This is a genomic window from Nocardia grenadensis (assembly GCF_050942415.1).
GTDB lineage: Bacteria > Actinomycetota > Actinomycetes > Mycobacteriales > Mycobacteriaceae > Nocardia > Nocardia grenadensis.
On record NZ_CP192054.1, the window covers coordinates 4,354,281 to 4,411,951 of the forward strand.

General features: G+C 69.1%; 51 protein-coding genes and 4 tRNA genes (2 of these 55 cut by a window edge). 14 read left to right on the plus strand and 41 right to left on the minus strand.

Annotation, left to right across the window (positions count from 1 at the left end):
• The 6 genes from ACQPYS_RS19815 to yajC all read right to left on the minus strand — a co-directional run.
• On the minus strand, positions 1–1,194 hold the 5' portion of the coding sequence (locus ACQPYS_RS19815) for an ABC-F family ATP-binding cassette domain-containing protein (protein ID WP_063040051.1). Its footprint begins 384 nt before the window's first position; 1,194 of the gene's 1,578 nt are visible here — the first part of the coding sequence; it begins with the start codon at positions 1,192–1,194; the stop codon falls past the left edge of the window.
• A 262-nt stretch (positions 1,195–1,456) separates the two neighbouring features.
• Positions 1,457–1,963, minus strand: coding sequence for an adenine phosphoribosyltransferase (locus ACQPYS_RS19820; protein WP_433493083.1), 507 nt, complete (start codon positions 1,961–1,963; stop codon positions 1,457–1,459).
• Positions 1,964–2,059: 96 nt separating this feature from the next.
• Positions 2,060–3,745, minus strand: coding sequence for an ABC transporter substrate-binding protein (locus tag ACQPYS_RS19825; protein ID WP_431939654.1), 1,686 nt, complete (start codon positions 3,743–3,745; stop codon positions 2,060–2,062).
• A gap of 18 nt (positions 3,746–3,763) precedes the next feature.
• The gene (gene secF / locus ACQPYS_RS19830; protein ID WP_431939655.1) at positions 3,764–4,972 is read right to left on the minus strand and encodes a protein translocase subunit SecF; all 1,209 of its coding nucleotides are present in this window, start codon (positions 4,970–4,972) and stop codon (positions 3,764–3,766) included.
• A 2-nt stretch (positions 4,973–4,974) separates the two neighbouring features.
• Positions 4,975–6,819, minus strand: a complete 1,845-nt coding sequence (secD, locus tag ACQPYS_RS19835; protein ID WP_063040054.1) for a protein translocase subunit SecD — start codon at positions 6,817–6,819, stop codon at positions 4,975–4,977.
• A 105-nt stretch (positions 6,820–6,924) separates the two neighbouring features.
• A complete protein-coding gene (gene yajC / locus ACQPYS_RS19840) occupies positions 6,925–7,302 on the minus strand; it encodes a preprotein translocase subunit YajC (RefSeq protein ID WP_431939657.1) in 378 nt (125 codons plus the stop codon).
• Between the two features lie 192 nt (positions 7,303–7,494).
• On the opposite strand from yajC, the gene ACQPYS_RS19845 reads away from it, so the two are divergent.
• Positions 7,495–7,740, plus strand: coding sequence for a DivIVA domain-containing protein (locus tag ACQPYS_RS19845; RefSeq protein ID WP_063040058.1), 246 nt, complete (start codon positions 7,495–7,497; stop codon positions 7,738–7,740).
• A 22-nt stretch (positions 7,741–7,762) separates the two neighbouring features.
• On the opposite strand, the gene ruvB is transcribed toward ACQPYS_RS19845, so the two are convergent.
• The 4 genes from ruvB to ACQPYS_RS19865 form a co-directional block, all read right to left on the minus strand.
• Positions 7,763–8,851 (minus strand): Holliday junction branch migration DNA helicase RuvB, encoded by a 1,089-nt coding sequence (ruvB, locus tag ACQPYS_RS19850; protein ID WP_063040060.1) that lies wholly within the window; start codon positions 8,849–8,851, stop codon positions 7,763–7,765.
• Between the two features lie 6 nt (positions 8,852–8,857).
• On the minus strand, positions 8,858–9,460 hold the full coding sequence (gene ruvA, locus ACQPYS_RS19855) for a Holliday junction branch migration protein RuvA (protein ID WP_063040062.1): 603 nt from the start codon (positions 9,458–9,460) through the stop codon (positions 8,858–8,860).
• Complete coding sequence (ruvC, locus tag ACQPYS_RS19860; RefSeq protein ID WP_063040064.1) at positions 9,457–10,026, minus strand: crossover junction endodeoxyribonuclease RuvC; 570 nt, start codon at positions 10,024–10,026, stop codon at positions 9,457–9,459. The genes ruvA and ruvC overlap by 4 nt, the downstream gene beginning before the upstream one ends.
• Positions 10,027–10,120: 94 nt before the next feature.
• Positions 10,121–10,645 carry an O-acetyl-ADP-ribose deacetylase gene (locus ACQPYS_RS19865; protein ID WP_063040066.1) on the minus strand — a complete coding sequence of 175 codons (525 nt, stop codon included), beginning with the start codon at positions 10,643–10,645 and terminating at the stop codon, positions 10,121–10,123.
• 137 nt (positions 10,646–10,782) lie between these two features.
• Here ACQPYS_RS19865 and ACQPYS_RS19870 point away from each other — a divergent pair, with 137 nt between their 5' ends.
• A complete protein-coding gene (locus ACQPYS_RS19870) occupies positions 10,783–11,184 on the plus strand; it encodes a metalloregulator ArsR/SmtB family transcription factor (protein WP_431939658.1) in 402 nt (133 codons plus the stop codon).
• Positions 11,181–11,675, plus strand: a complete 495-nt coding sequence (locus ACQPYS_RS19875) for an SRPBCC family protein (protein WP_063040068.1) — start codon at positions 11,181–11,183, stop codon at positions 11,673–11,675. The genes ACQPYS_RS19870 and ACQPYS_RS19875 overlap by 4 nt, the downstream gene beginning before the upstream one ends.
• Here the strand turns inward: ACQPYS_RS19875 and ACQPYS_RS19880 are convergent.
• From ACQPYS_RS19880 to ACQPYS_RS19890, 3 genes are all read right to left on the minus strand, one after another.
• On the minus strand, positions 11,672–12,427 hold the full coding sequence (locus ACQPYS_RS19880) for a YebC/PmpR family DNA-binding transcriptional regulator (protein WP_030521551.1): 756 nt from the start codon (positions 12,425–12,427) through the stop codon (positions 11,672–11,674). The two genes, ACQPYS_RS19875 and ACQPYS_RS19880, sit on opposite strands and share 4 nt — an antisense overlap.
• Positions 12,428–12,439: 12 nt before the next feature.
• On the minus strand, positions 12,440–13,102 hold the full coding sequence (gene pdxT, locus ACQPYS_RS19885; RefSeq protein WP_063040115.1) for a pyridoxal 5'-phosphate synthase glutaminase subunit PdxT: 663 nt from the start codon (positions 13,100–13,102) through the stop codon (positions 12,440–12,442).
• 96 nt (positions 13,103–13,198) lie between these two features.
• Positions 13,199–14,017, minus strand: coding sequence for an acyl-CoA thioesterase (locus tag ACQPYS_RS19890; RefSeq protein WP_433490433.1), 819 nt, complete (start codon positions 14,015–14,017; stop codon positions 13,199–13,201).
• Between the two features lie 94 nt (positions 14,018–14,111).
• On the opposite strand from ACQPYS_RS19890, the gene ACQPYS_RS19895 reads away from it, so the two are divergent.
• Positions 14,112–14,726 carry a hypothetical protein gene (locus ACQPYS_RS19895; protein ID WP_431939659.1) on the plus strand — a complete coding sequence of 205 codons (615 nt, stop codon included), beginning with the start codon at positions 14,112–14,114 and terminating at the stop codon, positions 14,724–14,726.
• A 132-nt stretch (positions 14,727–14,858) separates the two neighbouring features.
• Here the strand turns inward: ACQPYS_RS19895 and pdxS are convergent, their stop codons facing one another.
• The 18 genes from pdxS to ACQPYS_RS19985 all read right to left on the minus strand — a co-directional run bounded on the left by pdxS (position 14,859) and on the right by ACQPYS_RS19985 (position 36,171).
• Entirely contained in the window at positions 14,859–15,779 is a 921-nt protein-coding gene (gene pdxS / locus ACQPYS_RS19900) for a pyridoxal 5'-phosphate synthase lyase subunit PdxS (RefSeq protein ID WP_083872722.1), read from the minus strand.
• Between the two features lie 381 nt (positions 15,780–16,160).
• Complete coding sequence (locus tag ACQPYS_RS19905; protein WP_433493084.1) at positions 16,161–17,210, minus strand: NUDIX domain-containing protein; 1,050 nt, start codon at positions 17,208–17,210, stop codon at positions 16,161–16,163.
• Complete coding sequence (locus ACQPYS_RS19910) at positions 17,210–18,334, minus strand: glycosyltransferase family 4 protein (RefSeq protein ID WP_063040078.1); 1,125 nt, start codon at positions 18,332–18,334, stop codon at positions 17,210–17,212. Before ACQPYS_RS19910 ends, ACQPYS_RS19905 begins: the two co-directional genes overlap by 1 nt.
• Positions 18,331–19,302, minus strand: coding sequence for a phosphatidylinositol mannoside acyltransferase (locus ACQPYS_RS19915; protein ID WP_433490434.1), 972 nt, complete (start codon positions 19,300–19,302; stop codon positions 18,331–18,333). Before ACQPYS_RS19915 ends, ACQPYS_RS19910 begins: the two co-directional genes overlap by 4 nt.
• Positions 19,299–19,964: a phosphatidylinositol phosphate synthase gene (gene pgsA / locus ACQPYS_RS19920; RefSeq protein WP_431939661.1), complete on the minus strand. Its 666-nt coding sequence runs from the start codon at positions 19,962–19,964 to the stop codon at positions 19,299–19,301. The genes ACQPYS_RS19915 and pgsA overlap by 4 nt, the downstream gene beginning before the upstream one ends.
• A gap of 78 nt (positions 19,965–20,042) precedes the next feature.
• On the minus strand, positions 20,043–20,642 hold the full coding sequence (locus ACQPYS_RS19925) for an HIT family protein (protein ID WP_433490435.1): 600 nt from the start codon (positions 20,640–20,642) through the stop codon (positions 20,043–20,045).
• A gap of 36 nt (positions 20,643–20,678) precedes the next feature.
• The gene (gene thrS, locus ACQPYS_RS19930; RefSeq protein ID WP_433490436.1) at positions 20,679–22,751 is read right to left on the minus strand and encodes a threonine--tRNA ligase; all 2,073 of its coding nucleotides are present in this window, start codon (positions 22,749–22,751) and stop codon (positions 20,679–20,681) included.
• Positions 22,752–22,987: 236 nt separating this feature from the next.
• The gene (locus tag ACQPYS_RS19935; protein WP_433490437.1) at positions 22,988–23,635 is read right to left on the minus strand and encodes a (2Fe-2S)-binding protein; all 648 of its coding nucleotides are present in this window, start codon (positions 23,633–23,635) and stop codon (positions 22,988–22,990) included.
• Complete coding sequence (locus ACQPYS_RS19940) at positions 23,632–24,114, minus strand: TIGR02611 family protein (protein WP_084481604.1); 483 nt, start codon at positions 24,112–24,114, stop codon at positions 23,632–23,634. The genes ACQPYS_RS19935 and ACQPYS_RS19940 overlap by 4 nt, the downstream gene beginning before the upstream one ends.
• Positions 24,115–24,197: 83 nt before the next feature.
• Positions 24,198–26,507 carry a SulP family inorganic anion transporter gene (locus tag ACQPYS_RS19945; RefSeq protein ID WP_433490438.1) on the minus strand — a complete coding sequence of 770 codons (2,310 nt, stop codon included), beginning with the start codon at positions 26,505–26,507 and terminating at the stop codon, positions 24,198–24,200.
• Positions 26,508–26,817: 310 nt separating this feature from the next.
• On the minus strand, positions 26,818–29,121 hold the full coding sequence (locus tag ACQPYS_RS19950) for a SulP family inorganic anion transporter (protein ID WP_433490439.1): 2,304 nt from the start codon (positions 29,119–29,121) through the stop codon (positions 26,818–26,820).
• Between the two features lie 475 nt (positions 29,122–29,596).
• Entirely contained in the window at positions 29,597–30,442 is an 846-nt protein-coding gene (locus tag ACQPYS_RS19955; RefSeq protein WP_433490440.1) for a hypothetical protein, read from the minus strand.
• Positions 30,443–30,712: 270 nt separating this feature from the next.
• The gene (locus ACQPYS_RS19960) at positions 30,713–32,083 is read right to left on the minus strand and encodes an AMP-binding protein (protein WP_433490441.1); all 1,371 of its coding nucleotides are present in this window, start codon (positions 32,081–32,083) and stop codon (positions 30,713–30,715) included.
• Positions 32,076–32,678: an energy-coupling factor transporter transmembrane component T family protein gene (locus ACQPYS_RS19965; RefSeq protein WP_063040098.1), complete on the minus strand. Its 603-nt coding sequence runs from the start codon at positions 32,676–32,678 to the stop codon at positions 32,076–32,078. Before ACQPYS_RS19965 ends, ACQPYS_RS19960 begins: the two co-directional genes overlap by 8 nt.
• Entirely contained in the window at positions 32,675–33,355 is a 681-nt protein-coding gene (locus ACQPYS_RS19970; protein ID WP_433490442.1) for an energy-coupling factor ABC transporter ATP-binding protein, read from the minus strand. The genes ACQPYS_RS19965 and ACQPYS_RS19970 overlap by 4 nt, the downstream gene beginning before the upstream one ends.
• Positions 33,355–34,479, minus strand: a complete 1,125-nt coding sequence (locus ACQPYS_RS19975; protein WP_063040130.1) for a thiolase family protein — start codon at positions 34,477–34,479, stop codon at positions 33,355–33,357. The genes ACQPYS_RS19970 and ACQPYS_RS19975 overlap by 1 nt, the downstream gene beginning before the upstream one ends.
• Positions 34,476–35,603 (minus strand): AMP-binding protein, encoded by a 1,128-nt coding sequence (locus ACQPYS_RS19980; RefSeq protein WP_433493085.1) that lies wholly within the window; start codon positions 35,601–35,603, stop codon positions 34,476–34,478. Before ACQPYS_RS19980 ends, ACQPYS_RS19975 begins: the two co-directional genes overlap by 4 nt.
• 37 nt (positions 35,604–35,640) lie before the next feature.
• Positions 35,641–36,171 (minus strand): biotin transporter BioY, encoded by a 531-nt coding sequence (locus ACQPYS_RS19985; RefSeq protein ID WP_063040303.1) that lies wholly within the window; start codon positions 36,169–36,171, stop codon positions 35,641–35,643.
• A gap of 253 nt (positions 36,172–36,424) precedes the next feature.
• On the opposite strand from ACQPYS_RS19985, the gene ACQPYS_RS19990 reads away from it, so the two are divergent.
• Positions 36,425–38,770: a molybdopterin-dependent oxidoreductase gene (locus ACQPYS_RS19990; protein ID WP_433490443.1), complete on the plus strand. Its 2,346-nt coding sequence runs from the start codon at positions 36,425–36,427 to the stop codon at positions 38,768–38,770.
• A 204-nt stretch (positions 38,771–38,974) separates the two neighbouring features.
• Here the strand turns inward: ACQPYS_RS19990 and ACQPYS_RS19995 are convergent, their stop codons facing one another.
• From ACQPYS_RS19995 to ACQPYS_RS20005, 3 genes are all read right to left on the minus strand, one after another.
• The gene (locus tag ACQPYS_RS19995; protein WP_433490444.1) at positions 38,975–40,075 is read right to left on the minus strand and encodes a CapA family protein; all 1,101 of its coding nucleotides are present in this window, start codon (positions 40,073–40,075) and stop codon (positions 38,975–38,977) included.
• A gap of 201 nt (positions 40,076–40,276) precedes the next feature.
• Positions 40,277–41,119, minus strand: a complete 843-nt coding sequence (locus ACQPYS_RS20000) for a patatin-like phospholipase family protein (RefSeq protein WP_433490445.1) — start codon at positions 41,117–41,119, stop codon at positions 40,277–40,279.
• A 285-nt stretch (positions 41,120–41,404) separates the two neighbouring features.
• A tRNA-Val gene (locus ACQPYS_RS20005) sits at positions 41,405–41,476 on the minus strand.
• Between the two features lie 315 nt (positions 41,477–41,791).
• Between ACQPYS_RS20005 and ACQPYS_RS20010 the strand changes: the two genes are divergently transcribed.
• The 3 genes from ACQPYS_RS20010 to ACQPYS_RS20020 all read left to right on the plus strand — a co-directional run bounded on the left by ACQPYS_RS20010 (position 41,792) and on the right by ACQPYS_RS20020 (position 42,055).
• Positions 41,792–41,864: transfer RNA gene (locus ACQPYS_RS20010), tRNA-Gly, on the plus strand.
• A 44-nt stretch (positions 41,865–41,908) separates the two neighbouring features.
• Positions 41,909–41,979: transfer RNA gene (locus ACQPYS_RS20015), tRNA-Cys, on the plus strand.
• A gap of 1 nt (position 41,980) precedes the next feature.
• Positions 41,981–42,055: transfer RNA gene (locus tag ACQPYS_RS20020), tRNA-Val, on the plus strand.
• 65 nt (positions 42,056–42,120) lie between these two features.
• Here the strand turns inward: ACQPYS_RS20020 and ACQPYS_RS20025 are convergent.
• Entirely contained in the window at positions 42,121–43,305 is a 1,185-nt protein-coding gene (locus tag ACQPYS_RS20025; RefSeq protein WP_245664720.1) for a hypothetical protein, read from the minus strand.
• A gap of 194 nt (positions 43,306–43,499) precedes the next feature.
• On the opposite strand from ACQPYS_RS20025, the gene ACQPYS_RS20030 reads away from it, so the two are divergent.
• Positions 43,500–44,711: a hypothetical protein gene (locus tag ACQPYS_RS20030; RefSeq protein WP_245664721.1), complete on the plus strand. Its 1,212-nt coding sequence runs from the start codon at positions 43,500–43,502 to the stop codon at positions 44,709–44,711.
• An 81-nt stretch (positions 44,712–44,792) separates the two neighbouring features.
• Here the strand turns inward: ACQPYS_RS20030 and ACQPYS_RS20035 are convergent, their stop codons facing one another.
• Positions 44,793–45,998 (minus strand): FAD-dependent monooxygenase, encoded by a 1,206-nt coding sequence (locus ACQPYS_RS20035; protein WP_063040138.1) that lies wholly within the window; start codon positions 45,996–45,998, stop codon positions 44,793–44,795.
• Between the two features lie 77 nt (positions 45,999–46,075).
• Between ACQPYS_RS20035 and ACQPYS_RS20040 the strand changes: the two genes are divergently transcribed.
• Positions 46,076–46,660, plus strand: a complete 585-nt coding sequence (locus ACQPYS_RS20040) for a TetR/AcrR family transcriptional regulator (protein ID WP_433490446.1) — start codon at positions 46,076–46,078, stop codon at positions 46,658–46,660.
• Positions 46,661–46,701: 41 nt separating this feature from the next.
• Here the strand turns inward: ACQPYS_RS20040 and ACQPYS_RS20045 are convergent, their stop codons facing one another.
• The 3 genes from ACQPYS_RS20045 to ACQPYS_RS20055 all read right to left on the minus strand — a co-directional run bounded on the left by ACQPYS_RS20045 (position 46,702) and on the right by ACQPYS_RS20055 (position 51,213).
• On the minus strand, positions 46,702–47,583 hold the full coding sequence (locus ACQPYS_RS20045; protein ID WP_431939679.1) for a hypothetical protein: 882 nt from the start codon (positions 47,581–47,583) through the stop codon (positions 46,702–46,704).
• A gap of 182 nt (positions 47,584–47,765) precedes the next feature.
• Positions 47,766–48,719: a LysR family transcriptional regulator gene (locus ACQPYS_RS20050; RefSeq protein ID WP_431939680.1), complete on the minus strand. Its 954-nt coding sequence runs from the start codon at positions 48,717–48,719 to the stop codon at positions 47,766–47,768.
• 7 nt (positions 48,720–48,726) lie between these two features.
• Positions 48,727–51,213 carry an FAD-dependent oxidoreductase gene (locus tag ACQPYS_RS20055; RefSeq protein WP_433490447.1) on the minus strand — a complete coding sequence of 829 codons (2,487 nt, stop codon included), beginning with the start codon at positions 51,211–51,213 and terminating at the stop codon, positions 48,727–48,729.
• Between the two features lie 173 nt (positions 51,214–51,386).
• On the opposite strand from ACQPYS_RS20055, the gene ACQPYS_RS20060 reads away from it, so the two are divergent.
• A complete protein-coding gene (locus tag ACQPYS_RS20060; RefSeq protein WP_433490448.1) occupies positions 51,387–51,920 on the plus strand; it encodes a GNAT family N-acetyltransferase in 534 nt (177 codons plus the stop codon).
• 34 nt (positions 51,921–51,954) lie between these two features.
• Here ACQPYS_RS20060 and ACQPYS_RS20065 read toward each other — a convergent pair whose 3' ends face one another.
• Together ACQPYS_RS20065 and zapE are read right to left on the minus strand one after the other, a co-directional pair.
• Complete coding sequence (locus ACQPYS_RS20065; protein ID WP_433490449.1) at positions 51,955–52,764, minus strand: tyrosine-protein phosphatase; 810 nt, start codon at positions 52,762–52,764, stop codon at positions 51,955–51,957.
• A 158-nt stretch (positions 52,765–52,922) separates the two neighbouring features.
• A complete protein-coding gene (gene zapE / locus ACQPYS_RS20070) occupies positions 52,923–53,939 on the minus strand; it encodes a cell division protein ZapE (protein ID WP_433490450.1) in 1,017 nt (338 codons plus the stop codon).
• Positions 53,940–53,974: 35 nt separating this feature from the next.
• Here zapE and ACQPYS_RS20075 point away from each other — a divergent pair, with 35 nt between their 5' ends.
• The 3 genes from ACQPYS_RS20075 to ACQPYS_RS20085 form a co-directional block, all read left to right on the plus strand.
• Positions 53,975–54,739 (plus strand): pyrimidine reductase family protein, encoded by a 765-nt coding sequence (locus tag ACQPYS_RS20075; protein ID WP_433490451.1) that lies wholly within the window; start codon positions 53,975–53,977, stop codon positions 54,737–54,739.
• Positions 54,740–54,820: 81 nt separating this feature from the next.
• A complete protein-coding gene (locus ACQPYS_RS20080) occupies positions 54,821–56,371 on the plus strand; it encodes an alpha/beta hydrolase (RefSeq protein WP_433490452.1) in 1,551 nt (516 codons plus the stop codon).
• 107 nt (positions 56,372–56,478) lie between these two features.
• Positions 56,479–57,671 carry the 5' portion of a glycosyltransferase family 87 protein gene (locus tag ACQPYS_RS20085; RefSeq protein ID WP_433490453.1) on the plus strand. It continues 154 nt past the right edge of the window, so 1,193 of the gene's 1,347 nt are visible here — the first part of the coding sequence; it begins with the start codon at positions 56,479–56,481; the stop codon falls past the right edge of the window.

A 57,671-nucleotide genomic window follows, 5' to 3' on the forward strand; every position in this document is an offset into this window, starting at 1 on the left:
CTGCGGGAGCAGCCGCCAGGGCACCCGGGGCGGTTCCGCGGTGATCCGCCGCAGCAGCGTGGTCTTTCCCACGCCGTTGCGGCCGGTGATCGCCAGCCGCTCCGGCCCCCGTACCGCGAGGGAGACCACCGGCCCGTTGGCCAGTTCGACCCCGTCGAGGTCGAGGACCTCTTGCCCGGGATACAGGCGGGTACCGGCCAGATCGACGCGTATCTCACGATCGTCGCGCAGCATCTCCTCGGCCTTGTCCAGCCGTTCCTCGGCATCCTCCACCTTCTCCAGGTGGTTGCTGCGCAATTTGCCCGCCGCGACCTGCGCCTGCCTTTTGCGCTGGCCCATGATGATCTTCGGTTCGCGTTTGTTCTCGAACATCTTCTGTCCGTACCGCTGCCGCCGATCCAGTTTTATCCGGGCCTGCACCAGTTCCCGCGACTGCCTGCGCACATCGCTGCGGGCCTCCCGGATCGCCGCCCGCGCGCTCTGCTGTTCCTGTTCGACGGCGCGCTCGTAGTCGCTGTAGTTACCACCGAACAACCGCAAGGCGCCGCCGCGGAGTTCGGCGATGGTGTCCATCCGCTCCAGCAGGTCCCGGTCGTGGCTCACCACCACGATGGTCCCGGTGAACTGTGCGACGACCTCGTAGAGGCGGGCGCGGGCGGCCCGGTCGAGATTGTTGGTGGGTTCGTCGAGCAACAGCACATCGGGTTCGGTCAGCAGTTGCGCGCCGAGGCCGAGCAGTACGGTCTCGCCACCGGACAGTGTGGCCAGGCGGCGGTCCAGCTGCTGTACACCGTCGGCGAGGTAGCCGAGACCGAGCCGGCCGAGCATCGCCACCGCGCGTTCTTCGATATCCCACTGCGCCCCGACGACCTCGAAATCGGCCTCGGCGGCGATACCGGACTCGATGCGATGCAACGCTTCTCGGATCCCCGCAATACCGAGTACCGCGTCGACGCGCCGGCCGGCGGCGAGCCCGAGATCCTGGCGTAGATAGCCCAGCTCCCCGGTTACGGTGATCGACCCGCGAGCGGGCAGCAGATCGCGCGCCACCAGCCGCAGCAGAGTGGATTTCCCGGCGCCGTTGGCTCCCACGAGCCCGATATGGCCCGCGGCGAGCACCGCGTCGAGCCCCTCGAACACCGGAATCCCGTCCGGCCAGGTGAAGGAGAGATCGGAGAGAGAAATATCGGCCATGGCTGCCCCTGGAGGTATCGATACGGAGGCGACGCGCAGAATGCGGGCCGCACGAGCGACTACCTCATGAGAGCAACGGCAGCTCCGATCATCGGGGACAGGACTCGGGCGAGAGTACGCACCGGCCTCCACGAACGCCAGCACATTATGCGCCGAGTCACCTACCGGCCAGGCGGCCAGGCGCCGGCGCGCGCGGGCGACACCGCCGGGATACAGGGGCGAACCGCCCGATCCCGGAGCAACAGCGGACCGGCCGGGGCGGCTATACGGTGACGATCGATGTAACCGGGTACTCGCCCTGCCGGTCCCGGCCGCCCAGCGCCTCGATTTCCAGCACGACCGCGGCAGCCACCACCTCGGCCCCGGCATCGGCGAACAGATCGGCGGCCGCGGCCAGCGTGCCACCGGTCGCCAGAACATCGTCGAGCAGCAGCACGCGACGACCCTCCAGCGCAACGCCGGTGGCCGGAATCTCCAGCGCCGCCGTACCGTATTCGAGTTCGTACTCCCGCGTGATCACCGGCGGTGGAAGTTTGCCGCGCTTACGGACGGCGAGCACACCGGTTCCCAGCGTGGTGGCGACTCCGGCGCCGAGCAGGAAGCCCCGGGCATCGACCCCGGCCACCAGGTCCACATCGGGCACCAGCGCGGCCAGACAGTCGACCACCGTGCGGAACCCCTCGGGATCGGCGAACACCGGTGTCAGATCGGCGAATCGGACCCCCGGCTCCGGGAAGTCGTGGGCCCAGCGGGTGTATCTGCGCACCATCGCGGCGGCCTGACCGGATCGTTCGGCCACCGCGTCCGCGGGTTCGACCGCCGCATGCTTGCTCACTGACACCTCCACCATCGGCTACCGCGCAGCTCAGCGCTGCAGGACCCACTGGTCCATATTCCAGCCGGATCCGGCCCGGGTGGGCCCCGCGACGGCATTCTGCAGGCCACCGCCGAAGGCGATGGTGCGCGGGGTCGCGAACAACGGAACGCTCGGCAGCTGTGCCCACAGCAGATTCTCCGCCTCGGTGAGCAGATTCAGCTGATCTGTCGAGTTGTCGTCGGCCGCAAGCTGATCCGTGATCGCATCGTAGCGTCCGCTGCGGAACTGACCCGCATTGAGTCCGCTGCCGCTGCGCAGACCGCTTACCGCGGCGATACCGTCGAGCGAACCGGCCGGACCCGGCAGCCCGCCGGGGCCGCCGAGAATCGCGTCCACCGCACCGCCGGCCAGCTGCGCGGTGCCGAAGTCCGGGGTGCCGGCGTCCTCCACGGTGATCCCGGCCGCCCGGCAGGAGTCGGCGATCATCGATACGGTGCGCGCGCGGCGGGCATCCGGGGCCAGATAGCCGACGCGGACGGTGAGCTGCTTCTTCCCGGACTCGGCGAGCGCCGACTCGGCCCCGGCCACATCACCACCGGCGAACGGATCGGCGGCGCCGGTCACCGCGGGGTAGAACGGCGAATCCGGCTGTACCGTCCGCGAATCCGCGAGACCCGAGCCCAGCCCGGTCTCCGGCGCCTCCGCCACCCGGCCGAGCTGGTCGAACAGCGCCTGGCGGGGCACGCACAGCGCGAACGCGCGCCGGGCGGCATCGGATTCGAAAACCCCGCCGGTGCCGAGCACCAACTGCTCGACCCCGCGGCTGGGCTGCTGTTCGACGGCGAACGCGTCCAGGTTCAGGTCCGGCAGCGAACCCGTGCCGATATCGACCACCGAAACCGAACCGTCCTCGATATGGGCGGCGAGATCGGCCGGTTTCGGGTACACCACGATCCGGCCGGTAGCGGGCGCGTCGCCCCACCAGCGTTCGTTGGCCACCAGGACCAGCCCGTCGTCGAGATCGAACGATTCGATCCGGTACGGCCCGGAGGACGGGAACGCGGTGATATCCAGATCACCGGGCGCCATATTCCACCCGGTGTTCCAGAACTGGGCCAGCCGGTCCAGTGCGGGCCGGTCATCGTTCTGGACGGCGGCGACGATATCGGGCACATTCGCCGCCTGGGTCGCCACATGCGCGGGCATCAGTTCACCGGCACCGAACAGGGTGCGCCAGGGCGAGTAGCGACGGCCCGGCCGGAACACGACGGTCCCGTCCTTGGACCCGGACTGGCATTCCACCCGCTCGATATCCGCGTAGCCGGCCGTGCTCGCCGAATCGAACCCGGGGAACCGGCCGCTGCGCGCGGCCCAGGTGAACACCAGGTCGTCGCATGAGGTGGGGACCCCGTCGGAGTAGACTCCCGCCGGGTTCAGCCGGTACTGGATGGTCTGCGCCTCCCCCGGCACCTCCTTGGCCGTACCCGTATCGGTGTCGGCGATCGGCTGCCCGTCGGGACCGGTGTAGAAGAACCCGGTGAGCACCCGGCCGAACACCGCCTGGGCCGCGGCCGCACCGGTTGCCGTCCCGCCGTTGTAGCTGGTGACGGTGGTGTCGACGGCGTAGCCGATCGACGGCACCTTGTCCTTGCCGGAACATCCGGCCGCCAGTCCGGCCGCCGCGGCCGTGGCCGCGAGCAGCGCGATCGTCCGGCGCAGAGATGAGTGTCGCATCGAACTACTCCTCGTCTGTCAGTGCCGCCTCTGTCGTTTTCCGGTGGGGCGGGCGCCGGGCGGAGGCCCGCCGGGCCCGGTCCTGCGTGAGTTGCGCTGCTCCGGGTCGTCGGGTGCGCCCACGGGGCGCCGGCCCGGCGCCGCCAGGGGCCGGTCGGCACCGGGGACGGGCCGGCCGCTCGCCTGCGCGGCACGGCGCGCGTGCACCTTCTTCGTATGCGCTGCCACCGGGCCCCAGCGTTCCTTGATGGATACCAGCAGCGGAGTCGCGAAGAAGATGGACGAGTAGGCGCCGACCACGGTGCCGACGAGCTGCACCAGTGCCAGGTCCTGCAGTGTGCCGACCCCCAGCATCCACACTGCGATCACCATCAGCCCGATAATGGGCAGCGCGCCGATGAGCGTGGTGTTGATAGAGCGCATCAGGGTCTGGTTGACGGCCAGATTCGCCTGCTCCCCGTAGGTACGCCGGCTCGTGTGCAGCACCCCGCGGGTGTTCTCCTCGACCTTGTCGAACACGACGACCGAGTCGTAGAGCGAGAAACCGAGGATGGTGAGCATGCCGATCACCATCGCGGGGGTGACCTCGAAGCCGACCAGTGAATACACCCCGGCCGTGACCAGGAGGTCGAAGACCAGGGCGGCCAGCGCCGCCAGGGCCATATCGCGTTCGTAGCGGATAGCGATGTAGACGCTGACCAGTACCAGGAACACCACCAACGCGATCAGTGCCTGCCTGGTGATCTGACCGCCCCAGGTCTCGCTCACATCGGAGGCGCTGATGGCGTTACGGCTCGGGTTGCCGGTGTCGTCGCGTGGCTGGAACTGGTCGAACAGTGCGGTCTGCAGGGCGCCGAGCTGCTGGGCGTCCAGCGTCTCCGAACGGATCAGGATGGTCTTGCCGTCGCCGGTGCCGACGGTCTGCACCGATTCGGGTGCCGAACCGATGGTGTCGCTGTAGACCGTCTCCACCTGCTCGGTGGTCACCTCACCGGCCGGCAACTGGATACGGGAGCCACCGACGAAGTCGATACCGAAGGTGAAACCGCGTACCGCCATGCTGAGCAGGCAGACCAGCACGATTCCGGCGGTGATCAGGTACCAGCGGCGGCGGTTGCCGACCACGTCGAGTACACCTGTGCCGGTGTACAGGCGGTTCAACCAGCTGTGCCGGGCGCCGGAGGGGCGCGGCGCGGCGGGTTTGTCCATCGTCACGGGGCTGTTCATCGTCACGCCTTCCCGACCGCGGCCTCGGCCGCCTTGCGTTCCCGGGCGAGCTCCTGCATCGCGCCGAGGCCGTTCACCGACGGTTTGGCCCAGTAGCTCGACCGGGACGCCAGGTGGACGAGCGGGGCCGTGACCAGGACCACGACCACCACATCGAGGATGGTGGTCAAACCGAGCGTGAACGCGAAGCCGCGCACCTGGCCGACCGCGAGGACGTACAGCACGGCGGCGGCGATGAAGCTGACGGCGTTACCGGACAGAATCGTCTTGCGGGCGCGCTGCCAGCCACGCGGTACCGCCGATCGGAAACTTCGTCCCTCGCGCATTTCGTCCTTGATCCGCTCGAAGAACACGACGAACGAGTCGGCGGTCATACCGATACCGATGATCAGACCGGCGATACCGGCCAAGTCGAGGGTGAACCCGATCCAGCGGCCGAGCAGGACCATGATGCCGTACACCGCGAAACCGGATCCGACCAGCGACAACGCGGTGAGGAACCCGAGCATGCGGTAATAGACCAGACAGTAGACGAGTACCGCGATCAGACCGACCGCCCCGGCGATCAGGCCCGCTTTCAGCGAGGACAGCCCGAGGGTCGCCGAGACCGTCTCGGCCTCGGAAGTCTGGAATGACAGCGGCAGCGAACCGTACTTGAGCGTATTCGCCAGTTCCTTGGCGCTGGCGGCGTTGAAGTCACCGGAGATCGAGGTGCGCCCGCCCAGCTGGGGGCCCTGCTGAACCACCGGTGCGCTGACCACCTCCGAATCGAGGACGAAGGCGACCCGCTGCTGCACGTACTCACCGGTGAGCGAGGCCCAGGCATCGCTTCCGCTGCCCTTGAACTCCAGGTTGACCTCATGCCGCGCCTGCTCGGTGTTCAGACCCGAGGTCGCGTTGGCGATCTCCTGTCCGTCGATCCGGCTCTTGTCGAGCAGGAACACCTCTTTACCGTCGGTGGAGCAGGTGACCAGCGGCAGGTTCGGATCATCGTTACCCGCGAGCGGATCGGAGGCGGTGCAGTCCATCGACGCCATGGCGAGCTGCTGGGTGGTGGGATCGGTGCTCTGCCGGATGGCCTTGGCCATCTCGATCTCCCGCTGCGCCTGCTCCTGTGGGGTCAGCGTCCCTTCGGCGGGCGTGGCCGGCGGGGCATTCGGATCCTGTGGAGCGGGGGCCGGGCCGGTTTCGGTGGGCGCCGGGGATTCGCCGGGCGCCTGGGCCGGATGGACGGCGGTCTCGCTTTCCGGCAGGGGCGCGGCGGCGGGCGTCTCCTCGACCGGTGCGCCCGCGCCGGTATCGGGGGTCGCGCCGTCCTGGGCGCCGGCATCGGGCGCGGTGCCCGCATCGGGGGTTGTGCCCTCGGTACCGCTCCCGGGTGCCGTGCCCGGCTCACCGGCCGGGGCGGGAGCCGCGGGCTCCGGAGCCGGGGTGGTGCCGCCCGGGGCGGGCTGCTGAGCGGTCGGCGCCGGGTTGTATTTCAGGACCGGCCGGATGTACAGCTTGGCGGTGCTGGCCAGGGTGCGGGCCTGCTGGCTGTCCTCTCCCGGGACGGTGATCACCAGGTTGTCCCCGTCGATCACGACCTCGGAACCGGAGACGCCGAGACCGTTGACCCGGTTCTCGATGATCTCCTGTGCCTTGGCGAGACTGTCCTTGCTGGGCCGGTTCCCGTCGGGCGTTCGCGCGGTCAGGGTGACCCGGGTACCACCCTGTAGGTCGATGCCGAGTTTGGGTGTCGGTGATTTGTCACCGGTGAAGAACACCAGCGCGTAGATCGCGGCCACCAGCACGCCGAACAAGGCGAGCCAGCGGAATTGGTGCGCCGATCCCTGGGACGGTGGCACAGGTCGTCATCTCCTAGGCGGAAGTTCTGGGTGGAACGGCCACGGCACATGCCTATACCACCGGTTGCCCGGGATATCCGGTTCCGGTGGCCGGGCCGTGGTGTGTCAGTCCTTGGTCAGCCGGGTTTCGGTCTGCGCCGGGGTCTCCTCGGCGGCGGCGGCGGGGGCGTCGGCGGAGTCGGTTGACTCGGCGCCCTCAGCGCTGTCACCAGCGGTTTCGTCGTCGGTATCGTCGACGCGCACGTCGCGGATGGCCGCACGTAGCCAGGTGGTCACGACATCCTCGGCGATCTCGAGATCGACACTGGTGTCGTCGGCCTCGACCACGGTGCCGTACAGGCCCGAGGTGGTGGTGACCCGGTCACCGACCTTCAGGCTGTCCTGCATCTGGGCGACTTTGTCGGCCTCTTTCTTCTGGCGGCGCATGCCTAGGAACATCGGCACCAGCAGCGCGACCAGTATGAGCGGAAACAGCAGATCCATGGTCGAAGTCAGTTCCTGATCTGGGTGGGGAGGGGGACAGGTACGCACACAGTCTGCCAGTTCTTCGGATCCGCGCCACACCCGCACGCCCCAACACGCGGTACCGGGGCGGAGCCGGGTGTGGCCCGGTGGCACATCTCACCCTCCGGCGAACACCCGGCGGGCAATGGCCGGCCCCGCGATAATCGGCGGATGACTCCCGAGGAAGTCCACGAGATCACTTTCGCGCGAGCGCCGTTCGGCCGCCGGGGCTACCGGGAACAGGATGTCGACGAACTGCTGGACCTCGTCGCCGCCGCGCTGCAGCGCCGCGTCACATTGACCCGCGAGATCCTGAACCGCGGGTTCCGGGCGCCGGCGGGATTGTTCGGGCGCGGCTACCACCCCGAGCAGGTGGACGCCTTCGTCGAGCGGGTGCGGCGCGAGTTCGGCTTCTGACCGGACGGCGGACCGCCGCCGTTCACTCGAACAGGTCGAGCGTCGGGTGGGGTTCCCGGCTCCGCACCTCCAGCCCGCCGAAGGCCAGGTCAGGGGGCGGTGTGAGACCCAGATGGGTCCAGGCGGCCGCGGTCGCCACCCGGCCGCGCGGGGTACGCGCGACCATCCCGGCCCGCACCAGGAACGGTTCGCACACCTCCTCGACCGTGGCGGGTTCCTCGCCGACCGCCACGGCCAGGGTCGATACGCCCACCGGCCCTCCACCGAAACCCCGGACCAGGGCACCCAGCACCGCGCGGTCGAGCCGGTCCAGGCCCATCGGGTCGACGTCGTAGACCTCGAGTGCCGCCCGGGCGACCGCCAGGGTGATCATGCCGTCGGCCCGGACCTCGGCGTAGTCGCGCACCCGGCGCAAGAGCCGGTTGGCGATCCGGGGTGTCCCCCGGGAGCGGCCCGCGACCTCGGTGGCGGCATCGGTATCGATGCCCACACCGAGGATCTGCGCGGAGCGCTGCAGGATGAGCAGCAGTTCGTCGGGTTCGTAGAAGTCCATATGGCCGGTGAAACCGAACCGGTCGCGCAGCGGGCCGGTGAGCGCACCCGCGCGGGTGGTGGCCCCCACCAGGGTGAACGGCGCGATATCGAGCGGAATCGACGTCGCGCCCGGCCCCTTGCCGACCACCACATCGACCCGGAAATCCTCCATCGCCAGATAGAGCATCTCCTCGGCGGGCCGGGCCATGCGGTGGATCTCGTCGATGAACAGCACGTCTCCGGCGACCAGGTTGCTGAGCATGGCGGCCAGATCGCCCGCGCGTTCCAGGGCCGGTCCGGAGGTGATGCGCAACGCGGTCCCGAGTTCGGTGGCGATGATCATCGCCAGGCTCGTCTTACCCAGGCCCGGCGGACCCGACAGCAGGATGTGATCGGGGGTACCGCCACGCGCCCGGGCGCCGCGCAGCACCAGGGCGAGCTGTTCACGTACCCGCGGCTGACCGATGAAGCCGTCGAGCGAGGTGGGGCGTAATCCGGAGTCGGTATCCCCGTCGGAGGCCAGGTAGCCGGCGCTGACCGGCGATTCCGGGGTGTCTTGGTCGTCGTCGTATTCCATTGCTGCCTAGCGGTTCCGGCCCAACATCCCGAGCGCGGCGCGCAGCGCGGCCGAATTACCCGCGGCGGGGTTCTCGGCCAGCACCGCGTCCACGGCCGGTTCGGCCTGTTTGAGCGGGAACCCGAGACCGGCGAGGGCTTCCACGACCTGATCGCGGACGGGAGTGTGCACCGGTGCGGCAGTGGCCGCACCGCCGGCGGGTACCGGCACCAGGTTCACCTTGTCCCGCAGTTCCACGACCATCCGCTCGGCGCCACGTTTACCGATCCCGGGCACCCGGGTGAGGGCCGCGATATCGCCCGCGGCCAGTGCCTTGCGCAGCGCCTCGGGTTCCAGTACCGCCAGCACCGCCATGGCCAGCCGCGGGCCCACCCCGGACACGGTCTGCAACAGACCGAACAGATCACGCGACTCGGTGTCGGCGAACCCGTACAGGGTCATCGAATCCTCGCGCACGATCAATGCGGTGAACAGCGTGGCCTCGGCACCACGGGTGAGACCGGCCAAGGTCGCGGGGGTGGCGTTGAGCTGATATCCGACTCCCGAGGCCTCCAGGACGACATGATCGAGGGCGAGTTCCAGGACTTCGCCGCGTAGAGACGCGATCACCCGCGTACCGCCTTCCGCTGCTGTTCGAGTCGTTGTGTGTACTGCTTCCGGGCCCGTTCGGCCAGGGCTTCGGCCCGTGCGATCCGCTCCAGCAGCGGCGCCCGCCAGCAGTGGCAGATGGCGAGTGCCAGCGCGTCGGCGGCATCGGCCGGTTTGGGCGGGGCCGCGAGCCCGAGGATCCGGGTGACCATGGCCGTCACCTGTTTCTTGTCCGCACCGCCGTTACCGGTGACGGCCGCCTTCACCTCACTGGGAGTATGGAACATGACCGGGATATCGCGGCGCGCGGCCGCCAGTGCGATGACCCCGCCCGCCTGTGCGGTGCCCATGGCGGTGCGCACATTGTGCTGCGCGAACACCCGCTCGATCGCCACCACTTCGGGTCGGTGGGTTTCCATCCACTCCTCGGCGGCATCGGATATCCGCAGCAGTCGCCGGGCCAGGTCCATCTCGGCCGGTGTGCGGACCACATCCACCGCGATCGCCCGCACGGTGCGCCCCGCGCCCCCTTCGACCATGCTCACCCCACACCGGGTGAGCCCGGGGTCGACGCCCATCACCCGCACCGACGAATCCCTTCCCAGAACGAACAGTTGTTCGAAGTCTAGTGCAGGACCGGGTATCTCGGTGCCAGGGACACGGGCCGGGGTCGACGGGGGCTCAGCGGCCCAGCTGCGCTGCGAAGATGTCGTACGCGGCGGCGTCGTAGAGCACGAACCGCACTTCCTCGACCCGGGTCGAGGTGGCCCGGACGGCGTCGATCGCGATCCGAGCCCCGTCGTCCATCGGCCAGCGGTACCCACCGGTGGAGATCGCCGGGAACGCGACCGTCCGCGCGCCCAGTTCGTCCGCCACCCGCAGCGATTCGCGGTAGCAGGAAGCCAGCAGCGGGGCGAGCTGTGCCGCGCGGTCGCCGCGGGCCGACCACACCGGGCCGACCGCATGAACGACCCATCGGGCCGGCAGATCGCCGGCAGTGGTCGCCACTGCCTGCCCGGTGGGCAGTCCGCGGGGGTAGTCGGTCTCCCGTAGCCGCCGGCATTCGGCCAGGATCGCGGGCCCTCCGCGCCGGTGTATCGCGCCGTCCACACCCCCGCCGCCGAGCAGTTCCGAGTTGGCGGCATTGACCACCGCGTCGACCTGCTGCTCGGTGATATCCCCGTGCACGAGAGTCACAGCGACCATGCCGCCATTGTGCCGCCGCCCGCCACCCCCGCTCCGGTGGCACGCCCGTGGTCCCTCGATCCCGCGTGCCCGGCGCGCATGACCCGCCCCGCAGCGCCCCCTGGACAAACGCGTAACCAACTGGTTACTCTTTGCTCGTGGACGAGGTAGCCGCGGCAATCGCCGACCCGGTACGGCGGGAGATCCTGGAGATGCTGCGCGGCACCCGCCGCACCGCGGGCGCGATCGCCGACCGGTTCCCGATCAGCCGGCCCGCGATCAGCCGGCATCTCCGGGTACTACGCGACAGCGGCCTGGTCCGCGACGAACTGGTGGGACGGCAGCGCTACTACACCCTGGACACCGCACCGCTACGCGAAATACGCACCTGGCTCGCCGCCCTGGACGAACCGGCGGCGTGGGAACACCGGCTGGACGCACTGGCCACCGAGGTCCACCGGACCCGCCGTGAGCGCAGATCGACCGCCGAGCAATCCCCTATCGGGCCACAACTCCCCGATCCCCTGAAAATTTCCGACCACGAGGAGAACTCGGCATGACCATCCACCCCACCGGACGCCTGGAGAACACACCGGCCGGCCACGATCTGGTCCTCACGCGGACCTATCGCGCACCCATCACGGACGTCTGGGCCAGTATCACCGAATCCGAGCGCACCGCCCGCTGGTTCGGGCCGTGGCAGGGCGAGCCCGGACCGGGCCGGACAATACGGGTGCGGTTGTCCTACGAAGAGGGGCAGCCCTGGAGCGAGTACACGGTCGACGCGTGCGACCCGCCACGTCATCTCGCCCTGCGCACCGTCGACGAGCACGGCAGCTGGCAGCTCGAGGTCACCCTCACCGAACACGAGGGGCTGACCGAGCTCGTGTTCGTCCATCATCTGATCTCGACCGAACAGCTACCCGAGATCGGGCCGGGCTGGGACTACTACCTGGATGCGCTCGGTGCGTCGCGCACGGATGCGCGACGCCCCGACTTCGACGACTACTACCCCGCCCTGCGAGATCACTACGCCGGGCTGGCCGGCTAGTCGGCGTCCAGTTCGGCCAGTACCTCGTCGGAGATATCGACATTGGTGTACACGTTCTGGACGTCGTCGCTGTCCTCCAGCGCGTCGACCAGTTTGAACACCTTGCGGGCACCGTCCGCGTCGACCGCGACACTCACCGACGGCTGGAACCCGGATTCGGCGGAGTCGTAGTCGATATCGGACGACTGCAGCGCCTTGCGGACCTCGATCAGATCGCCGGGCTCGCTGATGATCTCGAAGGATTCACCGAGGTCGTTGACCTCCTCGGCGCCGGCATCCAGCACCGCCATCAGCACATCGTCCTCGGACAGACCGTTCTTCTCCAGAGTGACGATGCCCTTGCGGTGGAACAGGTAGGACACCGATCCCGGATCGGCCATGTTCCCGCCGTTGCGGGTCATAGCGACGCGCACCTCGCCGGCGGCCCGGTTGCGGTTGTCGGTGAGGCATTCGATCAGGACGGCGACACCGTTGGGGCCGTAGCCCTCGTACATGATGGTCTGCCAGTCGGCGCCGCCGGCTTCCTCGCCACCGCCGCGCTTACGTGCCCGCTCGATATTGTCGTTGGGAACCGACGATTTCTTGGCCTTCTGGATGGCGTCGAACAGCGTCGGGTTGCCTTCCGGATCGCCACCGCCGGTCCGGGCCGCCACCTCGATGTTCTTGATCAGCTTGGCGAAGAGCTTGCCACGCTTAGCATCGATCGCCGCCTTCTTGTGCTTGGTGGTGGCCCATTTGGAGTGGCCGCTCATTCCCTACTTCCTTCAGGTCGATGGCACGGTATCGCTGGACAACGCTACGCCACGGACCAGATCGACGAACATTCGGTGCACACGGTGATCACCGGTGACTTCCGGGTGGAAGGCCGTGGCCACGACCCGCCCCTGCCGGACGGCGACGATCCGGTCGGCGGCCGGACCGCTCGGCACCCGGGCCAGCACCTCCACGGCCGCACCTGCACGTTCGACCCACGGCGCGCGGATGAACACCGCCCGGACCGGGCCGCCGGGCAGCCCGGCGAATTCGACATCGGTTTCGAACGAGTCGACCTGTCGCCCGAAGGCGTTGCGCCGCACCGTCATATCGATTCCGTCGAGATGTTTCGCGTCGGCACGGGTATCGAGCACCTCGCTCGCCAGCAGGATCATCCCGGCGCAGGACCCGAACGCCGGCATCCCGGCGCGCAGCCGGGCACGCAACGGTTCGAGCAGTTCGAAGATCTCGAGCAGTTTGCTGATCGCCGTGGACTCCCCGCCGGGCAGGACCAGCGCGTCGACGGCGGCCAACTCGTCCGGGCGGCGGACCAGGACCGGACGGGCACCGCATGCGGCGAGCACCGCGATATGTTCCCGGATATCGCCCTGCAGGGCCAGCACGCCGATAGTGGGCTGGTCGGGCGCGGCACCGGCTTCCGGTGCGGCTGCCACTTCCGGGGACACCGCAGACTCGTTCACGTGTGCGAGCTTACGAGCCGGACCGGTGTGCGCGGGGTCACGCCGGCGCCGGACCGACGGACCGTCCGCTCAGGGACGCAGCGTCCGGGTCAGACCCTCCTGCACCACCGCGGCCACCAGTCGGCCGTCGCGATCGAAGATCTTCCCGCCGGTCAGGGCGCGGCCGAAACCGGCCGATGGCGACGACTGGTCGTAGAGCAGCCAGTCGTCGGTTCGGAACGGGCGCAGGAACCACATCGCGTGATCGAGCGAGGCGTTCTGGGTGGGTTCGTCGGGATGGGTGACTTTGGAGGAGCCGAGCAGCGTCATATCGCTCATATAGGCGAGCGTGCACACATGGAACAGCGGATCGTCGGGCAGCGGATGCCGGTAGCGGAACCACACCTGCTGCGGGGAGACCACCCCGGGCCGCTGGGTCACCTGGTCCTGCGGCACCGGGCGGATATCCCAGTGCTCCCATTCCCGCATGGCCCACAACCGCTCCGGATCCATGCTGGTCGCGGCGTCGGGAAGATCGTTCGGCGGCGCCACATCGGCCATCTCGTCCTGATGCGACGGCCCCTCGTCACCGATGTGGAAGGACGCCGACATGGTGAATATGGCGTCACCGTCCTGCACCCCGGTGACGCGGCGGGTGCAGAAGGAGCGACCGTCCCGGACCCGGTCCACCAGGTAGACGGTGGGCGCGCCGGGATTACCGGGGCGCAGGAAGTAGCCGTGCAGCGAATGGACCTGGAACCGCGGCTCCACCGTGCGCACCGCCGACACCAGCGCCTGGCCCGCCACCTGGCCGCCGAACGTACGCGGCAGCTGGGTTTTGGTGGACGCGCCGCGGAAAATATCCCGCTCGAGGCGTTCGATCTCCAGTGCCTCTTCGATAGTCGCCATCCGCTGACATTATCCCGAGCCCCTGATTTCCCACGATCCGGTCGCGGGTAATCCCCGTCACCGACCGCCCGGCCGGACCTGCTGTGATGGTCCGGTGCCGCGTTTCACACCGACGACCCCCGACGCCCTCGCCGAACTACTGACCCGGGATCTGCGGACGCTGGACGGGTACCGGGTGGTCGGCGTCGACGGCGCCGACGCGGCCCGCCCGCTCGGGTTCGCGGACCGCGCCGCCGAGCGGGTACGGGCCGACGGTCGGCCCGCCGAAACGGTGTCGCTGCACGATTACGTCCGGCCTGCCTCGCTGCGAATGGAGTTCGGCCGCGACGAGACGTCGTATCGCGCGAGTTGGTTCGACTATCCGGCGCTGCGGCGCGAAGTAATCGATGCGGTGCACCGAACCGGTACCTGGCTGCCCGCACTGTGGGACGAGGCCGCCGACCGCTCCGCACGGGCCTGCCGGCGCACCGCGCTGCCCGGAACGGTCCTGTTCGTGGCGGGCCCCATGCTGCTGGGTCGCGACCTGCCCTTCGACCGCGCCGTCCACCTCGACCTCAGCGCGGGCGCGCTCACCCGCAGCACCCCGGACGAAGATTTCTGGACCGTACCGGCCCTGCTCGCCCATGACCGCGAAAACAGCGAGGCAGCAGAATATTTCGTGCGCTGGGACCATCCCGACCGGCCGGCTCTGCGGACTGGCACCAGCTGACCGCACGACAGCCGGCCCATCTGCCGCTACATGCCGGGTGCCGGCAGGAGCCGAGCCGTCTCGACATCCCTGCGAATACACGCGGCGCACACGACGCCCCCAGACGGGGCGGCGTAACCCTGATCGCCTTGTTCACCAACCGCGTTCGGCCAGCCGGTGCGGCTGCGGGATCTCGTCGACATTGATCCCGACCATCGCCTCACCCAGTCCGCGCGACACCTTGGCGAGCACATCTGGGTCGTCGTAGAACGTGGTCGCTTTGACAATCGCGCTCGCGCGCTGCGCCGGGTTGCCGGACTTGAAGATGCCCGAACCGACGAAAACGCCCTCGGCGCCGAGCTGCATCATCATGGCCGCGTCGGCCGGGGTGGCGATACCGCCGGCGGTGAACAGCACGACGGGCAGTTTCCCGGTTTCGGCGATCTCCTTCACGAGTTCGTAGGGCGCCTGGAGTTCCTTGGCGGCGACGAACAGCTCATCGGTGGGGAGGGAGGTCAGCCTGGTGATCTCCTGCCGGATCTTGCGCATATGCGTGGTGGCGTTGGAGACATCACCGGTGCCCGCCTCGCCCTTGGAGCGAATCATGGCCGCACCCTCGGTGATCCGGCGCAACGCCTCACCGAGATTGGTGGCGCCGCAGACGAACGGCACCGTGAAATTCCACTTGTCGATGTGGTTGGCGTAGTCGGCGGGGGTGAGCACCTCGGATTCGTCGATGTAGTCGACACCGAGGCTCTGCAGTACCTGCGCCTCCACGAAATGCCCGATCCGGGCCTTGGCCATCACCGGGATGGAGACCGCTTCGATGATCCCGTCGATCATGTCCGGATCGCTCATCCGGGACACTCCGCCCTGGGCGCGGATATCGGCCGGCACCCGTTCGAGCGCCATCACCGCGACCGCACCGGCATCCTCGGCGATCTTGGCCTGCTCCGGGGTGACGACATCCATGATCACCCCGCCCTTGAGCATCTCGGCCATACCGCGCTTCACGCGGGCGGTACCGGCCTCGCGGGTCGCGTCGGGGGTCTGGGTGGTCTCGGGCGTGGTCACGGTAGCTCCTGTGTCTGTTGCCAGGTGGGGATCGTCGATGAACACCACGATTCTAGGTGGGGCGACGAAACGGCTTCATAGCCAGTTGGCGCAGACTGGACTGGCAACCACCTGCGATTTATCGCCGACCTCCGGCTACTGGACCGGAAAACGGCCCCGCCGGACCGGTGTGACACCGGCCCGGCGGGGCACTGGGAACGAACTCAGATCGGATCGACCACCAGCAGCTTCGCCCAGTACTCGGCGGCGCCGGGACCCAGAATCGGCAACAGGTAATCGAACAGGATGTAGGACACGTCTTCACCTCCACACACCGAATCGACACATCCTCGGCGTGTCAAACCGTCTGCGACCCTATCACGACAGTGAGCCCGGTCACATTCACCGGATGGAACGGACCTCCGGATCGCCCGCGGCGTCGGCCGCGGCCGCGGCTTCCGCGAGCAACTCGTCCAACTGGTACGGATACACCATCTCACCTGCGGCGACCTGCTCCCGGATTTCGTCCGGGCCGTACCACCGGTTACCGGTGATGGAGCGTTGCTCGATAGAGGTGAGCTCCGCCGCGTCGGGTTCGAAGCGCGGCACCCGCAGTGCGAAGAACAGCTCCTCGGACCGGATCAGCTCGCCGTTGAACGGGAAAACCGCCACCCGCCGCCAGATCGGGCCGCGCAGGGCGGCCGGATCGGCGGTGAGCCCGGTCTCCTCGTACACTTCGCGCACCGCGGCTTCGCGCAGGCTCTCCCCCGGTTCCACGCCACCGCCGACGGTGAACCAGAACGACACCTCCGGGGCCAGTGGATCGTGCCCGCGCATGAGCAGGATCCGGTCCTGTTCGTCGAGCAGGGCCACCCGCGCCGAAACCCGCGTGGTGTCGACCTCGAGTCCGGTGGCGGCCGCGGGAGTGGCCCGTTCGGCGATCTCGAAGTAGGTCGGCGTAGGGGCGGTACCGCCGAGGTGCAGCCAGCGCACCGGGCGGCGGGTTCGCAGCGCCAGGGTGTCGCGTACGGCATCGTTGTGGAAGCGGCGGGCGATGAGCACCCGGGCCTCGGCGTCGGCCAGTTCGGCGACCTGCTGGGTCGGCAGCCGGGCGATATCGACGGCCGACAGTGCGGCCGCCAGCTGGTTCTCCACGGTCTCCCGGTCGTCGCGGCCGGTGCGTTCGGCGCGATCGGCCAGTGCGGTGAGCCGCCGGGCGAACTCGGCCGTATCGGGCTCCGGGCCCGCGTGTGATCCGGCCAGCGAAATCGCCACCGCCCGGGCCACCACGGCCCGGCGGGCCAGCGCCGCCTCCAGCGCGTGCCAGGCCAGATCGGTGCGCACATGCAGGCGGTCGAGCCGATTGGCGGTGGAATAGGCCCACACCCCGAGTGCGACCACGAGGGCGGCGACGAGCGCGAGAACGAGAACCGTGGTCGCGGAGAAAGTGATCACCCGGCCACCCGCACCCGCAGATCGCCGACCACCACGGTTTCGTAGACCCGCAGGATCTGTTCGGCCACCACCGGCCAGTCGTAGGTGCCGACCACCTGTGTCGCGGTGCGCACCAGATCACCGCGCCGGGCCTCGTCGGTGAGCACCGTGTCCAGGGCGTCGGCCAGGGCCGCCGCATCACCGATCGGCACCAGCAGCCCGGCGGCGCCGTCGCGTAGTACCCGGCGGAAGGCATCCAGTTCGCTGGCCACCACGGCGGTTCCGGCGGCCATGGCCTCGATGAGGATGATCCCGAAACTCTCCCCGCCCAGATTCGGTGCCACGTAGACGTCGGCGCTGCGCATGGCCGAGGCCTTCTCCGCATCCGAGACCTGGCCCAGGAAGCGCAGGTGCCGGGCGAGCGGACCGGCCTCCCGGCGCAGCCGGTCCTCGTCGCCGCGACCGACGACCAGGACCTCCACCTCGGGATGACGTGCGACGAGGGCCGGTAGCGCCCCCAGTAGGATCTGCATCCCCTTACGCGGCTCGTCGTAGCGGCCGAGGAACAGGACGGTGCCGCCCCGCCGCGGATAGCCGGGCAGCCGCGGGGCACGGGCGAACGCCTGCACATCGACTCCGTTCGGGATCTCCACCGCGTCGGAACCGAGTGCCTCCACCTGCCAGCGGCGGGCCAGTTCCGAAACCGCGATCCGGCCGCTGATCTTCTCGTGATAAGGCCGCAGCACACCCTGGAATGTCGCCAGCACCAGGGATTTCGTCGTAGAGGTGTGGAAGGTGGCCACGATCGGCCCCTCGGCGATCTTCAGGGCCAGCATGGACAGACTGGGCGCATTGGGTTCGTGGATATGCAACACATCGAACTCGTTGCTCTCGATCCACCGGCGGATCCGGGTGTAGGCGGTCGGCCCGAAGGAGAGCCGCGCCACCGAGCCGTTGTAGGGGATCGCTACCGCGCGCCCGGCCGACACGACGAAATCGGGGAGCTCGGTCGTCTCCGCGGCGGGTGCCAGCACACTCACTTTGTGCCCGCGTTCCCGGAACACCTGCGCGAGCTCCACCACATGCGCCTGCACGCCGCCCGGTACGTCGAACGAATAGGGACAGACCATGCCGATTCTCATGGGGCGCGGTCTCCACCGGCGTCGATCGAATACGTCTCGCGCCGCGCCTGTTCGGCGTGGATACGGTCCAGCCGGGCCTCGGACAGATCCGTTTCCCACAGCGGCTGCAACATATGCCAGTCGGCCGGATGCTCGGCGATACCGGCGGCGAAACAATCCGCCAGCGCCTGCGTCGCGGCCGCGACACCGTCGGTGACGTCCAGCGGTTCCCGGGTGCGGACGATCCAGCTCTCGCGGCCGCGGTCGTCCGCGGTGAACGAGACGTGTACCGGCATGAGCGCGGCACCGGTTTCCACGGCGAGCGCGGCTGCCCCGGCCGGCATCCAGGTCCGTTCACCGAAGAAGGTGACCGGGACACCGCGACCGGTGAGGTCGCGCTCCCCCAACAGGCAGACGATCTTGTTGTCGCGCAACCGCTGCGCCAGCGCGGTGAACGGCGGCTGCTCGCCGCCGGTCAGCGGGAACACCTCGAAGCCCAGACTCTCCCGGTAGGCGACGAACCGTTCGAACAGCGATTCCGGTTTCAGCCGTTCCATGACGGTGGTGAACGTGCCGTAGTTCTGCACCAGCCAGGTACCGGCCATATCCCAGTTGCCCGAATGCGGCAACACGAACACCACCCCGCGACCGCGGGCCAGCGCGGCGTCCAGGTGCTCCCGGCCGATCACCGAGATCCGGCCCGATGCCACCAGTTCGGCGTGATCCATCGTCGGTAGCCGGAACACCTCCCGCCAGTAGCGGGCGTAGGAACGCATACTCGCCCGCACGAGTTCGTCGGATACGGCTTCCGCGGGCGCCCCGACCACCCGGGCCAGGTTGCGGCGCAACTGGACCGGTCCGCCCTTGCGGGCCACGAAATCCGCGCCCCGGTCGAACACGGTGCGCGCCGCCCGATCCGGGAGGGCGCGCACCAGCCGCCAGCCCGCGGCGTATCCGCGATCGCTCGCGTTCGCCCGCCACCCGCTCACGACTGCTCCGTTCCCTTGTTCGCGCTACCCAGGATCTCGCGGGCGCCGGGCGAGTTGCGGACCGCCAGCACCCGCTGGCCCACCGTCACGATGCTGAGGACGGCCAGGATCCACATCGCCACATGCACGGCCCAGGTGAGCCATTCGATACCCCAGTACCCGCCGATACCGGTGAGCCCGGCCCCCACCAGCACGATCACCAGCCGGTCCGGGCGTTCGATCAGGCCGCCGTCGGCGGACAGCCCGCTGGCCTCGGCCCGGGCCTTGGCATAGGAGATGACCTGCGAGGTCACCAGCACCACCAGTGTGGCCACGAACAGCGGTCTGCTCTGTTCCTGGTAGACCGCCCACCAGGCCAGCGAACCGAAGATGGCACCGTCGGCGACACGGTCGCAGGTCGCGTCGAGCACCGCCCCGTAGCGGGTCCCGCCGCCCCGGGCCCGGGCCATCGCACCGTCGAGCATGTCGAACATGACGAACAGCCAGATGAGCACGGTTCCCCAGAACAGATGCCCGGTGGGGTACAGCGTGACCGCGGCGGCGATCGAGGCGGCGGTACCGATGAGAGTGACCGCGTCCGGGGTGAGGCCGGTGCCGACCAGTGCCCTGCCCAACGGCGCGGTGGCCTTGGCGAAGGTCGCCCGGCCGAAGATGCTCAGCACCTACCCCTCCTGCTCTGCCCGGTGGTTCACCCGCACCCGTCCGGTTCCGGCACGCGCACGTAGCGCGGCGTCGCTCATCTACGCCTCCTCCCAGGCCGATGCGAGCAGCGCCCGGGTCTCGCGCAGCAGCTGCGGCATCACCTTCGCGCCCCCGATCACGGTGATGAAGTTCGCGTCACCACCCCAGCGCGGAACGATGTGCTGGTGCAGATGGTCGGCGAGCGAGCCACCCGCGACACCGCCCAGGTTGAGACCCACATTGAACCCGTGCGGCCGGGACACCTTCTTCATCGTCCGGATGGCCCGCTGCGTGAACTCCATCAGTTCGGTGGATTCGGCGGCGGTGAGATCCTCCAGGTTCGCGACCCGGCGATAAGGCACCACCATCATGTGCCCCGGGTTGTAGGGATACAGGTTCAGCACCGCGTACACCTGCTCGCCGCGGGCGACGACCAGCCCGTCCTCGTCGGACATGGTGGGTATATCGGTGAACGGATGCCCGGTCGCGCCCTTGGGGGCCGTGGTGGCGGCCTCCGCGATGTAGGACATCCGGTACGGCGTCCACAGCCGCTGCAACCGGTCCGGTTCGCCCGCACCGCGATCCACGATCTCGCCGGACCGCTCCCGGTCCGCGCCGGGCTCCTCGGTCAGCTCGTCCGGCACCGTGCGCTCACTCATGCTCCATACCCTTTCCCCGCCCGGACGGACCCGGTGTCACGCGGGTGCACCGCCTTCGCTGTACACCAGGGCGCGAACCGTGTCCGCGGTGGGCGAGGAATTGTCGCGGCGGCGGATCCACTCCGCGACCACTCGCACCGCATCGTCCACCGGTACTCCGTTGACCTGGGTGCCGTCCCGGAACCGGAAGCTCACCGCGTCGGCCTCCACATCCCGCGCGCCGGCCAGCAGCATGAACGGCACCTTCTGCGCGGTGTGGTTGAAGATCTTCTTCTGCATCCGGTCGTCACCGCGATCGACCTCGGCCCGGACCCCGGCCGCGCGCAGCCGCGTCACCACCGCGTCCAGGTGCGGGACGAAGGTGTCGGCGACCGGGATACCGACGACCTGCACCGGCGCCAGCCAGGCCGGGAAGGCCCCCGCGTAGTGCTCGGTGAGGACCCCGAAGAAGCGTTCGATCGAGCCGAACAGGGCCCGGTGGATCATTACCGGGCGCTTCTTGGTGCCGTCGGAAGCGGTGTACTCGAGCTCGAACAGGTCCGGTTCGAAGAAATCCAGCTGGATGGTCGACATCTGCCAGTTGCGGCCGAGCGCGTCGCGGGTCTGCACCGAGATCTTCGGACCGTAGAAGGCGGCGCCGCCCGGATCGGGCACCAATTCCAGGCCGGACGCCTCCCCCACCTGGCGCAGGGTCTCGGTGGCCTCGTCCCACAGTTCGTCGGCGCCGACGTATTTGTCCGGGTCCTTGGTGGACAGCTCCAGGTAGAAATCGTCGAGACCGTAGGCCTTCAGCAGATCGAGCACAAACCGCAGGGTGCCGGTCAGTTCCTCGACCACCTGTTCTTGGGTGCAGTAGAGATGCGCGTCGTCCTGGGTGAAACCGCGAGCCCGGGTCAGGCCGTGCACGACCCCGGACTTCTCGTACCGGTACACCGAACCGAATTCGAACAGCCGCAGTGGCAGTTCCCGGTAGGACCGGCCCCGGGACCGGTAGATCAGGTTGTGCATCGGGCAGTTCATCGGCTTGAGGTAGTAGTCCTGCCCCGGTTTGCGCACCGTGCCGTCCTCGTTGAGTTCGGCATCGAGATGCATGGGCGGGTACATACCGTCGGCGTACCACTCCAGGTGCTTGGAGGTCTCGAACAGATGCGCCTTGGTGATGTGCGGGGTGTTGACGAACTCGTAGCCCGCCGCCACATGCTGCGCGCGCGAGTAGTCCTCCATCTCCTTGCGGATGATGCCGCCCTTGGGATGGAACACCGGCAGACCCGAACCCAGTTCGTCCGGGAAGGAGAACAGGTCGAGTTCCAGGCCCAGTTTGCGGTGGTCGCGCTTCTCGGCCTCGGCGAGCATGTGCAGGTACTCGTCCTGCGCCTCGGCCGACTCCCAGGCGGTGCCGTAGATGCGCTGCAGGCCTTCCCGGTTCTGGTCCCCGCGCCAGTACGCGGCCGAACTGCGGGTCAGTTTGAAGGCCGGGATGAATTTGGTGGTGGGGATGTGCGGCCCGCGGCACAGATCACCCCACACCCGCTCACCGGTCCGCGGATCGAGATTGTCGTAGATGGTCAGCTCGTTACCGCCGACCTCCATGATCTCCGGATCGTCGATCCCCGATTTGTCGCCGATCAGTTCGAGTTTGAACGGTTCGGACGCCAGTTCGATCCGCGCCTGATCCACCTCGACCACGCGGCGGGAGAACCGCTGCGCGCCCTTGACGATCTTCTTCATCCGGGACTCGAGCTTGGCCAGATCCTCGGGGGTGAACGGACGCTCGACCCGGAAGTCGTAGTAGAAGCCGTCCTTGATCGGCGGACCGATGCCCAGCACGGCCTCGGGGAACTCCTGCTGCACCGCCTGGGCCAGCACATGGGCGGCCGAATGGCGGATCACGCTGCGGCCGTCCTCGGTGTTCGCGGCGACCGCGGTGACCTCGGTATCGAGTTCCGGAACCCAGGAGAGGTCGCGCAGCTGTCCCGCGGCGTCGCGGACGACGACCACGGTATCGGGGCCCTTGGCCGGCAGGCCCGCCTCACGCACCGCGGCACCCGCCGTCGTCCCGGCAGGCACCCGGACGAGGGTGGCTGGGCTGCGGGGGGCTGTGGTGGTCACGGTGGCGCTCTCCTCGGGTATCTGTGGCCGGTTACGGTTCGGCTCGTTCGGGCAACGGGTCGCCCGCATCACTCCGGCTCGTTCCGGTTCGATGACGACTCGATCCGTCTGTCGGTGACCGGGCACAGCCCGGCCGCGACCATGCTATCGGCACAGCCGGGAACGCGTGTCGATGGACCGGGCGAGGTCGCTCGCCGTGCCCGCGCGTATGCCCGGCCGGTAACGGAACCGACGCCTCACCCTCGCCGCGCGTAATCCGCGAGGAGCGCTTCGCGTTCATGGGGGCGGCGCTTGGGGCAGCTCACACATTTCTCGCAACCCGGCGCCTCGTACACCAGGCAGCAGGAGGCACGGCGGACGAAGGTGTGCCCGGCGACCTCGACGAAGCGGGGTTCGGGCAGTGCCGTGCCGATCGCCTCGGCCAGCCGCCGACCGATCGGTGGCTGCCCGGCGTCGACGGCCCGGCCCGCCACCACATCGGTGACCACCGCCCACAGCGCCGGTTCCCGGACACCCGATACTGCGGCGAGGCGGCCGATCACCGTGGTGAGGGTCTCCCGCAGGGCCACCGCGATATCGGCCTCGGTGGCCTCGGCCCCGGAGCCATCCGGTACTGCGGTCCACCCCGCCTCGTCGATCCGGACTCTTTCGACCGTCCCGTCGGCGCGCAGAGTCAGCGCGAGCCGGTCCAGTGCGGGCGGCGGAAGCGGACGTCCCTGTGCCAGTGCCCGGACCACCTGTTCGACGAGCGCCGAGGCCGTCATACACCACCACAGCGTCGCGCTCACCCGCATCGAGTCGGTGCGCCAGGACGCGCCTAGATCCGCTATTCGAGCCGCCAGCCACGATTCGTCGGTGAGTATCCGGCCGCTCACCGGCGTCACGACATCAGCGGACTGCGCAACCACTGCCAATCGACTCCGATCCAGTCACCGACCAATCCGAACGTCCCCAGTACCCACAGGGTGGCCACGACCAGCGCACATGTCGCCAGGAAGGCGATCACCTGCATGATCGGCCCGCGCGAGATGTACCAGGCCATCCCGCGCCGGTACTTGTCCCGCAACCACACCAGCGCCCGCCGCGCCACCGCGAACTCGGTGGCCAGGATGCCGATGCCGGCGAACACCAGTGCCCACCCCGGACCGGGGAACGGAATGGTGATCACCCCGACGACGAACACCGCGGTGCCGACGACCGCCACCCCGACCCGGTAGACGAGCTCGAGCGTAGGGCGCCGCGCGATCCGGTCCCGGTAGGCGCGCCAGAACGCGGGACCGGACCGGTGCCCGGCCGCCTGCTCGCCGGGCGCACCGGCCTCGGCCGCGGGTCGATCCGTGACGGAATCGGGACGACTTTCCACGGGTACCAGCCTACGAGGCGCCGGCGGACCGGAACGCGAACGTGACCCGCCCGGAGCACCCGGACGGGTCACGTTCCGGCGTGTCACCGGACGGACTGCGCCGGTTCCCGCTGTAACTGCGCCAATAACTCGTCGTTGTCCTCGATGGGAGCGATGCCGTCCGGGCGGACTTCGATGACCCGGGCGCTGGCGATATCGAAGAACAGACCGGAAACGGTGAGCCCACGGTCGTCGACGGCGCGGCAGACCGACGGATGCCGCCGCAGGTTCTCCAGCTGCACCGCGATATTGACCATGCTCAACTGCTCCACCGGACCGAAACCGGCGGCCTCGGCAGCACGGCCGACCGGATGCCCGGCCCGGTACCGCGCCAGGCTCGGCTGCCCGTATTCGAGCCAGCGGTCGATCCCCGGACCCGCGGATTCGCCGGAGTGCAGCGCGCCCATGGCCCCGCAGGAGGAGTGACCGCAGACCACCACGGACCGGACGTTCAGCTTCTCCAGCGCGAAGACCAGCGCCGCCTCCACCGACGCGTCACCGTGCTCGGGCACCAGATTGCCCACATTGCGCACGGTGAACAGGTCTCCCGGCCCGCTGTTGGTGATCACATTCGGCACGATTCGCGAATCCGAGCAGGTCAGGAAGAAGGAATCCGGGTCCTGCCCGTCCCGCAGCTCGTCCAGATGCGGCCGCACCAGATGCGCGTGGCTGCGGTGGTAGGCGGCGATACCGCTCACCAGCGGGTCACCACCGTCACCCGAACCACTGGACGAACCGTTACGTTCCGCCTGCCAGGGCCCCAGGACGCCGTCGAGAGCGACCCGGCTCATACTGCGCGAAGGCGGTGCCGCCTCCACGTTCGCCATCCGCGCGGCCCCGATTTCCACGAAATCGACGGTGCCACCGTTGCTCTCGTGCTGTCGCGCCCAATCGGTGATGGCTTCGTATGCGGCGTGATCGAGGAAGTCGACCGTCATCTCCACCGTCACCGGGATACCCTGCGGGACCTTGGCGAAGGTGGACGACAGTTTCGGCAGCGACAGGAAGGTGCACGATCCGTCGACCTGGATCAGCCAGCGGTCGGTACCGCCGAGCGGTTCGGCGGTGATCGTGACGCGGACGACCCGCCAGAGCAGGAGCGCGAAGGCCAGCGCCAAGCCGATGAGCACACCTTCCAGCAGGTTCAGGAAGACGACGGCGGCCAGGGTCACCGCGTAGACGAGCAGATCGCCGGTGCGGTGGGCGAGCCGGATATGCGCCAGTTTGACCAGCTGTACGCCGATGACGATGAGCAGGCCGGCCAGGGCGGCCAGCGGGATCTGCTCCACCAGCGAAGCCAGGGCCACCGAGAAGATCAGGAGCCAGACGCCGTGCAGTACGGCCGAAGCGCGGCTGCGCGCACCTGCCGCGACATTGGTGGAGCTGCGCACGATGACGCCGGTGACGGGGAGGCCGCCGAGCAGGCCGGACAGTACGTTCGCCGAGCCCTGACCGAGCATTTCGCGGTCGAAGTCGGCCCGCGGCCCGGTGTGCATCTTGTCGATCGCGACGGCCGACAGCAGGCTCTCCACGCTGGCGATGAGCGCGAAGGTCAGGATCATCAGCGCGACCCCGGCCCAGTCGCTGCGGGGTAGTTCGGGCAGCCCGATCGCATCGAACAGCGAGCCGTCGATGGTGACCCGCTTGACGTCGAGCGAGAGCACCAGCGACAGCACGGTGGCCACCACGATCGCGGCCAGGGCGCCGGGGACCACCCGGATCCGCTCGGGGAGGTACTTCCAGCCGAGCATGATGGCGATGACGACCACACCGAGAAGGACGGCCGGTCCGTGCAGCGCGACCAGCTGGGCGGGCAGGTCGGCGATGTTGGTCCACGCGGTGCTGTTGGATTCACCGCCGAGCAGGACGTGCAATTGCTGCAGTGCGATGGTGATACCGATTCCGGCCAGCATGGCGTGCACCACCACCGGCGCCACCGCCAGTGCCGCCCGGGCGATCCGGCTCAATCCGAACAGGATCTGCAGGACCCCGGCCGCGGCGACGATGAAACAGGTGACACGCCAGCCGAATTGGTTTATCGATTCGGCGATGATCACGGTGAGCCCCGCGGCCGGGCCGCTCACCTGGAGGACGGAGCCGCCGAGCGCGCCGGCGACCACACCACCGATCACCGCGGCGATGAGACCGGCGGCAACCGGGGCGCCGGAGGCGATCGCGATACCGATGGACAGCGGTAGCGCGACAAGGAAGACCACGATCGACGCCGGGACATCGTGGCGCAGGATCGAGGTCAGCCAGGTCTGGGTGGATTTGCGCCGGGACCCGGCGGGCGCACGCCCGTCCGGGCCCGGACCAGTAACTGACTCCGGGGAATTCGTGCTCTGGGTGCCCATCGTTCTCCTTCGCCGACTCGGCACGGGCCAGGTCGGTTGACGATCATCGTGTCCGCTCGGACACAGACCGCGAACCGGCAACTCGCGGTGAAGTGGGGACTCGGCACACCTACGGGCCGAGTTGTAAACCGTTGCCATGGTATGGGTAATGACTTATCAAAGCCTGAGAAGGCACCCCCCACTCCTGGCGATAACGCGCACGACCCTCGCGGTCCGATCCCGCTATGACCGACATCACTGCCGAAACAGATTGTTCCGCAAGCGATCGTGTCTCGACCGGTAGTACCGGAACGGAGGCCGGCAACCATGCTCACACCGTCCCCATCGACGCCGGTTCGCGCTGCAATTGCGCCAATAACTCGTCGTTGTCCTCGAGGGAAGCGATCCCGTCCGCACCCACCTCGATCAGCCGGGCGCTGGCGATATCGAAGAACAGACCGGCTACGGTGAGCCCCCGTTCCTCGATCGCCCGGCGCACCGACGGATGCCGCCGCAGGTTCTCCAGCTGCACCGCGATATTGACCATGCTCAACTGCTCCACCGGACCGAAACCGGCGGCCTCGGCAGCGCGGCCGACCGGATGCCCGGCCCGGTACCGCGCCAGGCTCGGCTGCCCGTATTCGAGCCAGCGGTCGATCCCCGGACCGGCCGACTCACCGCAGTACAGGGCGCCCATGGCCCCGCAGCACGAATGGCCGCAGACCACCACGGTGCGAACACTGAGTTTCTCGAGCGCGAAGACCAGCGCCGCTTCCACCGAGGCGTCGTGTTCGGGCACCAGATTGCCCACATTGCGCACGGTGAACAGATCACCCGGTCCGCTGTGGGTGATCACATTCGGCACGATGCGCGAATCCGAGCAGGTCAGGAAGAAGGAATCCGGGTCCTGCCCGTCCCGCAGCTCGTCCAGATGCGACCGCACCAGATCCGCACGGCTGCGATGGTAGGCGGCGATACCGCTGGCCAGCGGATCGCCGTCGGCCGATCCGTGGGACGAACCGTTGCGATGCAACCGCCACGGCCCGAGGACATCGGCGAGCGCGACCCGGCCCATCCCCCGCGACGGCGGGGCATCCTGTACGTTGGCCATCCGCGACGTACCGATCTCCACAAAATCGACTGTGCCTCCGTTGCTCTCGTGCTGACGCGCCCAATCGGTGATCGCGTCGTAGGCGGCGTGATCGAGGAAATCCACGGTGAGTTCCACCGTCACCGCCACTCCCGGTGGCACCGCGCCGAAAGTGGTGGACAGTTTCGGCAGCGAAAGGAAGGTACAGGAACCGTCGATCCGCACGAGCCAGCGCTCGGTTCCGCCGATGCGTTCCGCGGTCACGGCGACCCGCACGACCCGCCAGACCAGCAGCGCGAAGGCCAGCGCCAAACCGATCAGAACCCCCTCGAGCAGGTTCAGGAAAACCACCGTCACCAGGGTGGCCACGTAGACGAGGAGATCGCCGGTCCGGTGCGCGAGCCGGATATGCGCCAGTTTGACCAGCTGCATACCGATGACGATCAACAGGCCGGCCAGCGCGGCGAGCGGGATCTGCTCCACCAGCGACACCAGGGCCACCGAGAACACCAGCACCCAGACACCGTGCAGGATCGCCGACGCCCGGCTCCGGGCGCCCGCGGCCACATTGGTGGAACTGCGCACGATGACACCCGCGACGGGCAGACCACCGAGCAACCCGGTCAGGACGTTCGCCGACCCCAGGCCGATCATCTCGCGATCCAGGTCCGTCCGCGGCCCGGTGTGCATCTTGTCGATCGCGACGGCCGACAGCAGGCTCTGCACACTGGTGATCAGCGCCACGGTGAAGATCATCATGACCACGGCGGCCCAATCACCGTGTGGCAGTTCGGGCAACCCGATCGCATCGAACAGCGAGCCGTCCAGTGCGACCCGCTTCACCTCCAGTGACAACACCCCGGAAAGCCCCGTCGCCACCACGATGGCCACCAGCGCCCCGGGTACCACCTTGACGCGTTCGGGCAGGCGATTCCAGCCCAGCATGATGACGATGACGAGCACCCCGAGCAGCGCCGCGGGACCATCGGCGGCGGTGAGCCGACTCGCCAGCTCGGTGATGTTATCCCATGCGGTACTGCCGGATTCGCCGCCGAGCAGTACATGAACCTGCTGGAGCGCGATGGTGATTCCGATCCCCGCGAGCATGGCGTGGACCACCACCGGGGCCACCGCGAGCGCGGCACGGGCGACCCGGCTCAAACCGAACAGGATCTGCAGTACACCGGCGGCGGCGACGATGAAACACGTTACTCGCCAGCCGAATTGATGGATGGATTCGGCAACGACCACGGTGAGGCCGGCCGCGGGGCCGCTCACCTGTAGCGCGGAGCCGCCGAGTGCACCGCCGACGATGCCACCGATGACGGCGGCGATGAGCCCGGCGGCCACCGGGGCGCCGGAGGCGATCGCGATACCGATGGACAAGGGCAGCGCGACCAGGAAGACCACGATCGAGGCCGGGACGTCATGGCGCAGGATCGAGGCCGGGTCCAGGGAGGGTAGGCGGAATCCGGGCACGGCCGTGGATACGGACGAGCCCGGTCCAGGCGGTGACGCATGGGCATTCGGGATCTTGGTTGCCATTGGTCTCCTTCGCCGACTCGGCACAGGCCGAGGTCGGTTGACGATCAACATGTCCAGTCGGGCACAGACCGCGAACCGGCATCTCGCGGTGAAGCAGGTCCTCGGCACGCAACGAGCCGAGTTTCAAAGCATCGTCATGGTATTGGTAAAGGCTTAGCAAAGCTTAAGAAATGAAGCGCGCCACCGGCAACACCGCCACCACGAAGATCGAACCGCAGCGATGCCACCATCGAAACCACATCCAACGAGCAGACTCGACTTCCAGAATACTGTTGAAAACCCATGCAGGACAGCTGATCGAAGCTCGGTGCACAGCGATCGGACGAACCCTTCCGATGCATCGTCACCACCATGCCTGTGGCGTCGCATCGAGGTGAGATGCCACAGTCCGGCTCCACATATAGTAAAGAACTACCCAAACTCGGCAATAGAGGTAGCGGGACGAAAATGACAATCGCTACCCAACCGATACGTGTCATTGAGATGCGGTGACGTGCGGTACCCCGGAAGCACGATCGGGTGACCGAACCGGTGACGCGCCCCCCGCATCAATGAATCGACATGACTCTATCGAAAAGCTCCAAGCCCTGAACAGCGGAGACACGATACTTACCGACACCCGGCCGCCAGGACCGCGCGACCACGATGGTGCGGCCAGAACACCCACCGCCGTCTCGGCACCGGCCGGGGCGACCGCCGGACCACCGCCGCCCGCCTGCCGGCCGCGCAGTTCCGGCGGGATCACCTCCGCGCCGCGCGCGAGCCCGGTGCGGAACATCCGGCCGGTGTTGATCATGCTGTTCATGGTGGTGTGCCATTGCTCCCCGGTGAGCAACCAGCCGAAATCACTGCGCAGCCGCGGACTGTCCCAGTACGCACCGTGATAGATGGCCGGCTGCCCTACCATGTCCTCGGCCATCGCCTTGTCCAGCACCCGGGTGAGTGGGTTGCCGAAGGTGGCGCCTTTGGTGGCCACGACATCCTCGAGCACGAACAGCGAGCGGAAGGACCGCGGATCGAAGGCGGCGTGATACGCCCAGGGCGCCTCCAGTTCGAGTTCCGGCCGGATGTGGCGATAGAAACCGGACTCGTTCCCCAGCAGCCGGCACAGCCCGCATACCACCCGCATCGTAAGCGCCGCAGTGGATTTCGTGAACAGTTCGGACGGCAGCCGGGCAGCCGCCCCGACCTCGTTGTACCGGACGGCGAGCCCACGACGCGACGAGGTGCCGTTACTGCCCGCGGTGAGCGTGAACGACTCCACCCGCGCCTGCGGATGCCGCGCGCACAACGCGGCAGTGAGCCACTGCTCGGTCAGCAACTCGGGTGCGGCCGGTCCTCGGTGAGTTCGGTGGGAGCCATTCTGCGGAGCACACCGCGCAGGTAGCATCCCGCGATCCGCGTGGTGAGCCCTGCCGCCCTGCCCTTTTCCAGAACCGACACCTCGATCACCCGAACCCTTCACAACATTCGAAACTCTGCGCCCTGCAACATAGCGGTATTCGCGGCGGTGCTCTTCCTACCGTGGCGACGGCCACCGGATCGGCCGCACCCATTGCGCACGAGTCGCTGTCGCGCTCCCGGCGCGGTGTCAGCCGAACAGGGCGGTCACCGCTTCGCGATCCACTTTGCCCCGCGACGTCCGCGGCAACCGGTCCACCACCCGCACCCGATCCGGCATGCTCGGTGCCGGCAGCACCGCCCGCAGCCGCCGCCGGATCTCCTCGGGGCCGGGCGCGTCGCCGGTGACCACGACGGCGGCCACCGGCACCTGACCCCAGCGCGCGTCGGCGAGTCCGACGCAGGCGGCCTCGGTGACTCCGGGGATGCCGGACAACGCGGCCTCGACCGCCGCCGGCTCCACGTTCAGGCCACCCCGGATGAGCATTTCTCCGTCGCGACCGAACAACCGTAACCTGTTGCCCGCCAACGCTCCTCGATCGCCGACCGAGAACCACCCGTCGACCGGTCCGTCCACCACACCGTCCTCGGTCAGGTATCCGGTGAAGACCATATCGCTGCGCACGTGGACCAGACCGTCACGGATCCCCACCTCGACCCCGTCGAACAGTTCCCCCGCAGTGCTGTCGTCGGTAGCGCCGAGACCGCGGTCGAACGAGACGAAACTCAGTTCCGAGGCCCCGTAGAAATGGGTGAGCGCGGCATTCGGCAGTACCTCCCGCAAGGCCACACGCCCCGGCCGCGGCCAGCGCGCCGCCGAGGAGAGCACCTCACGCACGCTGCCGACCGGCCCCGGGCCCGAACGCACCACGTCCCAGGCGATGGCGGGGATAGAGTACAGGTGAGTGGGGCCGTCGGCCAACGCCACGGTGACCGGGCGCAGATCGACCGTCGCGCCCCGGGTCAGCGCGTGCAGCGCGCCGTAGAGGAAGTGCGTGTGATCGAGTACGCCCGGCGTCGAGACCCGGTCTCCCGCATCGATATCGAAGGTCGCGTCGGAGCGCTCCAGGGTCGCCGCCCACGATCGCTGATCCCGCACGAACAATTTGGGTTCACCGGTGGTGCCCGAGGTGATCCCCACCAGTAGTTCGCTTCTGGGATCCGCGTGCCCGCACGGCCCGTCCGATTCCAGCTCCACCGCGGTGCGGATCGCGCCCGTCCAGCCCAACCGGCGCAGTAGCCGATGATGACCGGGCGCGGCGCACACCTGCGCGGGCCTGGACAGCGTCAGGACGTGTTCCAGCTGCCGCGGCAACAGATGACGGTGCAGCAGCACCACACCCACCCCGGCGTACATCGCCGCCGCCACGGTGACCAGTGAGCCGATATCGGAGGTGGGCAGTACCGCCACCCGGCGCGCGCCGGCCAGACCCGCAGCGGTACGGGTGACCCGCTCCAGGAATTCGCCGTAGGTGGCCTGTTCGCGCGCGGCGACGACGGCGATCGCCGCCGGGCGCCGGGCCGCCTGCCGCGCGATCCGCTCGGCGAGCAGTTCAGTCATCGTCGACTCCGCGGGCGGCCAGTGCGTCGCCCATCGCGTCGGCGGTGCGCAGCGCCCGGACCAGGACGGGAGTGGCGAGGGCGGTCACCGACCACTGCAGTCCCCGCGCGCGCCGGGCGTCGGCCACCTCCCGGACGATCCCGGCCAGCAGCGGCACACAGCGGATCGCCAGCGCCAGCAGCAGGCCGATACGTTCGGGGTCGACGCCGAGACGCCGCAGCGGTCCGAGCCCGCGGGTGACGGCGTCCAACATATCGGTGACCCGGGTCGTCAAGGTGACCAGGGCGGCCAGCGCCACCGAGATCAGCAGCAGCCCGCACACCACCGTGGCGCGCGCGGGCGAGGTCGTCACGACCTGGACCGCCGCGATGAACGCCAGCATCCACAGCACCGGCCGTAACTGGGCCAGCGCCACCCGCCACGGGATCCGGGCGAGCGCGAACACCGCGGCGACACCGAGCGCGAGGACACCGACCTGCGCGGGTGTCCGCACGAACACGGTCGCGGCCACGATGATCACGACGAGCGACAGCAGTTTCGCACCGGCCGGCATCCGGTGCAGGAGCGAGTGACCGGGAAGGTACAGCCCGATCACTCGATCAGCTCCTGGTAGGCGGGGACAGCCGCGGCGGGGGCGCCGTCGAAGACGACCGCGCCCTCGTCGACGACGATCACCCGTTCGAAACTGTCCAACAGCCCGAGCTGATGAGTTACGACGATGACCTGCTGATCCACCGAATCGAGCGCCGCCGCGACGGCGCGGGCATTGCGCAGGTCCAGCAGAGTGGTCGGCTCGTCGGCCACGATCACTTCCGGGCGCCGGATGAGGACGGCACCCAGCGCCAGCAACTGTTTCTGCCCGCCGGAGAGCAGATGGGACGGATGGTCGGCGTGGGCGGCGAGACCGAAGCGATCCAGTATCTCGGCCACCCGCCCGGCGATCTCCGATTTGCTCAGACCCGTACGCCGTAGCGAGAACGCCAGATCCTCGGCGACCGTCGGCATGACGATCTGCGAGTCGGGATCGGTGAACACGAACCCCACCTTGCGGCGTACCCGGGCGCCCTTCTTCGAGGCGTCGATACCGTCCACGGTGACGGTGCCCGAGGTCGGGGCCAGCAGACCGTTGATCATCCGGGCCAGGGTCGATTTCCCGGACCCGTTGGCGCCGATGATCCCCACCCGGCGCTCGGTGATCCGCAGATCCACCTCGCGCAGGACCCGGCGCTCACCGTAGCGGTGACTCACCGCGTCGAAGACGATCTCGCTCATTACATCCGCTCCACGAGTACTGCGATCCCCTGACCACCGCCGATAGCACAGGCCGCCAGCCCGAGGGCGGGCCCGTCCGGCCGTAACATCTGGCTCGCCAGCCGCACCAGCAGGACCGCACCCGAGGCGCCCCAGGGATGGCCCATGGCGATCGCGCCGCCCTCCGGGCAGAGAACCGCCTCGTCCACACCCAGTTCGTCGGCCACGGCCAGCACCACCGAGGCGAAGGCCTCGGTGATCTCCACGATGCCGAGCTCGGCCACCGAGTGACCGGTCCGCCGCAGCACCTTCCGGATCGCCGGCACCGGTCCCAGCCCGGGCAGGGCGGGATCCGAGCCGCTCACCGCCGAACCGAGGACCCGCAGCGCGGGCAATCCGGCCGCGCGCGTCTCGCTCGTCACGGCCAGCACGGCGGCACCGTCGGAGATCCCGCAGGAGTTGCCGGCGGTCGCGGTGCCGTCGGTGCCGAAGCTGGGCCGCAGCCGGCCCAGTCGCTGCGCGGTCATCCCCGGCCGGATGCGCTGGTCCCGGCTCACTCCCGCGACCGGTACCAGCTCCGCGCCGAAATCGGTGGCGGCGGCACGGGCATGGGAGCGGGCGGCATAGGCGTCCTGGCGTTCCCGGCCGATACCGCGGTGCCGGGCGAGATCATCGGCGGCGACACCCATATCCGGGTCGGGAAAACCCTCGGGCGCGAACGGCGCGCGGGTATAGCGCACCGGTTCCCGCTCCGGCTCGGGCGGCCAGAACCGCCACGGCGCGGTACTCGCGGATTCGACACCACCGGCGAGGATCAACCCGTCCCCGCCGCTGCGCACCCGCAGCGCAGCCTGCATCACCGCGTCCAGCCCGGAGCCGCACTGCCGGTCCACGGTGACGCCGGGTACCTGCGTACCCAGCCCGGCCCGCAGCGCCGCGACCCGGGCCGGATTCCCGCCGGGGCCCAGACAGTTGCCCAGCACCACATCGTCGATCTCGTCGTCCATCCCGGCCACGCGCAACTCCCCGGCGACGGCCCGCAGGACCGGGGCGGCCAGATCGGTCACGGTCAGCCCGGCGAACGCGTGCCCGGCCGTGCCGATCGGGGTGCGCCGGGCGGCGACCAGAACAGGAACAGCACTCACGCCAGCAAGTCTTTCAACCGGCCGCGGGCGACCTTCCCCGCGGTCGTAGTGGGAAGCTCCCCGACCCGCACCCAGCGCCGCGGCAGCGCTTCCCGGCTCAGCAGCCCGCGCGCCCGCCGCCGTACCTCCTCGATCGCGATCCCGTTCAATTGCACTGCCGCCGTGACGGTTTCCCCGAACACCGCATGCGCCGAACCGATCACCGCGGCCGCCACCACCCCGTCGATCCCGCCGAGCACCCGTTCCACATCCTCGGCGACGACGGTGGTACCGCCGACATTGATCACCGCCGCACCCCGTCCCCGGACCGTGAGTTCCCGGTCGTCGCCGAGTACGGCCAGATCACCGACGCCGAACCATTCGGGCGCACCGAGCACCGTGTAGGGCGACCGCACGTAGAGCAATCCGTCGCGGATCTCGGCGTCCACCTCGTCGAACAACCGCAGCGGTTCCGGTACCCGCCGGGCCGCGACCAGCGATACCTCGGAGGAGCCGTAGTACTCGACGACCCGCAGGTGACGGGCCGCCGCGAGCGCGCCGGGGTCGGCCGCGATACCCGCGACGACGGCGGTGTGCAGTTCGGGCGCGGCCCGCACGACCTCGCGCAGTACCGCCGGGACGGCGTGCACGACGGTGGCCTGTCGTGGGTCGTCGGTGACGCAGGCCCCGCACCACAGCGCGTGCAGGGCCCCGAACAGATGCATTGTCGCGTGCAGCGGGCCGGTGAGCAGGACCCGGTCGGCGGTCGCGACCTCGGTGATCGCGGTGAAGGACGGAAAACTGTCGTACCAGGAGGCGGCGGTGCGGGCCAGCGGCCGGGGCCGTCCGGTCGATCCCGAGGTCGCGACCAGCAGGAACGCCGAGGCCGGCCATTCGGTGCGGTCCGGACGCGTAGCGGGGTCCTCCACGGTGACCGGGACACCGCGCCGCGCGGCCGCGCAGACGCAGATCAGCGCGTCGGCGACCGGCAGGCCGGACGCGTCGTATCCACCCGGGCCCGGTTCGTGCCGGTCGATCCAGCGGTCGACCGCGCGATCGAGTTCGGCGTAGCTGTACCGCCGCCCGTCGAGATCGAGCGCGGACGCGGCACCGGCGCCGCCGAATACCGGCGGATCGACCGGAATGATCTCCTTGTCGATCCGCCCCGCCGTCGGCCCCCGGCTAGCCACGAATCAACCCGGGGTAGGCGCGGTGCACCCCTTTGGCCACCATCGTCGCGACGACCACCTTCAGCGCATCGCCCGCCAGGAACACACCGTTGGAGGCGATGGCCGGCCACAGCGCCATATCGGTGCGCAGCAGCAGTCCGAGGGTTCCGAAGAAGTAGATGACCACCATCCCGCCGATCGCGTTGATCAACAGCGCCGGCAGGACCGCGTACCTGGGCACGATCCGGGCGGTGAGCAACCCGATGAACAGTGCTGCCGGGATCCAACCGACCAGATAGCCGGCACTCGGGCCGGCCAGCGCGGTGAGCCCGGTGCGGCCGCCCGACAGCAACGGCAACCCGATGACGGTCAGCGCGATGAAGACCGCCACCGCGGCTGTGCCCTTGCGCGGACCCAGCACCGCCCCGGCCAGTACGACACCGAGAGTCTGCACGGTGATCGGCACCGGACTGAATCCGACCGTGACGGCACCCGGCAGTCCCAGCGCCGCGATCAACGCGGCGAAGACCGCGATCTGCGCCATATCGCGTGCGGTGATACCCGGCCGCGGCATCCGCTCGTTATCGACACCGCTCACCGGGATACCTCCGCAACACCATGACTTGAACAACGTTCAAGATAGCAATCGCCGGGTGACCTGCCGACGGGTCCCCCACGGTCGGCCCGCCCGGCGTCCGAATCCGGGCGCCGCCCACCCCACACCCCGCTTCACACCGCGACCCGGTCGTACGGTGATCGATGACCCGGATCACCGTACGACCGCCCGAAGGACCACGATGACGCAGCCGCTACCGACCGCGACACACTGGGGCAACTTCCTGATCGATCGCGCCGGCGACGGCGAACTCCGCATCACCCCCGCCGGGTCCGACCCCGACCCCTCGCCGATCGGCCGCTCGCTCGCCGCCACCCACGACCCCGACCACCGGATCGCCCGGCCCGCCGTCCGGCTCGGCTACTACCGGGACCGCGAGCACAGCGACACCACGCGCCGCGGCCGCGAACCGTTCGTGGAGGTCGACTGGGACGAAGCCCTGGATATCACCGCCGACGCCCTGCGGTCCACCCGGGAGCGCTCGGGTAATCGCGCGATCTACGGTGGCTCCTACGGCTGGGCCAGCGCCGGCCGGTTCCACCACACCCAGGGGCAGATCCATCGCTTCCTGCGGATGTTCGGCGGCTACACCGCCTCGGTGGACACCTATTCGTTCGCCGCCGCGGAGGTCACCATCCCGCACGTATTGGGGATGAACGCCTACTACGCGGCCCGGCAGTCCCCCACCACGGAGGAGATCGTGCGGCACTGCGCCCGCATCGTCTTCTTCGGCGGGGCAGCGGCACGGAACGCACAGGTCAACCCGGGTAGTTTCGGTGCCCACGGTTATCGCGACCATCTCGCGGCCCTCCGTGCGGCCGGCGTCGACACGATCAATATCGGTCCCGTCCGCGACGACCTCGAGCCGGTGCCGGTCGCCCGCTGGGTCCCGTGCCGGCCCGGCAGCGATGTGGCGATCATGCTGGCCCTGGTGCACACCCTCCTGGCCGAGGATCTGCACGACCGGGCTTTCCTCCAGCGCTACACCGTCGGTTTCGACCGTTTCGCCGACTACGTGACCGGGCGCGCGGACGGCGAACCGAAAACCCCGGAATGGGCGGCATCGCTGTCGGAGGTACCCGCCGCCGAGATCCGGGAGCTGGCCCGGCTGCTCGCCCGGGAACGCTGCGTGATCGGGCTGCCCTACGCGCTGCAACGCGCGGAACACGGAGAGCAGACCTACTGGGCCGCGTGGGCACTGGCCGCCGCCCTCGGCCATATCGGCCTGCCCGGCGGCGGCGTTCTCATGGGCGCCGGCAGCGGAATGACCAACGGAATGCAGCGACGGCACCTGCCGTTCGAGATCGCCGCCCTGCCCCAACCACCGAATCCGGTCGCCGACGTGATCCCGGTGGCGCGCCTCACCGACATGCTGGAACGTCCCGGCGAGACCGTCGACTACAACGGCCGCGTCCTCACCTATCCGCATATCGACCTCGTCTACTGGGCCGGCGGCAACCCGTTCCACCATCATCAGGACCTCAACCGGCTGCGCCGCGCCTGGACCCGACCGCGGACGGTCATCGTCAACGAGATCGGCTGGACGTCCACCGCCCGGCTGGCCGATATCGTGCTGCCCGGCACGGCCGCCCAGGAACGCGAGGATTTCGCCGCCTCGCGGGTCGATCACTGGCTCTCCCCCATGCGCGCGGCCCTGCCGCCCTACGGGGAGGCACGCGACGATTACGCGATCTTCGCCGCCCTCGCCGACCGGCTGGGCTTCGGTCACCGGTTCACCGAGGGACGCACCGCGCGGCGGTGGGTGGAACACCTGTGGCAGACCACCGTCGACAACGCGGCCGCCGCCGGCATCTCCCTCCCTGATTACCGCGAGTTCCGGTCCGGTGCGCCGATCGACCTGCGCCCCCGGCTTCCCGAAAGCCGACACGTCCTCGAACGTTTTCGGGAGGACCCGGACCGCCATCCGCTCGGTACACCGTCGGGCCGGATCGAGATCTTCTCCCGCACCGTCGCGGACTTCGGCTACCCCGATTGCCCCGGTCACCCCGCCTGGTTTCCGGCCCGGGAATGGCTCGGCAGCCCCCGCGCGCAACGCTTCCCGCTGCATCTGCTCTCCCACCAGCCCGCGACCCGCCTGCACAGCCAGCTCGACTACGGCGCCACCAGCCGGGAATCCAAGATCCACGACCGCGAACCGCTGCGCATGCACCCCGCCGACGCCGCCGCCCGCGACCTGCGTGACGGCGATATCGTCCGTGTCTTCAACGACCGCGGCGCCCTTCTCGCGGGCCTCCGGCTCACCGACATGGTCCGTCCCGGCGTCGTGCACATGGCCACCGGCGCCTGGTACGACCCCTTGGATCCCGACGACCCGGAAGCACTGGACGTACACGGCAACCCGAATACCGTCACCCACGACATCGGCACCGGTTCGCTGGCCCAGGGACCGGCGGTCAACAGCTGCCTGGTCCAGATCGAACGCTACGCGGGCGACCTCCCCCCGCTGCGCATCCACCGCCCCCCAGAGCTGATCCCGGCCGGACGACTCGGCGACCGCCCCGAATAATGGCCCGGCGACCAGCTCACGAGGGTCGATACGCTATCCGGTAGGCTCGTCGACCGGCCCGAAGCCACTTCCGACGGCTCGCCGCCAAGGCCACGATTGCCCCGGGGCCGCCGGACGGTCGGGGACGACTCCCACCCGCGCGTGGACCACCGACCTGCGGCCGATAGTACCCGAACGATATTGCCGCATAACATGACTCGAGCGTCACACTGCAGGCTCGGCAGTCAGCAGATCATCGGTCCCGAGCTCGACGCGGGTGCCGAAACGGTAACTGATATCGGCGAGCCGAGTTCGTAACCATTGCGTATCCGATCGCCCTGGGCGCTCGAGCCGGAGACGACGGATACGCAGGGGCAGCATTCGCAGCACGGCCGGACCGGAAAGGTCGACGGTGGCGAGATACAGCAATCGCAGTTCGGGCCGGTAGGACTCGTGGCCGCCGATACCCTCGTAGTCGTCGATCACATCCCCGCATCCGTACAGGATGGGTTTGCCCCGGTAGATCTCGACAGGTCGAGGGTGGTGTGCGGAGTGGCCGTGCACGATATCGATACCGGCGTCGATGAGGCGGTGCGCGAACTGCCGCTCGCTCAGTCCGGTCCCGTACCCCCAGTTCGATCCCCAATGGACCGATACGACCGTCGGTTCACCGGCACGCCGGTGGGCCGCCAGGTGCGCCGCGATCTCGTCGGCGTGGCGCACCGAGGGATGGTCGATGCGCCGGACTCCGGGACGGCCGGCGGCAGCGGCCCAATCCGCTGGAACGCCGCTGGACCGGGTCGATACGGACGCGATCAGCATCCGGCGCCCGCCCGGTAGCGGCACCGCGGCGGGCTGTTGCGCCGCCGCGAGGTCGGCTCCCGCCCCCACGGCCCGGATATCCGCGGCGGCCAGCACGTCGAGTGTGTCCGTCAATCCGCCGATACCGAAATCGAGAGCATGGTTGTTGCTCAACGCACAAACATCGGGGGCGAACGCGGTGAGTGCCGGCAGATTGCCGGGCTGCATCCGATAGTGGATGGCTTTACCGGGAGCGAAGTCGCCGTCCGCGGTGATCGCGGTTTCCAGATTGACCAGGCGCACTTCGGGCGCGAGTTCGTCCAGCAGGCCCGGCAGCTCACCCCACACCCAGTCGTAGCCGCAGGGCCGCGGCACCGGCCCGTGGGCCCGTTCAGCCAATTCGACGTAGCGCCGGGCGTCCCAGACCCATGGCTCCCGCAGTTCCGGGGATCCCGGATGCGGCAGGATCTGGTCCACGCCACGCCCCAGCATCACATCACCCCCGAGCAAGACCGTAACCGTCATCGTTACGCCGCCTTGTACGGCACCGGCTCGACCCGGCGCGCCCCCGAACCGACAACGCGCCGCGCCGGGGCGATCACGTGAGGCATCGGCCACACCCCGAAACCCATACCTGAAAGCTATCACTGAACCTGGGGCGACACCGGCCCGGGCACCACCCACCCAGGGTGGGACACCTGCTCAGATACGCATATCCAGGTATCGCTACCCCTCCCAGGCCTCGCGCACGACATCGGCCACTCGGGGCGCTTGCGCGATACCTGCGTCCGTGGCGGCAGGCGCGGTTGCCGGATCCAGCGGATTCACGCCCCAGGTGGATCTCGAGGCCCGGTCGGGCGTGATCAACAGCTTCTCGGTATGGGAGCCGAACCCGCGCATCTCGCGGCGCGCACCGAATGGAATCGGCGCTATCACGATCACGCGGTCACGACCTGCCGCGAGATGCGCATTGACTCCCGACCACATACCGCCATCCATGTACCGGTGCGAGCCCAGGTGTACCGGCGGCCATACGAAAGGGACAGCGCAACTGGCGGTAACCGCGTCGACCAATTCGACAGAACCGTTCCGGTCGAACACTTCGAGCCGACCGGTATTGATATTCACCGCGGTCACCTTCAGGTCAGCGTCCGGCCAGGCATGCTCCGGTAATCTCCCGGCCAGCACAGCGCGCCGCCCCACGGCCAGGTCCGGGTTCGACCGCCGAGCCACCTGCCGGCCGAGCCGGCGAAGCCCCGCCGCTTTGTCGAGCGTCAACTTCGATGCCGCGATACGCGTGACCGCCCCTGCGCCGAGCCTGACCACCGGCCCTCCACTCGCGCCCGCGCGCTGCGAATCACACAGATCCGACAAAGAGGTACGGCCTGCGATCTGCGCTCCCACCACCGAGCCGGCCGATGTGCCGACCACCAAGTCGGCCCGGCGAAGGTGCAGCCCCATCCGCTCGAGGCCGAGCAACAGACCCGTCATCCACGCACTCCCCGCTATACCGCCCCCACCGAGAACCAGAGCACGGCCGCCCGAAGCGGACCCACACACACCTTCCATGGCCCTGGTCCTATCACGGCCGGCACATAGTTCGGGTATGAACGTCGCCTGGGCCGTGCGGTATTCCGCGCTCCGGCGCCACCAATGCGACCCCGGCGGAGTAACCGGCCCCGCCTATGCGCATACCACCACCGAGCAGGGCCGACCGTGGCGAATCAGCGCGCAACGTACGTACGATTCGGGGCCGGAGCTCGGCGGTATCCGACGGTCGATCCCGGGCCTTCGACTAGGCCGGCCCCGAACACAGAAAACCCCCTGACCAGTTGATATGACAGGGGGATCTTGTGGTCCCAGCTGGGATCGAACCAGCGACCTTCCGCGTGTGAGGCGGACGCTCTCCCGCTGAGCTATGAGACCGGGATGAACTGCTCGGGGAGATCTTTCGATGCCCTCCGAACGAGTACGAACTTTAACACGCACCACCCGTTCGCCACCAAATCACCCGGTTATCATTCCCGCACCTCGGTCGGCCGGTGCCCTACACGCCGCCTGTTGCCGCCAGAGTCGGCCGCCCCGGCCACTCGCCCGGCGCGAGCCGCACCGATACCTGTGGAAAATAACAAGGTTGTGATTTACCGGCATCTACCAGGCGATTTGTAGGTTTCGCCGAACGTCGGCTAATGTTCTGTCTCGCACCACGGAGGACGGAAACGGCCACCGGGGAGGCAGAATGCGGATGTAGCGCAGCTGGTAGCGCATCACCTTGCCAAGGTGAGGGTCGCGGGTTCGAATCCCGTCATCCGCTCGAGAGGTAGGGCCAGGCGCATAGAATGCCTTCCCCCTTTGCGCGGTGGAGTGGCCGAGTGGTGAGGCAACGGCCTGCAAAGCCGTGCACACGGGTTCGATTCCCGTCTCCACCTCGCGCGATTAGCTCAGCGGGAGAGCGCTTCCCTGACACGGAAGAGGTCACTGGTTCAATCCCAGTATCGCGCACCAGTCATATCGGTTGAGAGGCACTTTCCGAGCGAGTCGGAAGGTGCCTCTACCGCTTTCCGGCGCCACTACGCCGCGTAGCGGAGTATGCCCGCGATCTGTGTCCCATCGGGCAGGTCCTCGGCGCGCACGGCCAGGACCCGGCCACCGGTGAGCAGGACGCGGCGGCTTATCTCATCCAGGATGCCAGGCGTGTCGACCGGCTCCGGTTCGGCGAATGTGACCGCGCCGTCGGCGGATACGGCGCCGGGCGCCGAGGCGTCGATATCGACGAGCAAGGTGTCGACGGCGCCCGCGGTGGCCGCTCGGGCGAGATCGGAGATATCGGTGGCGGCCCGGCCCTCGCTGCGCCGACGGTCCAGTAACTCGATCAGCTCGGACAGTTGCGCGGCGTAGTGGCGGTCCAGCACCGCCCGCGAACGATCGGCGAGCTCCTGGTCGGAGGCGTGCTCGGGGTTGCCGGAGATGCTCTCGGCGAGCAGACCGTCGTAGCTGTTCACCGACCGGAACAGGGAGTCGGTCGGTTCGGCGGCCGCCAGGATGAGCGGCACATTGCGGCCGGACAGGAAATCACGCAGTTCGGTATCGATGGCGCGGGCGTACTGGCGGACCCGCATCTTGCGGCCCTCTTCGCCCTGGATGCGACGCTTCGGGGCCCGATCGCCCAGGCTCGATTTGCCGGCGTACGCGGCCGCATTGGCCGGCAAGCCGGGTATCCGCACCGTGTACGCCGGTTTGTCGGCGCTGACCTCCACCAACCGGACGCTGCCTTCGGCCAGCGCCAGGACGAACGCCGACTGCGGGAAGGTCACGGCGCGGAGCAGGCGTTTGAGGTAGAAACTCTCGCCCACTGTGACGGAGGCGTTCAACTCGTTGGGTACCCGGAAGGTGCGGATCCGCGTCGGGGTGGCGAAAGCGACCAGGGTGCGCGACTGGTAGCGCCAGAACTCGGCGTCGTCGATGTGGCCGTCGAACTCCTCCTCGAGGGCTGTTCGCGCCGCCGGATCGGTGACCTGGTCGAGTGCCTGCCGGACCTGGTCCCAGAACGCGATCCGGTTGCGGTCCGGATCCGCGGCGTCCGAGTCGGTGGGGGTGTAGATCGACACGCACCAGTCGTCGGTGAGAGCGGCGAGTGCTTCGATCTCACCGCGGGTCGGGATATCGGTGTGCAGCACGAAATCCTCCACATCATGGGATCGGCGCGCCGAATCCGTGGAACCGGGGATTGCGGCGGCGGGTCGTGGCGGGCTCATCCGGCGGAGCGGGCTTCGCGAAGATCGGCCGAGGGGCTGATACTGCTCAGGGCGATTATTCGGCAAACTTCATTAGAGCACAGGACGACCGCGGACAGCCGGTACGCGTCCACCGGGATTGTCGGTGGACGCGGTTAAGCTGTCTCGCACGAACTCGGGCCGGCCGGCCCACCGGGTCCCGACAGGGGGTGTGTGTGCAGACGGAACCAGCCCGCGAGGTGCTGCCGGACGCCACGGACACCGGGGAATCGTTCCCGGACGATCTCCGTGCGCATCTGTCCTTCGCGCTCGAGGAATGCGGCCACGCCCTGGCCGAACTGGTGGACGAGTACGCGGTCGACCGGGAACGCGCCGCGACGATCCTGCGACTGCGGCTCGGTATCACCGGGGACCGTCCCGAAACGCTCACCCGTATCGGCGCGCGACTGGATTTCGCGCGGGACCGGGCCCGCCAACTGCACACCAAGGCGGTCGGCGAACTGCTCCGGCACACCGCGCGCTCCGGGCGGCTGCCGGTGCCCGAGTATGCCCGTCGCTACCCCGTGGGCACCCGGGATTCGACGCTCACTCGCGCGCTGCTGGCCGAAACCTACGCCACCGATACCGATATCGCGGTGAACGATCTGTCGTACCTGAAATTGCGGCTGGCGGGGCATACCGCGGCCGACGCGAAACGGGTCGCGGGTTTTGTCACCCAGCGCATCGTGGGTTGGCGCAAGAAGACCAACCACCTGCTCTCCCGGTTGCGCACCGACGGCGAACCCGCCGGACCACCGGCCCCCTGGCTCGACCGGATCGACTGGCCCACCGGAACCGGTTCGCCCGCACCGCTGCCCACCGGTCCGGCCCGGACGTTCGATGTGGACGACGACGGTCGTGGCCGGTTCTATCTATCCAAACCCGGACGTGATATAGGTTTCGACTCCGGGCTCGAGGCCCGGCTCCTCCGCCTGCTCGACGCGGACGACCGGATCCGCAACTTCCAGGAGTATCCCGACGCCGTGGGATACCGCATCGACGGTACGGAGCAGCTGCATTTCCCGACCGTCGTCGCCGAACTCACCGACGCACGCCTGGTACTGATCGACGAACAACCCCTGGGGCATATCGGTTTCCATGTGAACCGGGCGAAGTCCGCCGCGGCCCGCGCCCGGGCACACGAGAACGGCTGGGGCTGGTTGCTCTGGACGGGCAGCCACCTCGGTGAACCCGAACTGGTGTCCCACCGGGTGCCCGCGGGCGTCGAACACCGGCTCACCGAACTGCTCACCGAAGGCCCTGTCCGGCTACCCGCGCTCCGGCAGGTGCGGGCCGATACCGGATTCGACATCCTGGACCTCATCGCGCTGGTGGTCCGCAACGAATGGCGTTGGGAGCGAGGACCGTTCCGGCTCACTGCCGGGTAGCGGACGGAACTTCCGGCCGCGCCGCGGCGGGACCTCGTTCGGTGCAGCGGCGCGGAAACCGCCGGGTCGCGCCCGGCCGGTCTACCCAACGGGATCGGGCACAGTGAACGACGAGAGCGTACTGCTCGCGCTGCCGGACATCAGCCGGGCCCGGAGCCGGGGCGGGACATGCGGGAGCAGGCGCATCGCCGTCTCGCTGACGAGTAACCGGCCCCGGGAGCGTGGAATACCCCGCCGCAACACTGCGGGCGCGACCTCGCTACAGCGCCGGGCGTACGCGTCGACCTGCGCCCGGTAGGTGGGGAAGGCCACCGTATGATCGCCGTCGGCTTCGGCCAGCGCCCGGGCGAGGAGGTAGGCACCGACAACGGCGAGCGAGGTGCCACCCCCGACTGCCGGTCCGGGTGCGTACCCGGCGTCGCCCACCAGCGCCACCCGGCCCCGCGACCAGGTGTCCAGCTGGATCCGGCTGACAGAATCGAGATAGAAATCCTCGGCGCGGTCCATCTCGTCGAGCAGCAGCGGTATATCCCAGCCCTCGTCGCGGTACTCCGCGCGCAGCAGCCGGCGCTGGGCACCGATATCGCGAAGGTCGTGCCCCGGTTCTTCGCCGCGCCGGAACAGGAATACCGCCCGTGCCAGTCCGGTTTGCCGGACCGGATACATCGCGGCGATCCGGTTCACAGCGCTGTACAGCAGCGTCAGCCCGTCGAGCTCCCGATAGTTCGGGAGAGTGCCCACCGCGAAGTAGGCACCGAGATGTCGGCGCCAGCGCTCCTCCGGCCCGAAAACCAGCTCCCGGACTCTGGAATGCATACCGTCGGCACCGATGACGAGGTCGAATCGGGCCGAGTCACCACTGTCGAACGTCACCACCACTCCGTCACCGTGGTCGGTGAGTTCGGCGATCGAATTGCCGAAGCGGTAGTCGACGCGGCTACCGGTCGCCTCGTGCAGGATCGCCGCCAGTTCCCCGCGCATGATCTCGAGATGGCGCCCGTCGGCGAAAGCGTCCGAGATATCGCGCAGATCCACCGCGATGGGCCGTTTACCCGGCCGTTCGAGCCGGAGCGCGGTCGATTCGGTACTCGCCTCGCGCAGCGGCCCGAGCAGGTCCATATGGCCTATCACTGCCGTCGCCGGGGCGAAGAGATCTACCGCGTGACCACCCAGGCCCAGCCGTGGGAAGGGGGTGCGCTCGACGATCACCGGCGTGAATCCGAACCGATCGAGCCAGTAGGCGAGGACGGGCCCGGCCACGCTCGCCCCGGAAATCAGGATGTCCATAGTAATCCCTAGATTGTTTACTTATCGGTAGGTAAGTCAGCTTACTTACCGGGCGGTCAACACGCTAGGGTGAGGAAGTGCCGAGAATCAGATCCAGCGAAACCCGTGAGCGCATTCACGCCGCGGCGCTCGAACTCTTCACCGCGCGCGGTATCCAGGAGACGAGCCTGCGCCAGATCGCCGAAAAACTCGGACTCACCAAACCCGCGCTCTACTACCACTTCTCCTCACGCGAGGAGCTGCTGCGCAGCCTGGTACAGCCGTTGTTCGACGATGTCGAGGCCACGATCACCGCGGACGAAGACCGCGCCGGCGACGGCCCGGTGGACGCTCGGGAAATACTCGGGCGCTATTTCGATGTCTCCTACCGGCATCGCGCGGTTACCGCGCTGCTGCTCCGCGATATCGCGCCGCTGGCCGCGCTCGGCTTCCTCGAACGTATCGTCGAATGGCGCCGTCGGCTCACGACTCTGTTGGTGGGGCCCGAGGCCGAACTCGGCGATCGGGCCCGCGCCATCGTCGCACTGGGCGGACTCGGCGACTGTCTGGTTCTACTCGCCGACGCACCGGCGGAGGAACTGCGCGTGGCCGCACTCGACGCGGCGTGCGCCGCGCTGGACAGACGACCGCCCGCGCCGGACTCCGCGGCTCCCCCGCGCTGAGATCCGCCCGCCGGGTACGAGTTCGGGCCGGGCAGTTGCCGTCAGGGCTTGACCAGCATGGTCGCCGCGATGAAGGTCGCCAGCAACAGCATGACGAAAACCGTGATGAGCTGCCAGTTGTCGATGGTTTTGTGCAGGCGCCGGATGGTGTCCTCCAGCGCACGGTGCACCCGCCGCTCGTCGGCGATCCGGCGATCCACCGCCGCCACCGCCTCGGCCTGCTCCCGGGCGCGCTGCGCCGTCCGCTCCATCCGGGCGACGGTCCTGGCGAGCTGCCGCTTCTTCTCCCGCACCGCCTGCCGGGCCACGGCCAGCGCGGTGCGCTGCGACATCAGTTCCTGGCGCTGCTGTTCGAGCAGCAGTGCCTGGGCCCTGGTGTGCTTCTCCCAGTCGGTCACGGCCGCCCATCCTTTCCTCATATGATCGCGGTAACCCCACGCGACCTCGCCGGCCACCCACTCCCGCAGGAACTCCCGCAATTCGTAGGGCCGCGCGGCCGGCACGACCAGACCTGTGGGACCGGATTCCAGCATGCCGCTCACTGCGCGGTACTCACACGAGGCGGGTGCGAGATCGGCGATACCGAGGGCAGGCAACTGGGACACCCAGAAACCGGGCGCGCACAACCACAGCACATTCGCACAACCCAACGCCCGCAGCCGGTCCGTATGTTGTTGCGCGAGTTCCTGGGTCAGTGGGCCGGTGCGCACCTCGATCGCACCCTGCTCGGTGCCGCGCCGCCACCAGACATCGACGGTGACCGGACCGCAGCGCCGGTCCACCACCGCCTCGTCCGCCCCGAACGCGAGCAACCGGCTCGCCAGCCAGAACTTGAGTCGCTGCGCGTCCCACTGCGCCTCCACACAGCGCGCACAGCCGCAACCATAGCCGGAGGTGGTCTGCGGCGCCGTATCCGTGCTCACCGGACCGTCGGATATACCCAGGTCGGACAACATCGTCCGGCGCCCGCACCGAATATCAGTCCGCCGCTTCGTCTGCATGCGACCACCCATCTAACCCGTCCCACCATGTCGGCCCGACACCACACCGACGTATTCCAGGGTGCGCCACAAAGGCCGGTCGACGCCAGGTTTCTGCCCAGCAGTTACCCAGATGGGACCCACGCGACCCTCACCCCCGGCGGTGTCCCGGTCACCGGATCGGGGGCTGTCAGCACCGAACGCACCAGGGTGCGCAGCCACGCGTGCGCGGGGTCGGGGGTGTTGCGCGGATGCCAGGCCAGCGAAATCGTCACCTCCGGCAACGGCAGCGGAATCTCGAACGCGCACAGACCCAGTGCCGGCAGGGCGGTGGCCGCCACGACCGCGGGGGCCGGGCACACCGCGACACCGGAACGCACGGCGAGCAACGCCGTTGTCAGATCGGGGACAGTGGCCACGACGCGGCGGGTGCGGCCGTGCAGGGCGAGCCGGTCGTCGATGGGGCCGCGGGCGATTCCGCGCGCCGAGACGCTGATATGGGCCGCGGCGGCGTAGGCGGCCACGGTCACCCGTTCGGTGACCAGCGGATGCCCGGGGGCGGCGACACCGATCAACCGGTCCCCGCGTACCCGTTCCACCCGGGTCTGCGGATCGGCCTGCGCGATCACCCCGACCTGTGCGTCGATCCGGCCGTCACGCAGCGCGCTCGCCGAACCGGCCGCTTCGCCGGGCACGAATCGCAGGGTCACGCCCGGCGCTCGGGCTCGGACCTCGGTGAGCAGCCGGGCGGCGAGTTCGGGCAGCACCGCGTCGTCCACGTGCACCGCGAACCCGCGGACCAGGGCGGCCGGGTCGACGGTATCGGGTTTCGCCAGCAGCGCCCGTCCTTGTTCGACCAGCGCACCGACCTCGAACCGCAACTCGAGCGCGCGGGGAGTCGGCACAAGTTGGCGCCCGGCCCGGACCAGCAGCGGGTCGTTGTAGACCCGGCGCAATCGCGCCAGGGTGCGGCTCATCGCCGGTGGCGAGGTGTTGAGCCGTTCGGCGGCCTGCGTGACACTGTTGGTCTCGAGCAGGGCGTGCAGGGCCACCAGCAGGTTCAGATCCAGATCCGGCACGGCCGGGTCAGGTTCGCGAGGACGCGCCGGTGGCCTGTGTCTCGGGTTCGGAGGCCGCCGATTCCGGATCGCCGATTGCCCGTTCCGGTGTCTCCGGTCCGGCGGCAGACGCCGAACCGGTGGCCGGTGCCCGCTCGGCGGTCTCGGCCGCTACCGGGTCGGTCGTTCCGGGAGCCGGTGCCGAACCCGCCGTTGCCGCGGGCGCCGTGCCGCCGGCGCCGGCAGCCGGTGTCCGGTCGGTGGCGGCGGCCGACTCCGTGCCCGTGCTTCCGTTCGCCGGTACCGGATCGGCCTCCACAGGTTCGGCGCCGTCCGGTGCCGTGGTGGCTGTACCCGGTTCCGTCGCCTCCCGGGTGCCGGGCGCGGCGGTGGACGCGGATGCCGCGCCCGCCGGGGCCTCGCCGGGTGTCTGCGGATCGGGTGACGGCGGCGCGGAGTTCTCGGCGGCCGCCGCGGCCGCAGCCGCTTGGGCCGCCCGCATATCGAGCCGGACCGTGGGGCTATTGGATCGTGCGGCGATACCGGCCGCCCGCTTTTCGGCCGCCGCCCGCCGGGCCGCGTCCCGGGCGACGTCCACCGCCGACTGCTGCGCGGCGGGAGGCGGCTCCGTGGGTTGTGTGTCGGCGGACGGCGCCGCGTTCTCCGGATGCGGCGTGTCCGGCGGCTGTGGGGCGTTCACCGGCCACCGGGTGTGCACCGCCGCGGGCGCGGGCCGGGACTGCTCCACCGGTTGCGGAGGTGCTCCGGGCGCGGTGTGCGGTTCCGGTCCGGCCGGGTGCGCGGCAGGCATCGCAATGATCTTCGTCCGCTCGTCGGCGCCCGGAAGAGCCGACTCCGGCAGTTTCACGGTCGGCGATTCGGAGGCCACCGGTCGCCCGCCGGACGAGTCGGGGCGCGCGGCACCGGTGTGAATCGGTTCGGTCGCACCGGTCGGCGGGGACGCCGGCTGCGGTGGCGACAAGGGCGGCTGCGGCTGCGACGAGGGCGCACCGTAGGCGTCCGCGCCGAGAGGCCGGCCCACGGACCCCCGTTTCCGGCGCGACACCACCTTGTAGTCACCGGGCCGGGCCGGACGCACCCATTGCGCGGCACGGGCCGCGAGAGGCAACTTCACCCCGAGATCGGCGAGCAGTTCATCGATATCGCGCAGGGCGTAAGGCGTCACCGAGGTACCGTGCGCGTGGTGACCGCCGGTGTACTCGTGCATCCAACGCAAGCGGGCCTCGATCCGCTCGCTCATCGTCTCCGCGGGCGGCAGGGACAGAGTCCGGGTGAGCAGGGCCGAGGTCCAGTGCGCGCCGACCTCCGCACCCACCGCACTCAGCAACGAGGAGTTGTAACCGGCGAAGGTCAGATGCGGTACCTGCAACGGCAGGATCTGCCGGTACAGCCGGAAATTACCGTTGTCGTCGGTGAGCTGGCGCTGCACGTACGGGGTCAGGAACGGGACCCGCTGCTGGAAACCGGTGGCGCAGACAACGATATCCGCACGGATCAACCGGCCGTCGGACAATTCGGCATACGGGCCGCCCTGGCCGCCACCCAGCGCGGCGACCTCCGTCCCGCCGCACACGGTGATCCGGCCGGCCGCGACCTGATCGGCGAAATCATCGGCGACCAGGCCGAACGCGGCCTCGTGGGCCCGGTCGAACCGCACCGGCGGCACCAGCCCGAGCTCCGCGGCCCGGGACCGCTGGGCCACCAGCGCTTCGATGAGATCGAGGTTGCTCTCCCGGAAGGAACGGCCCGGGCCGTGCAGCAGGCGCTCGAACCGGCCGGGCTCGGGATGCCGGAAATGGGCGGTACCGGTGCGGGTGAGCAGCACCCGTTCGGCGTCCAGCCCGGGGGCCGGCCGGCGCGGCATCTTCCACAGCAGCCGACGCGCCACCACCGTGGTCTCGGCGGCCACCCGGCTGATCTCGGTGGCCAGGTCGCAGGCTGCCGCGCCGTAACCGACCACCACGACCGAACGGTCGCGGACCGCGTCCACATCCAGGAACTGGGTGCTGTGCCCCAATTGGCCTCCGGCACGCCCGAATTCGGTCATTCCCGCGAAATCGGGGAGCTCCGGTTCGCTGAACACACCGTTGGCGATGACGAGGTGATCGCAGGAGGTGCGGTGCACACCGTCGAGATCGCGTATCTCGAGCAGCCAGCCGCCGTCGACCGGGTCGGCCGCCACCACTTCGGTGCGCAGCCGGAGGCGATCGGTCAGCCCGAAGGCACGCACGTAGCTCGCCAGGTACTCCTGCATCCGGGCTCCGTCGAGCACCCGCGGGTAGTCGGCGGGCATCGGATGGTCGGAGAAGTGGTAGGTGTACTTGCTGCTCTGCGCGCGTAAGCCCGGGTAACGGCGAGTCTCGCTCCACACGCCGCCGATATCGGGGGCTCGGTCGAAAACCTCGACCGCGAACCCATCCTCACTCAGGACCTTCGCGCAGACCAGACCCGCGATACCCGCACCGACGATCGCGATGCGGTTCCCGCTCCTCATGGGCGAGAGATTACGTCGGATGTGTCCGGAGGCAAAGCCGGAGGCTCTATTACGCCTATCGCCGCAGGTCGCACGAGTCCACCGGAACCTCGGACCAGCTGTCCGCAGAGCGGGCCGTACCGTCCGGACCAGCGCACACACCGGAGGCCGTACCGCTGTGGTCTCATGGGAATATGACCACTGTCACCGTGGACCGGGCCGGACTGTGGGACGCCGAGGCGCTCAGCGATGTCGCCGCCGCGACGTTCCCGCTGGCCTGCCCGCCGGGTTCGGATATGGAAGATATCGAGGTATTCCTGGCGGAGGTGCTCTCCGGTGAACGGTTCGGGGAGTATCTGTCCGATCCGGCGCGCACGGTCCTCAAAGCGGTCGCGGACGACGAGATCGTCGGATACGCCATCCTGCACAGTGGGCCGCCCTCCGATTCCGCGGTGGCGGCGGCGGTCGCGCTGGATCCAGTGCTCGAGATCAGCAAGATGTATGTGCTGCCGGGCCATCACGGCACCGGAGTGTCGAGCGCGCTCATGCACGCGGCCCTGGAGCAGGCCCACGGGGCCGATTACGCCGGCGTCTGGCTCGCCGTGAACCAGGAGAACCTGCGGGCGCAACGCTTCTACGCCAAGTACGGCTTCGAGCAGGTGGGTACCCGCACCTTCACCGTCGGGCGTCAGGTGCACCGGGACTACGTACTGCGACTCGAGTTCTGAGCGTCGGCCGGACCGGCGGCCCGCCGGCGCGGTCTCAGTCCAGCATGCGCTGTTTCAGCGCGTCGACCTCCGCGGAGCTCAGCCCCAGGCCCTCGCTCACATAGCGGTCGAAACCGCCGTAGCTCACCGCGACCTGATCGAAGGCGGCGTCGAGCCATTCCCGCTGGACCCCGCCCACCGGGTCGCCGGCCGCAGCGCCGCGGTAGTGGTTGGACAGCAGATAGTCCTCGGTGACTGTGGTCCGATCCACCCCGAGCAGCGTGAGCAGTACCGCGGCGGTCCAGCCGGTCCGGTCCTTGCCGGCGGTGCAGTGGAAGAGCACCGCGCCGGCGTCGGGACCCCGCCCCGACGCCGCGATATCGCGCAACACCCCGGCCAGCGCCTGGTTCGCGCCCGGGGCGGTGATGAACGCCCGGTACAGGTCGCTGCCACCGGCGAGGGTCGACACGAGTTCCGGCAGCGGGGCGGCACCGATCATGTCGTACCAGTGGGCGCGGGCACCGGCGGGGATCCGGTCCGGGCCGAGCGCGCGCTCGTAGACCGTGCGCAGATCGTCGACGGTACGGACTCCGCGCCGGGTCAGTTCCGTGAGATCCGTGGGCGTGAGGTTTGTGAGCTGATCGGTGCGGAACGCGATACCGGTGCGTACGGTGCGCCCGTCCACGGTGCGGTAGCCGCCGAGATCACGGGCATTGGGAGCGCCGGTCAGGTGTAGCGACCGGTCGACGGTGAGCACCTCCGCGGCCGCCGGCGCCATGGTGACATCCGCCGCCGCGACCGGGCCGAAGGCGATCAGGGCACCGGTGAGAACAGCGGCCGGTACACGCGCCGAACGATGAACCATGCGCGGAACTCCCCTCGCTCGCCGGCACCCCCGCGTGGCGTGCCGGACTCAGCAAACCAACCCCGGGGTTCGGGGTCAACCCGAAAACGGCGCGTCGTCGCACGCCGCGCGGATCGACACCCGGCGGCCGGAACGCCCCGGCTACCGCAGGGCCGCGCTCAGGCCGGGACCTCGAAGCGGGACAGCGCCAGCAGGCGCGAGATCGCCCGTAGGTACTTCTTGCGATAGCCGCCGTCGAGCATCTCCGAGGAGAAGATCTCGTCGAGTTTCGCTCCCGAGACGGTCACCGGGACGCCCGCGTCGTAGAGCCGGTCGGCCAGCACCACCAGGCGCAGGGCCACCGCCTGATCGTTGACCGGATGCACCCCGGAGACGAACACCGCCGACACCCCGTCGATCAGCGCGCCGAATTTCGACGGGTGCAGGGTGCTCAGATGGCGCAGCAGGGCATCGAAATCGTCCAGCGTCGCCGCCGGGGTGCCCACCGCCCGTTCGTTCAGCTGCGCATCACTGCTGGGTTCCGGGGCCGGCGGCAGATCCCGATGCCGGTAGTCGGGGCCGTCCACCCGCACCGTGTCGAAGATCGAGCCGAGCTTCTTGATCTCGCGCAGGAAATCCTGCGCCGCGAACCGGCCCTCGCCGAGCTGCCCGGGCAATGTGTTGGAGGTGGCCGCCACCGAGACGCCGCTCGCCGAAAGCTCGGTGAGCAGCCGGGAGACCAGCATGGTGTCCCCCGGATCGTCCAGTTCGAATTCGTCGATGCACAGCACACTGTTGGCCGACAGCCGCTCGACCGCGTTGCCGAAACCCAGCGCGCCGACGAGGTTGGTGAGTTCACCGAAGGTGCCGAACGATTTCGGCGCCGGCGCGTTGTGGAAGATCGAGGCCAGCAGGTGGGTCTTGCCGACACCGAACCCGCCGTCCAGGTACAGCCCCGCGCCCTGGGCCGGCTTCTTCTTCCCGAAGAAGGATTTCTTCTGCGCGGCCTTGTGGATGCCGGTGACCTTTTCCGCGAAGGCACGGGCCGAGGCGACCGCCGCGGCCTGGCTGGGCTCGTTCGAGTCGGGAATGTAGGTATCGAAACCGACCTCGTCGAACATGGGCGGCGGTATCATCTGGGCGACCAGCTGGTCGGCGGGGACCTCCGGGCGGCGGTCGACGAGGCGATCTGGCATGGACGTAGCCTAGTGACGTGGTATGAGCTGTTGGTATGCAGCGTATCCCCGATGCGATCCAGCTCACAGACCTCGACAACGACGCACTCGCCGATCTGTACGCCTACCCGGGCGGGCCGGACGACAGTCGGCTGCGGGTCAATTTCGTCTCCAGTATCGACGGCGCCGTCACCGGATCCGGCGGCGTCTCGGGTGCGATGGGCACACCGGCGGACAAACGGGTGTTCCATCTGCTGCGCGAATTGTGCGATGTCGTCCTGGTCGGCGCGGGCACGGTACGCGCGGAGAACTACGGGGGCGCGCAGACCGACCCGGGCCTGCGCCGGGAACTGTTCGCCCGGGGCATCGGCGGCCACGCCGAGGGTGCCCCGCCGCCGATCGCGATCGTGACCGCCTCCGCCGCACTGGACCCCGGCCATCGGGTGATCGCCACCGCCCGGACCCCTACGCTGATCCTCACCACCGCGGCGGCGCCCGCGCAGCGGGTACGCGCGCTCGCCGCGGCGGGCGCCGAAGTGATCGAGATCGGGGACGAGATCATCGCGCCGCAGGCGGTCCCGGAGGCGCTTGTGGCGCGCGGGTTGCGGCGGATGCTGTGCGAGGGCGGGCCGCAGCTGTTCGGCTCGCTGGCCGGCGCGGGCACGGTCGACGAGCTCTGCCTGACCACCGCGCCGCTGCTGGTCGGCGGGGCAGCTCGCCGGATCTCGGTGTCGCACGAGGAATTCGGGATGCGGATGACACCGGCGCATGTACTGCTGGACCCGGACGGGACGATGCTCACCCGCTGGGTGCGTGCCTGAAACCCGAGCGGCGCGCCTGCGCGGCGGGGCCCGGGCGTCCCGATCCGGCGGATCCGATCCGGACCTGGCAGGGTATAGCGCATGCGCTGGACTCGGGCAGTGGTGCCGGCCTCGGCACTTTTGATCATGATCGCCGGTTGCGGGGCCGGTCCGTCGGACCGCCCGCACGTAGCCGTCGAACGTCCGCCTGTGCCAGGCGAATCCACCACCTCCGCCCAGGTTCCACCGCCGCCCGCCGCCGAGGTCCCGAAGAAGGACCTCGCGTGGCGGGAGTGCACCCGGGAAACATTCGACCAGGCCGGGATGGGCCCGGGACCCGCCGGGCTGGTGCTGGAATGCGCCGATTTCTCCACCCCGATCGACAGCGCGGGCTCGGTGCTGGGCAACTTCCGTACCGGCGCGGTGCGCGCCCGGTTGCCGCAGACCCCGCCCGACGCCGCACCACTGGTCCTGACCTCCGGGGTGGACCGCTCCTCCGGCGCCACCCTCGCTGGGCTGGCCACCGGTCCGGCGAGCGCCCTGCTCGGCGCCCACCCCGTGGTCGCGGTGGACCGCCGGGGTATCGGCACCTCCCAGCCGATCGACTGTCTGCCCGCCGATATCCGCAGTGGTCTGCAGGACAACGCCCAGTTCACCCCGGGCGGTGACGCGGTGACCGGTATGTCCGACCTGTCCCGCAACGGAACCATTTCCTGCCGGGACTTCCTGCAGCCCTACGACGGCACCTTCGACGCCGCGCACGCCGCCGACGATATCGAGCAATTGCGCCGCGAGTGGAATGTCGACCACATCGCCATGCTGGGTACCGGCAGCGGCGCGCTGGTGGGGCTGGAGTACGCCCGCAAGTACGGTGATCGGCTGGCCCGGCTCGTCCTCGACTCCCCCACCCCGGTGGGTGTGGACACCGTCACCCGAACCGAGACCGCGGTCCAGGGTGCCGAGGCGGCGCTGTCGGCATTCGCCCAGCAGTGCGCCGGTATCTCATGCTCGCTCGGACCCGATCCGCGCGCGGCGGTGACCGAACTGATGCAGAAAGCGGCCGACGGGCAGCTCGGCGACATCTCGGCAAACGGGGTCCGCACGGCCGTCACCGGGTTCCTCGGCAACCCCCGCGCGGACCAGACCGGCCGGATCGGCGTACTCGCCGACGCCCTGTCCGCGGCCGGCCGCGGCGACCTGGGCGCGCTGAAGGGACTGCTCGATCAGCAGGAGGCCGCCACCGCGACCGACGGCCAGTTCGTCAACGGTTGCACCGATATGCCGCAGACTCCGCCCGCGCCGCAGGTCACCGACCTGACCGGTATCTGGGCGCAGAAGTATCCGGTGTTCGGCCGGGCGACGGCCCTGTCGATGCTGGCCTGCTCGGCATGGCCGGTGACCGAGGCGCCGGCGGCGCTGGAGAAACTGGAGCTGCCGGTACTGGTACTCACCGGTGTGGCCGACCCGGTGACCGGGATCGCGCAGGCCTCGGTGACCGGTGCCCTCGGGGCCGCGGGCGCCCGGACCTCGACCATGACCTGGCAGGGCTGGGGTCACCCGGTGAGCGCGCACTCCGGATGCGCGCAGACCGCGCTCGTGGCGTATCTGAAGGACGGGCGGCTCCCCGGCGACGGCACCGCCTGCCCCGCCTGACCGGTACTGCCCGAAGGCGCCTCGCACAGGGTCCGAGGCGCGCCTGACCGGCGCGTCGAGGGTGGGCCCCGGCAACACCACGGCACCGCCCGGTGTACCGTGCCGTGGTGTTCCTTCGACAGCTCGAGCCCCGCACTGCTCGAACAACCGCCGACGTGATCCGGTTCGCGCTCTGGCCGCTGGCGGTCATGACCGTGCTGAACCGGGTGTTCATCCAGGCTGTCAATGGTTTCGTGACCGACGACTACAAGCCGGTCTACCAGGCCTCGCTGGATTTCCTCAACGGGCGCGAGGTCTATACGGCGAATTTCGATTCGGTCGACCCGCACTACCTGTACCCGCCCAGCGGCACCCTGCTGATCGCGCCCATCGCGGTGATCGACTACGAGAAGTCGCGCTGGCTGTTCATCCTGCTCAACGCTGTCGCCATCCTGATCGCCTGGTATCTGCTGCTGCGGCTGTTCAACTACACGCTGCGCTCCATCGCCGCCCCGGTCCTGCTGCTGGCCATGTTCTTGTCCGAGACGGTGATCAACACGCTGGTGTTCACCAATGTCAACGGATGCCTGCTGCTGGCGGAGATGCTGTTCCTGATCCTGCTACTGCAACGAAGAGACCTGTGGGCCGGGGTGATCATGGGTCTGACGATCGCCGTGAAACCCACCCTGGCACCGCTGTTGCTGATAGCCCTGGTGCGCAAACAATGGAACGTGGTGATCGGGGCCGCCGGCGTCCCGCTCGTACTGACCGCGATCGCCTGGCCACTGTCCCGAGATCCGGACAAGTTCTTCACGGGCACCTTCCCCTACCTGTTGGAGACACGCGACTACTTCAACAGCGCTATTCCCGGCAACGCCGAGTACTACGGGTTACCGCCCTGGCTGACCTGGGGCATCCGCCTGTCGATGGCGGTACTGGTGCTGCTCTCGTTGTGGATCCTGTACCGGTACTACCGCGAAGATGAGCTGTTCTTCGTCACGACTTCCGCGGGAGTCCTGCTCACTGCGGAATTCCTCCTGTCCTCACTCGGCCAGATGTACTACTCGATGATGCTGTTCCCGTTCCTTATGTCAGTGGTGCTGCGCAATTCCGTGCTGCGCAACTGGCCGGCCTGGCTGGCGGTGTTCGGGTTCATGTCCTACGACAAATGGTTGTCGCACCGCTGGCCCGATATCGGCCGCAATCTGGAATACCTGCGGATCACCTTCGGCTGGGGCCTGCTGCTGGTCGTCGTGTTCTGTGTGCTCGGCGACCGGTACCTGGCCGCCCGCCGCGCAGGCCGGTTGCCGCGGCTGGACCC

Excerpts from the sequence above, each read along its gene's own strand:
- ACQPYS_RS19890 (WP_433490433.1), bottom strand. The coding sequence starts at position 14,017 with ATGGCGACTATCGAAGAGGCACTGGAGATCGAACGCCTCGAGCGGGAT.
- ACQPYS_RS19970 (WP_433490442.1), bottom strand. The coding sequence starts at position 33,355 with ATGAGCGAGATCGTCTTCGACGCGGTGAGTCACCGCTACGGTGAGCGC.
- secF (WP_431939655.1), bottom strand. The coding sequence starts at position 4,972 with ATGAACAGCCCCGTGACGATGGACAAACCCGCCGCGCCGCGCCCCTCC.
- ACQPYS_RS19960 (WP_433490441.1), bottom strand. The coding sequence starts at position 32,083 with ATGACTGAACTGCTCGCCGAGCGGATCGCGCGGCAGGCGGCCCGGCGC.
- ACQPYS_RS19880 (WP_030521551.1), bottom strand. The coding sequence starts at position 12,427 with ATGAGCGGCCACTCCAAATGGGCCACCACCAAGCACAAGAAGGCGGCG.
- ACQPYS_RS19950 (WP_433490439.1), bottom strand. The coding sequence starts at position 29,121 with ATGGCAACCAAGATCCCGAATGCCCATGCGTCACCGCCTGGACCGGGC.
- ACQPYS_RS19995 (WP_433490444.1), bottom strand. The coding sequence starts at position 40,075 with ATGACGGTTACGGTCTTGCTCGGGGGTGATGTGATGCTGGGGCGTGGC.
- ACQPYS_RS19910 (WP_063040078.1), bottom strand. The coding sequence starts at position 18,334 with ATGAGAATCGGCATGGTCTGTCCCTATTCGTTCGACGTACCGGGCGGC.
- ACQPYS_RS19925 (WP_433490435.1), bottom strand. The coding sequence starts at position 20,642 with ATGAGTGAGCGCACGGTGCCGGACGAGCTGACCGAGGAGCCCGGCGCG.
- ACQPYS_RS20080 (WP_433490452.1), top strand. The coding sequence starts at position 54,821 with ATGCGCTGGACTCGGGCAGTGGTGCCGGCCTCGGCACTTTTGATCATG.
- zapE (WP_433490450.1), bottom strand. The coding sequence starts at position 53,939 with ATGCCAGATCGCCTCGTCGACCGCCGCCCGGAGGTCCCCGCCGACCAG.
- ACQPYS_RS20000 (WP_433490445.1), bottom strand. The coding sequence starts at position 41,119 with ATGGAAGGTGTGTGTGGGTCCGCTTCGGGCGGCCGTGCTCTGGTTCTC.
- ruvB (WP_063040060.1), bottom strand. The coding sequence starts at position 8,851 with ATGGAATACGACGACGACCAAGACACCCCGGAATCGCCGGTCAGCGCC.
- ACQPYS_RS19845 (WP_063040058.1), top strand. The coding sequence starts at position 7,495 with ATGACTCCCGAGGAAGTCCACGAGATCACTTTCGCGCGAGCGCCGTTC.
- ACQPYS_RS20025 (WP_245664720.1), bottom strand. The coding sequence starts at position 43,305 with ATGAGCCCGCCACGACCCGCCGCCGCAATCCCCGGTTCCACGGATTCG.
- yajC (WP_431939657.1), bottom strand. The coding sequence starts at position 7,302 with ATGGATCTGCTGTTTCCGCTCATACTGGTCGCGCTGCTGGTGCCGATG.
- ACQPYS_RS19985 (WP_063040303.1), bottom strand. The coding sequence starts at position 36,171 with ATGGCGCAGATCGCGGTCTTCGCCGCGTTGATCGCGGCGCTGGGACTG.
- ACQPYS_RS19875 (WP_063040068.1), top strand. The coding sequence starts at position 11,181 with ATGACCATCCACCCCACCGGACGCCTGGAGAACACACCGGCCGGCCAC.
- ACQPYS_RS19820 (WP_433493083.1), bottom strand. The coding sequence starts at position 1,963 with ATGGTGCGCAGATACACCCGCTGGGCCCACGACTTCCCGGAGCCGGGG.
- ACQPYS_RS19945 (WP_433490438.1), bottom strand. The coding sequence starts at position 26,507 with ATGGGCACCCAGAGCACGAATTCCCCGGAGTCAGTTACTGGTCCGGGC.
- ACQPYS_RS20065 (WP_433490449.1), bottom strand. The coding sequence starts at position 52,764 with ATGGTTCATCGTTCGGCGCGTGTACCGGCCGCTGTTCTCACCGGTGCC.
- ACQPYS_RS19825 (WP_431939654.1), bottom strand. The coding sequence starts at position 3,745 with ATGCGACACTCATCTCTGCGCCGGACGATCGCGCTGCTCGCGGCCACG.
- ACQPYS_RS20055 (WP_433490447.1), bottom strand. The coding sequence starts at position 51,213 with ATGAGGAGCGGGAACCGCATCGCGATCGTCGGTGCGGGTATCGCGGGT.
- ACQPYS_RS20035 (WP_063040138.1), bottom strand. The coding sequence starts at position 45,998 with ATGGACATCCTGATTTCCGGGGCGAGCGTGGCCGGGCCCGTCCTCGCC.
- ACQPYS_RS20060 (WP_433490448.1), top strand. The coding sequence starts at position 51,387 with ATGACCACTGTCACCGTGGACCGGGCCGGACTGTGGGACGCCGAGGCG.
- ACQPYS_RS20075 (WP_433490451.1), top strand. The coding sequence starts at position 53,975 with ATGCAGCGTATCCCCGATGCGATCCAGCTCACAGACCTCGACAACGAC.
- ACQPYS_RS19865 (WP_063040066.1), bottom strand. The coding sequence starts at position 10,645 with ATGGTCGCTGTGACTCTCGTGCACGGGGATATCACCGAGCAGCAGGTC.
- ACQPYS_RS19990 (WP_433490443.1), top strand. The coding sequence starts at position 36,425 with ATGACGCAGCCGCTACCGACCGCGACACACTGGGGCAACTTCCTGATC.